The organism is Simplicispira sp. GW247-4R2A (genome assembly GCF_059424465.1).
Genome location: NZ_JBWKZM010000016.1, coordinates 56,088 through 100,934, shown reverse-complemented (window position 1 = coordinate 100,934; position 44,847 = coordinate 56,088). Strand labels below are relative to the sequence as shown.

At 65.7% G+C, this 44,847-nt stretch carries 46 protein-coding genes, 1 tRNA gene and 2 pseudogenes (1 of these 49 cut by a window edge); 14 read left to right on the top strand and 35 right to left on the bottom strand.

Annotation, left to right across the window (positions count from 1 at the left end; genetic code table 11):
• The 11 genes and pseudogenes from AC07ZH_RS12300 to AC07ZH_RS12250 form a co-directional block, all read right to left on the bottom strand.
• Positions 1–253, bottom strand: a pseudogene (locus AC07ZH_RS12300) (cell envelope integrity protein TolA); the annotation flags it as partial.
• 28 nt (positions 254–281) lie between these two features.
• Entirely contained in the window at positions 282–704 is a 423-nt protein-coding gene (locus AC07ZH_RS12295) for an ExbD/TolR family protein (RefSeq protein WP_495199978.1), read from the bottom strand.
• 12 nt (positions 705–716) lie between these two features.
• The gene (tolQ, locus tag AC07ZH_RS12290; protein WP_495199977.1) at positions 717–1,421 is read right to left on the bottom strand and encodes a protein TolQ; all 705 of its coding nucleotides are present in this window, start codon (positions 1,419–1,421) and stop codon (positions 717–719) included.
• Entirely contained in the window at positions 1,418–1,831 is a 414-nt protein-coding gene (locus AC07ZH_RS12285; RefSeq protein WP_495199976.1) for a YbgC/FadM family acyl-CoA thioesterase, read from the bottom strand. The genes tolQ and AC07ZH_RS12285 overlap by 4 nt, the downstream gene beginning before the upstream one ends.
• 5 nt (positions 1,832–1,836) lie before the next feature.
• On the bottom strand, positions 1,837–3,021 hold the full coding sequence (locus tag AC07ZH_RS12280; protein WP_119108753.1) for a pyridoxal phosphate-dependent aminotransferase: 1,185 nt from the start codon (positions 3,019–3,021) through the stop codon (positions 1,837–1,839).
• A complete protein-coding gene (nusB, locus tag AC07ZH_RS12275; RefSeq protein WP_495199975.1) occupies positions 3,018–3,551 on the bottom strand; it encodes a transcription antitermination factor NusB in 534 nt (177 codons plus the stop codon). Before nusB ends, AC07ZH_RS12280 begins: the two co-directional genes overlap by 4 nt.
• On the bottom strand, positions 3,548–4,012 hold the full coding sequence (gene ribH, locus AC07ZH_RS12270; protein ID WP_495199974.1) for a 6,7-dimethyl-8-ribityllumazine synthase: 465 nt from the start codon (positions 4,010–4,012) through the stop codon (positions 3,548–3,550). Before ribH ends, nusB begins: the two co-directional genes overlap by 4 nt.
• Before the next feature lie 3 nt (positions 4,013–4,015).
• Entirely contained in the window at positions 4,016–5,152 is a 1,137-nt protein-coding gene (gene ribBA / locus AC07ZH_RS12265) for a bifunctional 3,4-dihydroxy-2-butanone-4-phosphate synthase/GTP cyclohydrolase II (protein ID WP_495199973.1), read from the bottom strand.
• 145 nt (positions 5,153–5,297) lie between these two features.
• Entirely contained in the window at positions 5,298–5,603 is a 306-nt protein-coding gene (locus AC07ZH_RS12260; RefSeq protein ID WP_119108749.1) for a 2Fe-2S iron-sulfur cluster-binding protein, read from the bottom strand.
• A 24-nt stretch (positions 5,604–5,627) separates the two neighbouring features.
• Positions 5,628–6,248, bottom strand: coding sequence for a DUF938 domain-containing protein (locus tag AC07ZH_RS12255; protein WP_495199972.1), 621 nt, complete (start codon positions 6,246–6,248; stop codon positions 5,628–5,630).
• 377 nt (positions 6,249–6,625) lie between these two features.
• A complete protein-coding gene (locus AC07ZH_RS12250; protein ID WP_119108747.1) occupies positions 6,626–6,907 on the bottom strand; it encodes a DUF427 domain-containing protein in 282 nt (93 codons plus the stop codon).
• A gap of 100 nt (positions 6,908–7,007) precedes the next feature.
• On the opposite strand from AC07ZH_RS12250, the gene AC07ZH_RS12245 reads away from it, so the two are divergent.
• Positions 7,008–7,919: an aminotransferase class IV gene (locus tag AC07ZH_RS12245; protein ID WP_495199971.1), complete on the top strand. Its 912-nt coding sequence runs from the start codon at positions 7,008–7,010 to the stop codon at positions 7,917–7,919.
• 3 nt (positions 7,920–7,922) lie between these two features.
• Here the strand turns inward: AC07ZH_RS12245 and AC07ZH_RS12240 are convergent, their stop codons facing one another.
• Positions 7,923–8,807, bottom strand: a complete 885-nt coding sequence (locus AC07ZH_RS12240) for an NUDIX hydrolase (protein WP_495199970.1) — start codon at positions 8,805–8,807, stop codon at positions 7,923–7,925.
• Between the two features lie 99 nt (positions 8,808–8,906).
• Between AC07ZH_RS12240 and AC07ZH_RS12235 the strand changes: the two genes are divergently transcribed.
• Together AC07ZH_RS12235 and gshA are read left to right on the top strand one after the other, a co-directional pair.
• Positions 8,907–9,815, top strand: a complete 909-nt coding sequence (locus tag AC07ZH_RS12235; protein ID WP_495199969.1) for an SDR family NAD(P)-dependent oxidoreductase — start codon at positions 8,907–8,909, stop codon at positions 9,813–9,815.
• Between the two features lie 101 nt (positions 9,816–9,916).
• A complete protein-coding gene (gshA, locus tag AC07ZH_RS12230; RefSeq protein WP_495199968.1) occupies positions 9,917–11,431 on the top strand; it encodes a glutamate--cysteine ligase in 1,515 nt (504 codons plus the stop codon).
• Positions 11,432–11,447: 16 nt separating this feature from the next.
• Here the strand turns inward: gshA and AC07ZH_RS12225 are convergent, their stop codons facing one another.
• From AC07ZH_RS12225 to AC07ZH_RS12185, 9 genes are all read right to left on the bottom strand, one after another.
• Positions 11,448–12,158, bottom strand: coding sequence for a DUF4124 domain-containing protein (locus AC07ZH_RS12225; protein WP_495199967.1), 711 nt, complete (start codon positions 12,156–12,158; stop codon positions 11,448–11,450).
• A 72-nt stretch (positions 12,159–12,230) separates the two neighbouring features.
• Positions 12,231–12,722 carry a hypothetical protein gene (locus tag AC07ZH_RS12220; protein WP_495199966.1) on the bottom strand — a complete coding sequence of 164 codons (492 nt, stop codon included), beginning with the start codon at positions 12,720–12,722 and terminating at the stop codon, positions 12,231–12,233.
• A gap of 191 nt (positions 12,723–12,913) precedes the next feature.
• Positions 12,914–13,873: a chemotaxis protein gene (locus AC07ZH_RS12215; RefSeq protein ID WP_119108741.1), complete on the bottom strand. Its 960-nt coding sequence runs from the start codon at positions 13,871–13,873 to the stop codon at positions 12,914–12,916.
• 219 nt (positions 13,874–14,092) lie between these two features.
• A complete protein-coding gene (locus tag AC07ZH_RS12210) occupies positions 14,093–14,569 on the bottom strand; it encodes an OsmC family protein (protein WP_495199965.1) in 477 nt (158 codons plus the stop codon).
• A 101-nt stretch (positions 14,570–14,670) separates the two neighbouring features.
• Entirely contained in the window at positions 14,671–15,105 is a 435-nt protein-coding gene (locus AC07ZH_RS12205; RefSeq protein ID WP_495199964.1) for a hypothetical protein, read from the bottom strand.
• Positions 15,106–15,139: 34 nt separating this feature from the next.
• The gene (locus AC07ZH_RS12200) at positions 15,140–18,256 is read right to left on the bottom strand and encodes an efflux RND transporter permease subunit (RefSeq protein ID WP_495199963.1); all 3,117 of its coding nucleotides are present in this window, start codon (positions 18,254–18,256) and stop codon (positions 15,140–15,142) included.
• Position 18,257: 1 nt separating this feature from the next.
• The gene (locus AC07ZH_RS12195) at positions 18,258–19,403 is read right to left on the bottom strand and encodes an efflux RND transporter periplasmic adaptor subunit (protein WP_495199962.1); all 1,146 of its coding nucleotides are present in this window, start codon (positions 19,401–19,403) and stop codon (positions 18,258–18,260) included.
• A 13-nt stretch (positions 19,404–19,416) separates the two neighbouring features.
• The gene (locus AC07ZH_RS12190) at positions 19,417–19,974 is read right to left on the bottom strand and encodes a hypothetical protein (RefSeq protein WP_119108737.1); all 558 of its coding nucleotides are present in this window, start codon (positions 19,972–19,974) and stop codon (positions 19,417–19,419) included.
• The gene (locus AC07ZH_RS12185) at positions 19,971–21,176 is read right to left on the bottom strand and encodes a TolC family protein (RefSeq protein WP_495199961.1); all 1,206 of its coding nucleotides are present in this window, start codon (positions 21,174–21,176) and stop codon (positions 19,971–19,973) included. Before AC07ZH_RS12185 ends, AC07ZH_RS12190 begins: the two co-directional genes overlap by 4 nt.
• Before the next feature lie 173 nt (positions 21,177–21,349).
• Between AC07ZH_RS12185 and AC07ZH_RS12180 the strand changes: the two genes are divergently transcribed.
• Entirely contained in the window at positions 21,350–22,027 is a 678-nt protein-coding gene (locus AC07ZH_RS12180; RefSeq protein ID WP_495199960.1) for a heavy metal response regulator transcription factor, read from the top strand.
• Positions 22,027–23,388, top strand: a complete 1,362-nt coding sequence (locus AC07ZH_RS12175; RefSeq protein ID WP_495199959.1) for a heavy metal sensor histidine kinase — start codon at positions 22,027–22,029, stop codon at positions 23,386–23,388. The genes AC07ZH_RS12180 and AC07ZH_RS12175 overlap by 1 nt, the downstream gene beginning before the upstream one ends.
• Positions 23,389–23,432: 44 nt before the next feature.
• Here AC07ZH_RS12175 and AC07ZH_RS12170 read toward each other — a convergent pair.
• Positions 23,433–24,323 (bottom strand): annotated as a pseudogene (locus AC07ZH_RS12170) (LysR family transcriptional regulator); the annotation flags it as partial.
• Between the two features lie 122 nt (positions 24,324–24,445).
• Here AC07ZH_RS12170 and AC07ZH_RS12165 point away from each other — a divergent pair.
• Together AC07ZH_RS12165 and AC07ZH_RS12160 are read left to right on the top strand one after the other, a co-directional pair.
• Positions 24,446–25,087, top strand: coding sequence for an NAD(P)-dependent oxidoreductase (locus AC07ZH_RS12165; protein ID WP_495199958.1), 642 nt, complete (start codon positions 24,446–24,448; stop codon positions 25,085–25,087).
• An 87-nt stretch (positions 25,088–25,174) separates the two neighbouring features.
• Complete coding sequence (locus AC07ZH_RS12160) at positions 25,175–25,660, top strand: hypothetical protein (protein WP_495199957.1); 486 nt, start codon at positions 25,175–25,177, stop codon at positions 25,658–25,660.
• A 10-nt stretch (positions 25,661–25,670) separates the two neighbouring features.
• On the opposite strand, the gene AC07ZH_RS12155 is transcribed toward AC07ZH_RS12160, so the two are convergent.
• From AC07ZH_RS12155 to AC07ZH_RS12145, 3 genes are all read right to left on the bottom strand, one after another.
• Positions 25,671–25,883 (bottom strand): hypervirulence associated TUDOR domain-containing protein, encoded by a 213-nt coding sequence (locus AC07ZH_RS12155; protein ID WP_495199956.1) that lies wholly within the window; start codon positions 25,881–25,883, stop codon positions 25,671–25,673.
• Positions 25,884–25,923: 40 nt separating this feature from the next.
• Entirely contained in the window at positions 25,924–27,183 is a 1,260-nt protein-coding gene (locus tag AC07ZH_RS12150; protein WP_495199955.1) for a CaiB/BaiF CoA transferase family protein, read from the bottom strand.
• A gap of 68 nt (positions 27,184–27,251) precedes the next feature.
• A complete protein-coding gene (locus AC07ZH_RS12145; protein ID WP_495199954.1) occupies positions 27,252–28,448 on the bottom strand; it encodes an acyl-CoA dehydrogenase in 1,197 nt (398 codons plus the stop codon).
• Between the two features lie 190 nt (positions 28,449–28,638).
• On the opposite strand from AC07ZH_RS12145, the gene AC07ZH_RS12140 reads away from it, so the two are divergent.
• The 3 genes from AC07ZH_RS12140 (at position 28,639) to AC07ZH_RS12130 (ending at position 30,216) form a co-directional block, all read left to right on the top strand.
• Positions 28,639–29,556 (top strand): LysR substrate-binding domain-containing protein, encoded by a 918-nt coding sequence (locus AC07ZH_RS12140; RefSeq protein ID WP_495199953.1) that lies wholly within the window; start codon positions 28,639–28,641, stop codon positions 29,554–29,556.
• Between the two features lie 99 nt (positions 29,557–29,655).
• A complete protein-coding gene (locus AC07ZH_RS12135; RefSeq protein WP_495199952.1) occupies positions 29,656–29,970 on the top strand; it encodes a hypothetical protein in 315 nt (104 codons plus the stop codon).
• A 27-nt stretch (positions 29,971–29,997) separates the two neighbouring features.
• Positions 29,998–30,216, top strand: a complete 219-nt coding sequence (locus AC07ZH_RS12130; protein WP_119108727.1) for a hypothetical protein — start codon at positions 29,998–30,000, stop codon at positions 30,214–30,216.
• Positions 30,217–30,278: 62 nt separating this feature from the next.
• On the opposite strand, the gene AC07ZH_RS12125 is transcribed toward AC07ZH_RS12130, so the two are convergent.
• Positions 30,279–30,363 (bottom strand) — tRNA-Leu (locus AC07ZH_RS12125).
• A 38-nt stretch (positions 30,364–30,401) separates the two neighbouring features.
• Here AC07ZH_RS12125 and cysM point away from each other — a divergent pair.
• The 3 genes from cysM (at position 30,402) to AC07ZH_RS12110 (ending at position 32,169) form a co-directional block, all read left to right on the top strand.
• Positions 30,402–31,304 (top strand): cysteine synthase CysM, encoded by a 903-nt coding sequence (gene cysM, locus AC07ZH_RS12120; RefSeq protein ID WP_119109429.1) that lies wholly within the window; start codon positions 30,402–30,404, stop codon positions 31,302–31,304.
• A gap of 65 nt (positions 31,305–31,369) precedes the next feature.
• Positions 31,370–31,936 carry an NUDIX domain-containing protein gene (locus tag AC07ZH_RS12115; protein WP_495199951.1) on the top strand — a complete coding sequence of 189 codons (567 nt, stop codon included), beginning with the start codon at positions 31,370–31,372 and terminating at the stop codon, positions 31,934–31,936.
• A 5-nt stretch (positions 31,937–31,941) separates the two neighbouring features.
• Positions 31,942–32,169 carry a sulfurtransferase TusA family protein gene (locus AC07ZH_RS12110; protein WP_119108725.1) on the top strand — a complete coding sequence of 76 codons (228 nt, stop codon included), beginning with the start codon at positions 31,942–31,944 and terminating at the stop codon, positions 32,167–32,169.
• Positions 32,170–32,271: 102 nt separating this feature from the next.
• On the opposite strand, the gene galU is transcribed toward AC07ZH_RS12110, so the two are convergent.
• The 7 genes from galU to AC07ZH_RS12075 form a co-directional block, all read right to left on the bottom strand.
• Positions 32,272–33,165, bottom strand: a complete 894-nt coding sequence (gene galU, locus AC07ZH_RS12105; RefSeq protein ID WP_495199950.1) for a UTP--glucose-1-phosphate uridylyltransferase GalU — start codon at positions 33,163–33,165, stop codon at positions 32,272–32,274.
• 32 nt (positions 33,166–33,197) lie between these two features.
• On the bottom strand, positions 33,198–36,080 hold the full coding sequence (locus AC07ZH_RS12100; protein WP_495199949.1) for a valine--tRNA ligase: 2,883 nt from the start codon (positions 36,078–36,080) through the stop codon (positions 33,198–33,200).
• Between the two features lie 111 nt (positions 36,081–36,191).
• The gene (locus AC07ZH_RS12095; protein ID WP_495199948.1) at positions 36,192–37,379 is read right to left on the bottom strand and encodes an MFS transporter; all 1,188 of its coding nucleotides are present in this window, start codon (positions 37,377–37,379) and stop codon (positions 36,192–36,194) included.
• Positions 37,380–37,395: 16 nt separating this feature from the next.
• Positions 37,396–39,195, bottom strand: a complete 1,800-nt coding sequence (locus AC07ZH_RS12090) for a Vgb family protein (RefSeq protein ID WP_495199947.1) — start codon at positions 39,193–39,195, stop codon at positions 37,396–37,398.
• A 20-nt stretch (positions 39,196–39,215) separates the two neighbouring features.
• A complete protein-coding gene (locus AC07ZH_RS12085; protein WP_495199946.1) occupies positions 39,216–40,034 on the bottom strand; it encodes an SDR family oxidoreductase in 819 nt (272 codons plus the stop codon).
• Between the two features lie 2 nt (positions 40,035–40,036).
• The gene (locus AC07ZH_RS12080; protein ID WP_495199945.1) at positions 40,037–41,014 is read right to left on the bottom strand and encodes an SDR family oxidoreductase; all 978 of its coding nucleotides are present in this window, start codon (positions 41,012–41,014) and stop codon (positions 40,037–40,039) included.
• Positions 41,011–41,946 (bottom strand): bile acid:sodium symporter family protein, encoded by a 936-nt coding sequence (locus tag AC07ZH_RS12075; protein WP_495199944.1) that lies wholly within the window; start codon positions 41,944–41,946, stop codon positions 41,011–41,013. Before AC07ZH_RS12075 ends, AC07ZH_RS12080 begins: the two co-directional genes overlap by 4 nt.
• Positions 41,947–42,090: 144 nt before the next feature.
• Here AC07ZH_RS12075 and AC07ZH_RS12070 point away from each other — a divergent pair, with 144 nt between their 5' ends.
• Positions 42,091–43,095, top strand: a complete 1,005-nt coding sequence (locus AC07ZH_RS12070; protein ID WP_495199943.1) for an AraC family transcriptional regulator — start codon at positions 42,091–42,093, stop codon at positions 43,093–43,095.
• 50 nt (positions 43,096–43,145) lie between these two features.
• Here the strand turns inward: AC07ZH_RS12070 and AC07ZH_RS12065 are convergent, their stop codons facing one another.
• Complete coding sequence (locus AC07ZH_RS12065; RefSeq protein ID WP_119108718.1) at positions 43,146–43,709, bottom strand: YceI family protein; 564 nt, start codon at positions 43,707–43,709, stop codon at positions 43,146–43,148.
• 71 nt (positions 43,710–43,780) lie between these two features.
• Positions 43,781–44,847: the 3' portion of a heme biosynthesis protein HemY gene (locus AC07ZH_RS12060; protein WP_495199942.1), read on the bottom strand. The gene runs 214 nt beyond the window's last position; the window shows 1,067 of its 1,281 coding nt (coding positions 215–1,281); its start codon lies off the right edge, out of view — the gene reads right to left on this strand; the stop codon is at positions 43,781–43,783.

Below are 44,847 nucleotides of genomic sequence, written 5' to 3'. Positions count from 1 at the left end.
GCTTGGGGGGTGTCGGCGGTGTGGGAGGGGTAGGAGGCGTAGGCGGTTGCTCTGCGCGTGGCGCCGCCTGCTGTGGTAGGGCGGACCAGAGTTCGGCGACCACTGCCGGCTGGTCGCTCCCGTTCTTCCAGGCAACGCCCCAGGTTAGCGCGGCAAGCAAAAGCAAGTGCGCCAGTACGGCAAGCGTCACCGCGCGCGCCCGGCCTGGGGGCTGGGGGGGCGTAAATTGATCGCGGTCGTCGTGGGCGTGCATGCGGTTGTCTAAAACGGGTAGGGCGTGGTCAACCGCCTTGTTTTACGGACAGGCCCACGCGCTGCACGCCGGCCTTCTGCAGTGCGGCCATGGCCTTGACCACGGAATCGTATTGCACGCCCTTGTCGGCGACGATGACGACTGCCGTGTCCTTGCTCTGGTCTTTTTGCCAGGCGAGTGCGGCGTCACCGATTTCGCGCGTGTTCATGCTGCGCGTCGCCGCCGGGGTCTTGAGCTGCAGCGAACCATCCTTGTTCACGATGATTTGCGCGATCACCGGCGGCATGTTCTTGCTCTTGCCCACGCTGGGTACGTCGATCATGCCCGGCGTCAGCATGGGTGCCGTCACCATGAAGATGATGAGCAGCACCAGCATCACGTCGATGAACGGCACCATGTTGATCTCGTTGATGGTGCGGCGGCCGCGGCCGCGCGAGGCAATGGCAGGCATGGCGCAGCTCCTTTAATGGGCCGAGGCTGGTACCGCAGGGTGCGCGCCCAGGTTGCGCTGCAAGATGTTGGAGAACTCTTCGATGAAGGTCTCCTGGTAGTTCGCCACGCGGTCGATATCGCGCGCGAAGCGGTTGTAGGCCACCACGGCAGGAATGGCGGCAAACAGGCCAATGGCCGTCGCCACCAGCGCTTCGGCGATGCCAGGGGCCACGGTGGCCAACGTCACCTGCTGCATACCGGCAAAGCCGGTGAAAGCGTGCATGATGCCCCACACCGTGCCGAACAGGCCCACGTAGGGCGATACCGAGCCCACCGAGGCAAGGAACGACAGGCTGGATTCGATGACATCCATCTCGCGCTGAAAACTGGCGCGCATGGCACGGCGCGCACCATCGAGCAGGGTGCCTGCGTCTTGAATATGGCGTTCGCGCAGCTTCTGGAACTCACGCATGCCGCTGGCGAAAATGCGTTCCATGGGGCCGATATCCTGGGTACTGCTGGCGGCGCTGGCATACAGGTCGTTCAGACTGGTGCCCGACCAGAATTCGCGCTCGAAGTTCTCGTTCAGTGCCTTGACGCGCTTCAAGGCGAAGAGTTTGCGAATAATGGCGGCCCAGCTGGCGACCGACACGCTGAGCAGCAGCAGCATGACGAACTGCACCACCCAGCTTGCGTGCAGCACCAGGGTGACGATGGACATGTCTTGCGAATTCATGAAAGGATTTCCAGAAGGGCAGAAGGGATACGCGCTGGGCGCAGGCTGGTGGCGTCCACCCAACCGAGGCGCACCTGGCCTGCACAGAGAAGACTTCTCTGTGCACCAGAATGCTCATTATTCAATAGCGCTTGGTGTCGGATTGTCAGGGATGCCCGGCCTTTGTCCATGAGTTCAGCAGTAACAATGAGTGCATCGTCGAGGCGCGCTGGTGCGTGGTAGCTCAGGCGCGCTTCACTTACGACAAACATACCGCCGCTTTGTTCCCGCAAACCGTGCTGGCCGATGCCCAGGGCACGCAGCCACTCGGTACGGGCACGCTCAAAGAACTTGAGGTAATTGGCGTAGAACACGATGCCGCCGGCATCCGTGTCTTCCCAGTAAACCCGCACAGGGAGCTCGAACACCATGCCTGTCAGCCCAGCAAGGCCCGCAGCCGGCGCACGGCTTCTTGCAGGTGGTCCATGGAGCTGGCGGTGGAAAAGCGCAGAAAGCGCTCGGGCTCGTGCGTGCCGAAGTCGCGCCCTGGCGTGACGGCCAGGTGGGCGCGGTCCATCAGCGCATAGGCCAGGTCCCAGCTGCCTTGCACCCCCAGCCGCGTGGCGGCCTGCGTGCCATCGGCCCAGGCGTAGAAGGCGCCGTCGGGCAGCACGGGTACGTCGAGGCCCAGGCGCTGCAGCTCAGGAATGAAGTAATCGCGCCGGGCCTTGAATTCGGTGCGGCGGCGCTCGTATTCGGCGATGCTGGCGGGCTCGAAGCAGGCCAGCGCGGCATGCTGCGCGACCGTGCTGGCACAGATGAACAGGTTTTGCGCCAGCCGCTCGACGACTGGCACGAGTTGCTCGGGCACCACCATCCAGCCCAGGCGCCAGCCTGTCATGTTGAAGTACTTGCTGAAGCTGTTGATGCTGATGATGTCGTCGGCAATGGCCAGCGCGGTGTGGCCGAACTGCGCTTCGTACGACAGGCCCAGGTAGATCTCGTCGATCAGCGTGATACCGCCGTGCTCCTGTACCACGCCGTGGATGCGGCGCAGTTCATCGGGCGCAATTGAAGTGCCGGTGGGGTTCGATGGGGACGCCAGCAGCACGCCGCGGGTCTGTGCGGTCCAGGCGGCGCGTACCTTGTCGGCGCTGAGCTGGTAGCGTTCGCTGGCCGTGGTGGGGATCAGCACCGCCGTTCCCTCGGCAGCACTGACGAAATGGCGGTTGCAGGGGTAGCTCGGGTCGGGCATGAGGATTTCGTCGCCCGATTCGATCAGCGCCAGGCACGCCAACTGCAAAGCCGCCGACGCGCCGGCGGTGACGACAATGCGCCGCGCCGGTATGTGGGCGCCGAAGCGCTCGGCGTACCAGCCGCTGATGCGTTCGCGCAGCGCCGGCATGCCCAGCGCCTGGGTGTATTGGGTGGCGCCATCGGCAATGGCGCGGGTGGCGGCCTCTTGCACCAGCGGCGGCGCGGTGAAATCGGGCTCGCCGATGTTGAGGAAGATCATCGGCTCGGGGCCGCCCGCCACAGCATGCGCCAGCGTTTGCGCCGCCTTGGCTACTTCCATCACGTAGAACGGCTCGATGCGCTGCGCGCGCGCAGAGACCCTCATGGCGCGGCCCTGGACGTGCGCACGCTCCCCTGGTCCTTGGCCACTTCGGCCGCACGCAGTTGGGGTGCAAGGCCGCCGAGCACGCCGTTGACGTACTTGTAGCCGTCGGTGCCGCCGAAATCCTTGGACAGCTCGATGTATTCGTTGAGCACCACGCGCCAGGGCACATCGAGGCAGTGCTGGAACTCGTAAGCCCCCATCCACATCACGGCGCGCTCGATGGGCGAAATCTCAGCCAGTTTGCGGTCGAGCAGCGGCACGATGAGCGCGTCGAGTTGCTCGGCGCCTTCCACACAGCCATGCAAGAGCGCATCGTAGTGCACCGAGTCGCATTTGTTAAAACCGGCCAGATCGCGCGTAAAGCTGTCGATGGCCGCCGCGTCGTTGCGCCCGACCAGGTGCTGGTACAGCGCCTGCAGTGCGAATTCACGGGCACGGCTGCGGGTTGATTTGGTTGACGCGCGGCGCCCACCGGTGCCGGCAGCGCTTTTGCGTGCGGACACGGCATTTTCGGGCAAGGCATCGCTCATTCGAGGGTCTCCATCAGGTTGGCCATTTCCACGGCCACGCGGGCGGCGTCGCGCCCCTTTTCGTGCTGGCGTGCGATGGCTTGTTCCAGGTTTTCAGTGGTCAGGATGGCATTCGCCACCGGCAGGTGGTAGTCCAGCGCAATGCGCGAGACGCCTGCGCCGGATTCGTTGGCCACCAGCTCGAAATGGTAGGTTTCGCCGCGAATAATGCAGCCGAGCGCAATCAGCGCGTCGTATTCGTCCTGCTCGGCCAGTGCCTGCAAGGCGGTGGGCACTTCCAGCGCGCCCGGCACGGTGATGTGGCGAATGTGCTTTTCCTGCACCCCAAGCGCCAGCAACTCGGCGCGGCAGGCCTCGGCCAGCGCGTTGGTGATGCCTTCGTTGAAGCGTGCCTGCACCATGGCGACGTGCAGCTTGCTGCCGTCCTGCCTGTCTGCGGTTCCTTTGTCTGCGCCGAACATTGCTTATTCCTTAGGGATGTAACCAGTGATTTCGAGCCCGTAGCCCGCCATGCTGGGCATGCGGCGCGGCTGGCCCATGAGCTGCATGCGCGCCACGCCGCATTCGCGCAGGATTTGCGCGCCAATGCCGTAGGTGCGCAGGTCCATGCGGCCGCGCTCGGGCGCATGCGCCGCGCGCGCTGTGCCGTCGAACTGCGCCAGCAATTGCTCGGCACTTTCGCCGCAGTTGAGCAGCACCGCCACGCCGCAGCCCTGGCGGGCGATGTAGGCCAGGCTGGTGTCCAGCCCCCAGGTGTGCATGGCCCGGTTGACTTCCAGCGCGTCCAGCACCGAGAGCGGCTCGTGCACGCGCACGGGCACCGAATCGCTCGCTTGCCACTGGCCGCGCACCAGGGCGATGTGCAGCGACTGGCTGGGAATGTCGCGAAAGGCGTGTGCAACGAATTCACCGGCCGCTGTCTGCAAGGTGCGCGTGCCGACTTTTTGCACCAGCGATTCGGTGCGGCTGCGGTGCTCGATGAGATCGGCAATGGTGCCGATCTTGATGCCGTGCTCGGCTGCGAACAGTTGCAGGTCGGGCAGGCGCGCCATGGTGCCGTCGTCCTTCATCACCTCGCAGATCACTGCGGCGGGGCTGCAGCCGGCCATGGCCGACAGGTCGCAGCCGGCCTCCGTGTGGCCCGCGCGCATCAGTACGCCGCCGTCCACCGCCTGCAGCGGGAAAATATGGCCGGGTTGGACCAGATCTTCGGCCTTTGCATGGCGCGCGACAGCCGCTTGCACCGTGCGTGCGCGGTCGGCGGCCGAGATGCCGGTGGTGACACCTTCGGCGGCCTCGATGGACACGGTGAAAGCGGTGCTGTAGACCGCACCATTGCGTGCGGCCATCGGCGGGAGCTTCAGAAATTCACAGCGCTCACGCGTCAGCGTCAGGCAGATCAGGCCGCGGCCAAAGCGCGCCATGAAGTTGATGGCTTCGGGCGTGACATGGTCGGCAGCAAGCACCAGGTCACCTTCGTTTTCGCGGTCCTCCTCGTCGACGAGGATGACCATGCGCCCGGCGCGGATTTCCGCCACGATGTCTTCTACCGGCGAAATGGAGGCTGTAGCGGCGGCAGATGCGGGAAGGGGTGCGTTCATGGGATGCTTTCAGCAGATGAGGCGTAGCGGTGCGCGCTGCACACTCCTGGCGGGCCGGGTGCCACGCCCGCCAGCCATCCAAAGAACATGCGCTGCGGCGCTGCCGCAACCGGGCCGCACTGTGCGGCCGGGAAAACCCGTGATTTTACGGGAAGGGCTCGCCCGGCTGTAGTTCCACGTCGGATGTCGGGTAGGCCACGCAGGGCAGCACGCAGCCGGCCTGCATTTCTTCGGTGGTAATGCCCGGCCACTCGATGGCGTAACGCACCTCGCCGGAGATGAGCCGGCCAATGCAGGTGCGGCAGGTGCCGTTGCGGCAGGAGCTTTCCCAGTCGATGCCGCCCTGCTCCATGGAAAGCAGCAGGGGCTGCTCGGGCCAGGCGTCGCAAGTGAGCCCTTCCGGCTGAATGAGGGCGGTGAAGAAAGGGGGAATGGTTGGCGGTGTGGTCATGGGAGCGGGAACAGGGTAGGGCTTTCAAAGCGATCGGCCAAACACCAGCAGCAGATTGTTGGCGGGCATGGCGCGGCGCTCCCGCAACTGCAGGCCGGCGCTTTGCGCCTGCACTTGCACGGCCGCGAGAGCGCGCAGCCCCCAGGCAGGATGGCGCTCGCGCAGGCTCTGATCGAAGGCCAGGTTGCTGGCGGCAGTGGGCACCCCGTCTTCCAGATAAGGGCCATAGGTCACGAGCAGGCCCTGCGATGCCAGGTGCCGGGCCGCGCCTTGCATCAGCCCTGCGCAGCATTCCCACGGCGCGATGTGCAGCATGTTGGCGCAATAGATCAGATCGAACGGGTGCCCAAAGGGGGGCCCGTCCGCCGGCCAACTGGCGGCGCGCACGTCGAGCAGCACGGGGGCGCGGACGTTGTAGGCGCCGGATTGGCTCGTCCAGGCGGCGATGGAATCGAAGGCCTCGGCCTGCCAATCGCTGGGCTGCCAATGCCAGCCGGGCAGAGCCGCTGCGAAGGTGGCAGCATGCTGGCCGGTACCGCTGGCGATTTCCAGGGCCTCGCCGGTGCTGCCTAGGAGCGCGCGCAGCTGCTCAAGAATGGCCGCGCTGTTGCGTTCGGCGGCCGGGCTGTGCTGGAGGGGGGTCAAAATTTATAAAGAAATAAGGCTCTAGCGCAGTATCCATAAGCGCTTACAGCTATGAAAAGTATAGTTTAGAGCACGAATACCTGGATGGCGCTGGGGATGCGGAGCTGGTCAAAAAGCAGGCACTGGGTAGCAAACCCTTGTGTACCAGTCACTTGCGCCGGCCGTACAGGGCTTAGCAGAAGTTATCCCCAGCATTGTCCAGTGTCTGGCGGGATAACTGCGTTGCAAGCGCATGTGGCAAGCTGCAAAAAATTTAAGCGATGCAATAAAAACTATTGTAGATCAATGACTTGCGGTTGCCATACCGATGCTTCCCCGGCTTATCCACATGATTGTCCAGTTTTTGCGGGGACAACGCGTGCCGACATTGCATGGCCTCAAGGCGCCACGGTGACGCCCTTCCAAAAGGCTACGCGGCCACGAATCTGCTCGGCTTCGGGCTTGGGATCGGCGTAGGTCCAGGCAGCGTCCGGGTTCATCTCGCCGTCCACCAGCAGCGAGAAATACGTTGCCTGACCTTTCCACGGGCACATGGTCTTGTGGTTGCTGAAAGTGAAAAATTCGCGTTTGAGCGCGTTCTCGGGGAAATAGTGGTTGCCTTCGACGACGACGGTGTCGTCGCTCTCGGCGACGGTGATGCCATTCCAGACGGCTTTCATGGTGCTTCCTTATGGGCAGCGCGTGGCTGCATGGAGGGGGTTTCAGAGTACACAGCTCTGCGGGTCACCCGCAGCTTGCTGAAACGGCCAGAATAGCCGCATGACGACAGCACCTGATTATTCCCAAGGCGTGGCGTATGTGCGCGGCCAGTACGTGCCCATTGCCGATGCAGCCATCCCCCTGACCGATTGGGGCTTTTTGCGTTCCGACGCCACCTACGATGTAGTGACCGTCTGGGAGGGCGCTTTCTTTCGGCTCGACGCACACCTTGAACGCTTCGCACGCAGCTGCGCGAGCTTTCGCCTCGATCCTGGGCGCTCGCCAGAGCAGATCACCGAGGTGCTTGAACAGTGCGTGCGCCTTTCGGGGCTGCGCAACAGCTACGTCGAAATGATTGCCACGCGTGGCCAGCCGCCCTGGGGCTCGCGCGACCCACGCCAAGCGGTTAACCAGTTCTACGCCTTTGCCGTGCCGTTTGTCTGGATTGCCGACGAGGCCCAGCGCGCGCGCGGCCTGAACCTCATGGTGAGCGATGTGCAGCGTATTCCCGCGAGCAGCGTCGATCCCCGCGCCAAGAATTACCACTGGAACGACCTGACCATGGGCCTGCTTGGCGCACTGGATGCGGGTGGCGACACGGTGGTTCTGACCGACGGTGCGGGCCATGTGGTCGAAGGCCCGGGCTTCAATGTGTTCTGCCTCAATGTGCAAGGGGTTCTGGTCACGCCCGATCAGGGGGTGCTCGAAGGCATCACGCGCCGCACGGTGCTTGAGATGGCGCAGGCTCTCGGGGTGCCGCTGGAGCAGCGGGCCTTGCCGGTTCAGGAACTGCAAGAGGCCCGTGAGGCATTCGTCTCCAGTTTGGGCGGCGGTTTGCTCCCGGTCACGCGGATCAATGGCAAAGCCGTGGGCGACGGGTGTGTGGGGCCGGTGACGCGACAACTCACCGCCACTTATTGGGCGTGGCACCATGACCCGCGCTACCGCCGCGCGGTTCCGTACGCGCTGTGAGGTTTATTCAAACAAGGCATCGAACCCGCGTTCTGGATAGAAGCGGTGCTCGCGGTACAACAAGCGCGTTGGGCCAGGCATGGCACGCTCGCGCACCGCATGGCGCTCGTCGCCGGGGTAGCAGATGACACGGCTGCCGTGGTCGTCAAAAGCCTGCGGCAGGATGGTGGGCGGGCGCTGGCGCAGCGCTGCTTCGAGCACCTGCGCCACGCTGGCGTGCCGTGCCAGGTGGGCCAGCGTCATGATTTGCGGTGGTGCCAGGTCGATGGCGCCATCGCGGTACTGCTCCAGCGCGGTGCGCGGCGCCACCCACAGCGTGTCGACCGTTTCCTGGTTGTCGTGGCGCGCCACCTGGCCCTGGGGTGCGCGGGCGACGAAAAATCGGGTGTCGAAGCGCCGGCTCGCCATGCTCGGCGCCACTGGCGTGATCCAGCGCGACCACGGCACCAGGGCCCTGGTCTGCAGGCGCAGCGCCAGGGACTGCAGCATGGACGTAAAGGTTTCTCCGCCGCGCAGCCGCGCCCGGGCCGCCCCGGCATCCAGGGGCTGGCCACCAGCGGTGGGTTCAGCGAGCAGCAGGCCGCATTCCTCTACCGCTTCGCGCAGGGCCGCAACGTACAGCGCCGCAGCCCGCTCGGGCGGCGTGCCTGGCTCGGCCAGCGCGCTGGCGAGTGTCTGGCGGGTCTGGTCCAGTTGTGGCGCCCCATCGTCCCACTGGTCCTCGGGGTCAAGTTTGCCGCCCGGAAACACGTACACGCCCGCCATGTTGGATGCCTTGGCATGGCGGCGCAGCAGCAAGACCTGCATCCCCACTGGTGCATCCTGCAACAGCATGATGCTGGCCGAGTCGCGCGGGGTTTCCTGGCTGGTGGGGGCAGCAGCTTGCATGGTTGGTGGCGAGTAAAGCGCACAGTCTCGCACGGCAACCGCCGACTTGCTATGTCCCGCTACAGTACCCGCGGTCAAGTTTTTTACTGGAGTTGAAAAATGGAATTGGATTTCAAAGGCCGCGTGGCCATCGTGACCGGTGCGGGTGGCGGCTTGGGCCGGGCGCACGCACTGGCTTTGGCAGCGCGCGGCGCTCGGGTGCTGGTCAATGACTTGGGCGGCGGCGTGCATGGCGAGGGCGGCTCGGTCAGCGCTGCACAGAAAGTGGTCGATGAAATTCGCGCTGCCGGTGGCGAGGCGCTGGCCAATGGTGCTTCGGTGACCGACTTCGCCGCCGTGCAGGCCATGGTGCAGCAGGTGGTGGACGCCTGGGGCCGGGTCGATGTGCTGGTGAACAACGCTGGCATCCTGCGCGACAAGAGCTTCGCCAAGATGGACATGGCGGACTTTCGCACCGTGGTCGATGTGCACCTGATGGGCGCGGCGCACTGCTGCAAGGCGGTCTGGCCGCACATGGTGGCGCAGGAATACGGTCGCATTGTGATGACGACGTCCTCCACCGGCCTGTATGGCAACTTCGGCCAGAGCAACTACGGCGCCGCCAAGCTGGCGCTGGTCGGGCTGATGCAGACGCTGGCCATCGAAGGCGCCAAGCACCACATCCACGTCAACGCACTGGCGCCCACGGCTGCCACGCGCATGACCGAAGGGCTGATGCCGGCCGAAGTGCTGGCGATGCTGAAGCCCGAGGCCGTGGTGCCGGCCATGCTGGTGCTGGCGCATGAGAGTGCACCCACCCGGACCACCTTGTGTGCGGGCGCAGGCAGTTTCGAGGCGGCGCACGTCACCATGACGCAAGGCGTTTACATCGGCACAGGGCCAGATGCGCCCGAGCAACTCGCTGCCCGTCTGGCCGAAGTCACTGCGCGCGAGGGTGAGCAGGTGCCGGCCAACGGAGGCGCCCAGGGTGCGCTCGAAGTGCAGAAGGCCATGGCCGCGCGCCGCTGATGGCGCGAGAGGGGCGCAGCCGAATTTCCCTGCGCTGCGCACGGCTGCGGGCCGCGTGCTAAGTTCCGCGAACCCAAAAACACGCCATCGGCCCGCCATTCATGAGCTTCCTGCAGGACACCCTTCGTGCGCAACCCCTCCTGGGCATCCGCCGCGGCATTGAAAAAGAGGGATTGCGCGTACAGCCTGCGGGCGATCTGGCCCTGACGCCGCACCCCGCAGCGCTGGGATCGGCGCTGACGCACCCGCACATCACCACCGACTACAGCGAATCGCAGATCGAGCTGGTCACTGGCGCGCACCTGGCGATTGACGATTGTCTGGACGAGCTCACGCGTATCCACCAATTTGTGCACCGGACGCTGGCGGCCCAGGGCGACGAGCGCGTGTGGGCGTCGAGCATGCCGTGCCGATTGCCGACCGACGAGACGATTCCGCTGGCGCGCTTTGGCAGTTCGAACGTCGGTCGCGCCAAGAGTATTTACCGCATGGGTCTGGGCCACCGTTACGGTAGGCGCATGCAGACCATTTGCGGCATCCACTACAACTGGTCGATGCCCGGCGTCACCAGCGAGCAGTATTTCGCGTTGATTCGCAATTTCCGGCGCCACGCCTTTGTGCTGCTGTACCTGTTTGGCGCCTCGCCCGCACTGTGTTCGTGCTTTGCCCAGGGACGGCCGCATGCCTTGCAAACGCTCGGGCCGGACGCGTTGTACCTGCCGCATGCCACTTCGCTGCGCATGGGGCGCCTGGGCTACCAGAGCGACGCGCAGGCTACGCTGGCGGTGAGCTACAACGGACTTGATGGCTACGCGCAATCGCTTCACCAAGCACTGACCCAGCCCTACCCCGCCTACGAAGCGGTGGGCATACGCAACCCGGGGGGCGATTACAACCAGCTAGGCACCAGCCTGCTGCAGATCGAGAACGAGTTCTACGGCACCATCCGACCCAAGCGGGTGATTCGCCTTGGCGAGCGCCCGCTGCACGCGCTGCGTGAGCGTGGCGTCGAATACGTGGAAGTGCGGCTCATGGATCTGGACCCGTTCGTCCCGGTGGGCATCACGGCTGAGACCATGCGGGTGCTGGACGTGTTTTTGCTGCATTGCCTCCTTTCCGATAGCCCACACGATACGCCGGACGAGATCACGGAAATCAAGCACAACCAGCACCTGACGGCTGCCCGGGGGCGTGAACCCGGTCTGCACCTGCTGCGTCGGGGGCGCTCCGTGCCATTGACCGAATGGGCAGCGCAAGTGCTGGAGGAATGCGTGCCCTACGCCCAGGCGCTGGACACCGCGCATGGCGGTGATGGGTTTGCAAAAGCCCTGTCCGCTGCGCGCGGCACGCTCGCTGCAGCGCACACCACTCCCTCTGCCCGCGTGCTTGATGCCATGGCGAGTGAACACCACAACAGCTATGTGCGCTTTGCGGCGCAATGCTCTGGCAAGGCCCAAGAGGCGCTGCTGGCCACGCCCTGGCCGGCCCAAGAACAGGCCCGTTTCGAGCACATGGCGGCGCAGTCCTGGGAAGAGCAAAAAACCATTGAGTCAGCCGACAGCCAACCGTTTGAAGAGTGGCGGGTTGCCTATATGTCGCCTGAAAATCTGGGTTGAGCAGTTGTTTCCAGGCTCAACGCCCGTCAAAACTACCGGGCCCGGTGCGCGGGTAGCGCTTGCCGTTGCTGTCGGTGCAGGTAAATGAAGTGCATCCCTTGATATACGGGCGATCCGCACGATTGGGCTGATGGGGCGGCCGGGGGTGCACGGGCCAGGCGGGCGGTTGCACCACCACGACCTGCGGCCGATTGGCACGTGCAGCTTCGGCGCGCGCATAGCCCTCTGGGCCTAGGCAGGAGAGTTCCATCTGGCGCTGCGCGGTGTCCAGCCGGGCCGACTGATCCTCTGCACTCCCCGCCACGCTGGCGGCGACGGCATCGAGCGCGCGGCGGGCGTTGGCGCAAGCAGCGCTGTTGGCATAGTCGGCTGCGCTGGTACCTCGCTGTGCGCGCCGTGCCTCGCGCTCTTCACGGGCCTGCTGCGCTTCACGCTGCTGGGTGGCGGCTGCCTCGGCGGCCAGGCGCTCGCGCATGCGCTGCGCTGCCTCTTCGCCTTGTGCACGTTCCTGCGCCAGCTCTTCTGGGCTCTTGCGCGGCTGCACTTCCCGACTCTGCGTACCGCTGTCGCAGGCGGAGTCGGTGTAGGTGACTTTGCCCGTGCGCGCGTCGGTGCAGCGCAGAACCTGGGCGGACGCCGCCTCAAAGGGCGACAGCGCGCCCAGAGCGACCCAAAACACAGACGCCAGCGGGACAAGGAACTTGTGGAACTTGTGCGCGTGGGTCAAGTAAACCTCCTGGATGGGCGCGTTGCGCTGACTGGACTGACTGGAGTCTTTCAGCCTGGCTGGAACGTGTGTTCAGGGCATGTCTTCCGAACGCGGCATCCAGGCCCCTGTCGATGGGTTGTAGCGGTCGTAGTCGGTGCGCGGGCTGCCGTCGGAGTTGCGGTCGTTGCGAGTGGCGCGGGAACGCTGTTCGCGCTGGCGTTGCGCAAGGTCGCGCTCGCGTTGTTGCCGCGCCCATTGGTCGCGTTGGTCATGTTGGCGTTCAAGGTCGCGCCGTGCCTGTTCGTCGCGCGCCCGCTGTACGCGTTCGCGCTCTGCCTGGCGCTCGCGCCAGGCACGCCGCTCGCGATCGTTGCGCATATCTTCCCAGCGGTCTTCGCGATCGTGGCCCGCATAAGCGGGATACGCCGGGTAGGCGCCTGATTCATAGACGGTGGTTGCCCCGTACACCGGGGTGGGCGGGTACCCACCCGAGTAATACGGGTCGCCTGGTACGGCGCAGCCGGTGGCGGCTGCCAGCAGCACGGCAGTTGCGGCAAGTTTGGAAACGTGGTTTGACGTCATATCGGTGCTCCGGTAGCGAGGCTGCCCATGGGTAGTGGATTCCACGGCACAAACGCTGTGCGGCGGGACTCATCCCTGCTTATACGCCGTTGCGAGGCCTGTGGTTGACGGCCAAAACCTACATTGCACAGTCTTTGCCTGCGCTTGCCAGATGTTGCAGCATGTCTGCGCATTGCTGCTTGAGCGTTCGATCAGGAAAGAAGGACCTTACGCAGCGCATTGGCAAGGTCTTCGGCGACGAACTTGGCCACGTAGCCATCGGCGCCCACGCTGCGCACATGGTCCTCATTGGCTGAACCGGAGAGCGAAGAGTGGATGATCACGGGCAGGCCGCTCAGACGCGCGCTCTGCTTGATGTTGCGTGTGAGGGTGAACCCATCCATTTCCGGCATTTCCAGGTCGGTGAGCACCAGGGCGACCTTGTCGAGCACTGTTTTGCCTTCGGCCTCGGCGGCATCCGCCAGCATATTGAGCCGGTCCCAGGCCTCCTTGCCAGATTTGGTCATCTCGTAGGGCGCCTGCAGCACCGTGAGCTCCTGCTCGATGAGCGAGCGCGCGACGAAGGAGTCGTCGGCTGCCAGCACGATGGTGCCAGGCCTGAGCAACAGTTTGGCGCCTACCTTCTGTGGGTCCACCTGGTGCTCGTCGGATGGCGAGACCATTTGCAGGATGGCTTCGACGTCGAGCACCTGCGCCAGGCGCGTGTTGTCGGTGTTGCCGTCCAGCCGCGCAATGCTGGTGACGAGTTTTCCGGCCGCGCCGCTCGACTCGGCCGACATCACCTGGTTCCAGTCGAGACGGGCAATGTCTTCCACCGACTCCACCGCAAAGGCCTGGGTGGTGCGCGCAAATTCGGTCACCAGCATGATGTTCAGGCCCGTTTTCGGTGTGCAGCCGACGATGGAAGGCAGATCGAGCACCGGAATCACTTGCCCACGCAGGTTGACCACCCCCAGCGAATGCGGTGAACCCCCCACGATGGGCGTGATGACCGGCATGGCGACGATTTCGCGGATCTTGAAGACGTTGATACCAAAGAGCTCCGACTGGCCCAGCGCACTGTCGGTGCCCAGGCGAAACAGCAACAGCTCGAATTTGTTGCTGCCGGTGAGGTTGGTCCGCTCGTCGATTTCTTGCTGGGCTGTTTTCATGGAAGAGGTCCTTTGCGCGCTATGGACGCGAATAGGCAAATTCTAGGGGCGCCAGCCGAGCACGGCGCGGGAGATTCTCAGGCAATACCCGCGTGTGCCGGAGCCCACGCACGTGACCACGGTGGCGCTGCAGACGGTTTCTATGGTGATTTGATAGCGCTGAAACCATATGGAGTAAGCGCTGGATGCTGATTTTGCCTACTTATTCCGTAAGCATGGTTACGGCGCCGGCTGGTAGACCGGTTCACAGCGCACCTCGGTCTTGACCGAGTTGGCAATGAAGCAGGCTTCGTGGGCCTTGTGGTGCAGGGTGTCGATTTGGTCGCGCGTGGGTAGGGTAGCGCCGGAAAACCTGACCTCGGGGCGCAGCGTGACGACGGTCATGGCCATTCTGCCCTCGGCGTTCTTCTGCATGACGCCGCGGGCAGCGTCGGCATAGCGGTCCACGCAGAAGCCGTGCTGGGCGGCGATCGAGAGGAACCACAGCATGTGGCAACTCGACAGAGACGCCACAAAGGCTTCCTCAGGGTCTACCGCCGATGCGTCGGACCAGGGCAGCGGCACTACATGGGGGGACGACGAGCCGGCGATCTCGGCACCCCCATCGAAACGGATGTGGTGCCGGCGGCTGTAGCGCTGGCCCAAAAAGTCCTGTTCGCCCCGTTCCCACAGGATGTCGGCCCCATGTTCTGCCATGCAGTTCTCCATTTGCTATTGAAAAAATAGCTGCAACCGTAGGTTGACATTGCGCTAGAGGCTATTTTCAATCATATTTTCAGCCTGCGGAAGGCCCTTGTCTACTTCGCGGCGCCGGCCAGCGGCGTGAAGCGCGCCTGCTCGGGCGCCTTGCCGGCCAATGTGACCGACACCACGGCCTTGAGCCCGGGGGTGGAGGCGTAGGTGCCGGCGCCCTTCAGGCGGTTGTCCCCGTCGGGTGTGAGCGCTACGGTGGCGCGGGTCTTGCCCGAGAGCAGCGTGGCGGTGCCGGTGGCGCCCGCCGTGCTGATCTTCTGGCCCGCATGGTCGGTCAGGTAAACCAGCACCGGCTTGTCCTTGGCTTCGGGGCTGCCATGGTCCAGCACCAGTTCAAAGTGGTACATGCCCGCCATGCGCAGTTGGCCGCCATGGGGGGCCTGCTGGGTGTCGAGGTAGGCGTCGTCGTGCGCCAGGGCGCCGCCGGCGGCAAGCAGACTGGCCATGGCCAGGGTGGGGAACCAGAAGATCTTTTTCATGGGTTGCTCCTTGTAGAAGGCGGGGGTCGAAGAATCAGAAACTCTCTTGCGGGCCATCGGTGTTGCGCGCGGCGAGCAGACGTGCCAGGGGTTTTTGGCCCCAGCGCCAGAACATCAGCGGCGTGAGGAAGGTGTCGAGCAGCGTGGAGCTGACCAGGCCGCCGAAGATCACGACGGCCACTGGGTGCAGCACCTCCTTGCCGGGCGCGTCGGCCGAGACCAGGAGCGGCACCAGCGCGAACGCGGCCACCAGCGCGGTCATCAGCACCGGCGTCAGGCGCTCAAGCGAGCCGCGCACGATGAGCGCCCGGCCAAAGTGTTCGCCTTCGAAGGCACACAGGTTGATGTAGTGGCTGATCTTGAGAATGCCGTTGCGCGTGGCAATGCCGGTGAGCGTGATGAAGCCCACCAGCGCCGCCACCGACAGCGGCTGGCCGGAAATCCACAGCGCGATCACGCTGCCAACCAGTGCCAGCGGAATGTTGCCCATGATGATGAGGGTGAGCGCCGTCGAACGGTACCGGCTGTACAGCACCAGGAAGACCATAGTCAGCGACAGCAGTGCCAGCAGGGCAATCAGCCGTGAGGCCTGCTCCTGCGCTTGGAACTGGCCTTCAAGTGCTACCGAATAGCCTTCGGGAAGCACCTTGGCGGCGATTTCCGCGCGAATGCCGGCGACCACGCGCGCCATGTCGCTGCCGTCGGTGTTGGCCGAGAGCACGATGCGGCGGCGCGCGTTCTCGCGGCTGACCTGGTTGGGGCCGTCGCCGTCCTCCATCGTCGCGAGCTTGGCGAGCGGCACAGCGCCCATGGGGGTTTCGATGAGCAGGTTTTGCAACGCCATCAGGCCCCGACCGCTTTCGGGCAGGCGCACCACCAGGTCGAAACGCCGGTTGCCTTCGACGATCTGCGTGATGCGTTCGCCTTCGACCATTTGCTGGAGTGAGCGCAGGAGCGTGCCCGGCGCCACGCCGTAGCGCGCGGCCTGGTCGTAATCCACATGGATCTTGATCTCAGGGATCAGCACCTGCTTCTCGATCTGCAGATCGGTCAGGCCCGGCACGCTGGCCAGGCGCGTGCGCAGCTCGGCCGCCAGCGTGCGCAGGGTGGCCAGGTCGTCGCCGTACACCTTGAGCGCGATCTGCGCCCGCACCCCCGAGAGCAGGTGGTCAAGCCGGTGCGAGATGGGCTGGCCGACGTTGCTTGCCGCCGGCAGAACGCCCAGGCGCGTGCGGATGTCCTGGATGATGGCGCTGCGGCTGCGTGCCGAGGGCTTGAGATCCACGTCCATCTCGGTGTAGTGCACCCCCTCGGCGTGTTCGTCGAGTTCGGCGCGGCCGGTGCGCCGGCCCACCTGCGTGACTTCGGGGACGCCGGCCACGATCTCCTCGGCCAGCGCGCCGATGCGGTTGGATTCGGCCAGCGAGGTGCCGGGGTTGAGCACCACGTTCACCGTCAGCGTGCCCTCGTTGAAATCGGGCAGGAAGGCGCGCGGAAAGAAGGGCACCGTGGCGGTCGCCAGCACCACGGCCAGCAGCGCCGCGGCCAGCAGCATGCCCGAGTGGCCGAAAGACCAGTGCAGCAGCCGTGCGTCCCAGCGCTTGAGATGGGCCACCAGGGCGCTGTCGCCATGGCCCATCTGCTTCATGCGCGGCAGCAGGTAGTACGCCATCACTGGCGTGAGTGTGACGGACACCACCATGCTCGCCAGGATCGAGACGATGTAGGCCACGCCCAGCGGGGTGAACAAGCGCCCCTCGATGCCCGGGAGCACGAACAGTGGGACGAACACCAGCACGATGATGGCGGTGGCATAGACGATGGCCGAGCGCACTTCCAGCGTGGCGCTGGCGATCACCGCCGCTGCGGGGCGCGGCTGGGGCAGGGCGCTGTTGAGCTTGAGCCGGCGCAGCACGTTTTCCACCCCGACCACCGCGTCGTCCACCAGCTCGCCAATGGCAATGGCCAGGCCGCCCAGCGTCATGGTGTTGATGGACAGGCCGAAGTAGTGGAACACCAGCGCCGTCGCCAGCAGGGACACCGGAATCGCGGTCAGCGAGATCAGCGTGGTGCGCACGTTGAGCAGGAACAGGAACAGCACCACCGCCACCAGGATGGCGCCGTCGCGCAGGGCTTCCTGGACGTTGCGCACCGAGTGTTCGATGAAATCGGCCTGCTTGAACAGGAACTTCGGAGCCTCGATGCCAGCGGGCTGGTTTTTTTTCAGTTCGCCCAGCGCCTGCTCGACCTCGCGCGTCAGCGTCACGCTGTCGGCGCCGGGCTGCTTCTGTACCGACAGGATGACCGCCGGCTTGCCGTTGTAGCCGCCGTCACCACGCTTGGCGGCCGGTGCTATCTTCACATCGGCCAGTTGGTGCAGCAGGATGGCTTGGCCGTTCTTGACGGCGACCACCACGTTCTGCAGGTCCCGCAGACGGCTGGTGCGGCCGATCTGGCGGATCAGGTATTCGCGTCCCTCGGACTCCAGAAAACCGCCGCTGGTGTTGGCACCAAAGTCGCGCAGCGCGGCTTCGAGTTTTTCGCGCTCCACGCCCAGTGCCTGGAGCTGCGCTTGCTTTATTTCGACCCGGTACTGGCGCACCTCGCCGCCTATGGGCGTGACCTGGGCAATGCCCGGAATCGTCAGCAGGCGCGGGCGCATCACCCAGTCGGCGTACTCGCGCACCTGCATGGCGCTGACCTTGGCGGGGTCGGCGGGCAAGGCGATGAGCAGGATTTCGCCCATGATGGACGAGATCGGCCCCATTTGCGCCACCACGCCAGGTGGCAATTGTTCGCGCACCAGGTTCAGGCGCTCGGCGATCTGCTGGCGGTTCTTGTAGATGTCCGAGCCCCATTCAAACTCGACGTAGACGATGGACAGGCCGACGCCCGAGACCGAGCGCACCCGCGTCACGCCCGGCATGCCGTTCATGCCCGACTCGATGGGGAAGGTGACGAGCTGCTCGACCTCTTCGGGGGCCATGCCGCCGGCTTCGATCATCAGCGTCACGGTAGGCTTGTTCAGGTCGGGGAATACGTCCACCGGCATTTGGCGCACGGTGAGCACGCCGTAGACCACCAGCAGCAGCGAGACCCCGAGCACGATCAGCCGCTGGCGCAGGCTGGTCTGGATCAGAAAGGCGAACATGTCAGCGCACCTGGGCCAGCAGCGCGGCCCCATCGGTCACCACACGCTCGCCTTGGGCCAGGCCCTGGGTGACGGCAAGCTCCAGGGCGCCCAGCGCCTGCGCTGTCACCGGGCGTTGCACGAAGCGCTCGGCCGCGGTGTGCACCCACACGGCGGCCCCTCCGGTGGCGGTCTTGACGAGCGCACTGCGCGGAACCGCCACGCCGTGTACGCGCCCTGCCGTGGTGGCGAGCACCGTCAGCGGCTGCCCCACCGCCACGGCCGGGCCACCCGGCTGCACGCGAAACAGCAGCACCTGGGCCTGCTCGCGCAGTTGCTGCCCGCTGCCCACGTAGGCCAGATCGAGTGCGCCGCCGGGCACGGCGGCGCTGGCCCGGGCCACACCGCTGGCCGGCAGGGGGTCATAGGCCAGGGCTTCGACCGACAGCCGCGCCGGGTCAACCACCTCGAACAGCACGTCTTTTGCGTCCACCACCTGGCCGGCGACGGCGTGGGCGGCGCTCACCACGCCCGAAATGGGCGCGCGCAGGGCTTCGGCCTGGTCCAGACCGCTGCCCAGCGCGCTGCGGCGCTGGCGCAGGGCGTCGCGTTCCAGGCGTGCCGCGTCTATGGTGGCCTGCGGCACAGCGCCTTCGAGTTGCGCGTAGCGCGCCACCTTGCGCTCGGCAATCGCGAGTTGGGCCGTGATCTCGGCGATCTGCGCCAGATTGCTGCCGCGCTCCATGCTGCTGAGCACCGGCCGCAGTTGCGCCAGCAGTTCGCCTTTGTGCACGGCCTGGCCCAGTACCGGCAGGCCGGCACTGGTGGCCTCCACGCGCCCGGCCTGGCCCGCCTGCACCAGGCCCCCGGCACGTGCGTCGGCCACGACCTTGCCGGCCAATTCCACTGTGACCGCCAGCTCCTGCACCACCGCCACGCGGGTGCGCAGACCCAGTTGCCGCTGCACCGCCTTGGGGACGAACAAGCTGCCATCCTCCAGGCGCTGGGGCGCGGTAGATGTTCCGGGCATCGCGGCGGCGGTGGTCACGGTGGCGATGGCGGCGGGCGGCGTGCTCTGGTTGTGGTCTTCGTCGCCGTGGGCCCCAGCGTGGCCGGTGAGCACGAGCAGTGCGCTGCCCGCCATGAGGGCGAGGTGGGGGTTCTTCATGGGATGTCCTGCGTCAGGAAGAGGTGGAGGTGCGGCGGCGCAGCCAGGTGAAACCGCCCAGCGCAGCCAGTGCCAGTGCTCCGGCAAGCGCCCAGAGGCTGCGCTTGGTGGTCGCGGGCGAGCCAACGGCCAGGGGTGCCGCGGGCGCGGCGGCCGCCGCAGCGGGAACGTCCAGCGTGGCGCTGAGCAGGTCTGCGGTGTCGCCGGCCTGCACCGACACAGTGAGCGCGTGGCGACCTGGCTGGGTCCAGGGGCCAGCCGCCACGCGGTAGACGCCTGGCGCCGTCTCGGCAGCCATGGTCGGCGGGCCACCACCGTCTACCTCCACCTGGGCTCCGACGACAGGTGCGTTGCTGTCAAATCGGTCCAGAAACAGCACCAGTGCTTGTCCCTGCCCCTGCACTTCGGCGACCAGTTCAAAGTCTTCCGACTGTGCCTGGGCGCGTGGGGCGGCCGAGGCCACTGGGGCCGGTGCCGGGGCGTTGCCGTGGTCCTCACCGCCATGGGCATGGCTTGTGAGGGGTGGGACCGCCAGGGCCACGGCGACACAAAAGATGCGCAAAAACTTCACGGAAGAACTCCCAGGGACTGGTTCAAACGGGACTGCGAGGCGGCCAGCGCGATCTCCTCGCGCTGCAGGCTTGCCTCGGCTTCCTGCGCCACGGCGCGGGCGCGCAGCAAGGCCACGAGATCAGATTCACCCAGGTGAAAGCTCTTTTCGGCCAGCGCCAGGCTGTCCGCCGTGAGCGCCAGGCGCTCGCGGGCCATGCCCAGTTGCTGTTGGGCCACCGCCCGCTCGCGGTGGGCCTTGGCCGTCTCCTGGGTCAGCTTGCGCTCCTGCAGCGCCACCTGGGCTTCGGCCTGTACAAGTTCGGCGCGCGCGGCCGCACTTTCCTGGCGGGCGCGCGGGCCCAGCGAAAAGGGGATGGTGAGCTTGATGCCCAGCGCATTCGCATACGGGTCGCTGCGGGCACTGCGCTCGCGCAGCACGCGCAGCGCCAGTTCGGGCGCTTCCCGCGGTGTCGCGTCGGCTACCACCAACCGGGCGCGCGCCAGTTGCACAGCGGCCCGGTCGACAGCGAGTTGGGGATGTATCGCCGCAGGGGCGACGCCCACTGTCGGCGCTGGTTCGGGCGCCAGCACGGCGGGCGCGGCTATGCCGCTCAAGGTGTGGAAAACCTGCTCGGCCTGCAGACGCTCTGAGCGGGCCGTGGCCAATGCGGCTTGGGCGTCCAGGTTTTCACTCTGTGCCAGGTTGGCGTCCACGCGCGCGAGCTCACCTGCCTGAAAGCGGCGCTGCACGTCCGCCTCCAGGCTGGCGGCGGTGTGCGCACGGCGCTGTGCCAGTTGCTCGCCGTTGCGCGCGGCCGCCACCGCCCACCAGGCTTCGCGCAGCTCGCCGGCCAGTTGCAGGCGCAGCAGTTGCTGGCTGGCGCGCAGCGCGTCGCGGGCGCTTGCGGCAAGTGCTGCCTGGCTGGCCTTCTGGCCCGGCAGCCACAGCGGGGCGGCAAGTTCCAGCTCCCATTCCTGCCTTCCGTAGTGGGAGCCCAGGCGGTCGCTGAGCGTGGCCAGCGAGGCGGACGGCGGGCGCGGTGTCAGGCTGTCTGCCGCTTCGACGAGCAGATCGGCAGCTTCGGCACGCGCCGCGCCGGCAACGGCCGCAGGGTGGCTGGCCAGCGCGTTGGACAAGGCATCGCCCAGGGTCTGCGCGCCCAGCGGTAGGGAGACAAGGACGGCCACCAGGCCAAGGGCCAGGGCGCTCGCAGTTTTCATAAGGGTTCCTGGCTCGTTGTTCTTGGTGGCATCAGCGGGCGCTGGGCCGGCGATGCCACGGGTTTCAAGGCGAACGCGATGGTGCCGGGGCGACCCCCACGGCCAGATTTCCGCCGCATTACAAATTGGTAAGGTGGCGCCGCTTGCCGCCGCGGACCGGCACAATCTGGCGCATGAAAGTGCTGATCGTCGAAGACGAGACCAAAACCGGGGACTACCTGCGCCAGGGACTGTCCGAAGCCGGCTTCCTGGTCGATCTGGCGCGCACCGGCACCGATGGCCTGCACCTGGCACTCACGGGCGATCACGACCTTTTGATCCTCGATGTCATGCTGCCCGGCCTGAACGGCTGGCAACTGCTCGAAGCCCTGCGGCGCAGCGGCAGCGAGCTGCCGGTGTTGTTTCTGACGGCGCGTGACCAGGTGGAGGACCGCGTCAAGGGACTGGAGCTGGGCGCAGACGACTATCTCGTCAAGCCGTTTGCATTTTCCGAGTTCCTGGCGCGGGTGCGTACGCTGCTGCGGCGCGGCAAGGCCGGGCTCGAAGCCACGGTGCTGCGCATCGCCGATCTGGAGCTGGACCTGCGGCGCCGACGCGCCCAGCGTGCCGGGCACCGCATTGATTTGACAGCCAAGGAATTCGCGCTGCTTGAATTGCTGCTGCGCCGGCAGGGCGAAGTGCTGCCGCGTTCGCTGATTGCCTCGCAGGTCTGGGACATGAATTTCGACAGCGACACCAACGTGATCGAGGTGGCCATGCGGCGCCTGCGCGCCAAGATGGACGACGCCTTTGAGCCCAAGCTGATCCGCACCGTGCGCGGCATGGGCTATGTGCTGGAGGTGCCTGCCTGATGCGCTTGCGCGTTCCACTGACGGTGCGCCTGACGCTGCTGTTCACCCTGGGCTCGGGCGCGGTGCTGCTGGCGCTGGGTTGGCTGGTGGCCAGCACCATCGCCTCGCATTTCGAGGACCTCGACCGCGAAGAGGTGGCGGGCAAGATCGAGCATGCCGCGCATGTCATCGCGGCGATGGAGCAGCCCCTGCGGCGCGAGGTGGTGGCCGAGCGCCTTTCGGCGACGTTTGCGGGCCACAGCGAGCTGGTGATGCAGGTGCGCGGGCCGCAGGGCCGCCTGTGGTTGGCTTCGCCTGGCGTCCAATTCCCGTCCCCGTTGGGCGATGCCGCCGAGGTTTTGCGCTGGAACGCCGGGGGCCGCAGCTTCCACGGCTTGGCCAGGGTGCTGCCGGGTGCTGGCGATGGGCCCATCGAACTGATTCTTGCCGTCGATACCGCGCACCACGACAGGTTCATGCGCAGCTTCCGGCGTACGCTCTGGCGCTTCATTGCCGGGGCCATGCTCTTGATGGGGCTGCTCGGCTGGGTGGCCGCGCGGCGCGGGCTGGCGCCTTTGCGCGCCATGCGCGAGCAGGCTGCTGCTGTCACGGCACAAAGCCTGGACCGGCGGCTGCCGACCCAGGCCGTACCGGCCGAGCTGGCCGACCTGGCCACCACGCTGAACGAGATGCTCGAACGCCTGGAGGATGCCTTTCGGCGGCTGTCCGATTTTTCTTCGGATCTGGCGCACGAGTTGCGCACCCCCATCAGCAACCTGATGATGCAGACCCAGGTGGCATTGAGCCGGCCACGTGACGCGGACAGCTACCGCGACATCCTGGAGTCGAATGCAGAGGAGCATGAGCGCCTGGCCCGGATGATTTCCGACATGTTGTTTCTGGCCAAGGCCGAGAACGGCCTGGCCATCGTGCACCGCGAGCCGGTGGATTTGGCCCGTGAGGTGCATGACCTGTTTGACTTCTACGAGGCGCTGGCCGACGAAAGAACGATTCGGCTGGAAATGCAAGGCGCGGGCGTGGTGCAGGGCGACCGGCTCATGCTGCGCAGGGCGCTGAACAACCTGCTGTCCAACGCGCTGCGCCATACCCCAGCCGGGGGGCATGTTGCCGTGACCATCGTTCGGCAAGAAGGCCGGCTGTCGCTCACGGTGGAGAACACCGGTGAGATGATTCCCGCGCAGCACCTGGCCCGGCTGTTCGAGCGCTTTTACCGGGCCGATCCGTCGCGCCAGCACGCCTCGGGCGAGGGAACCGGGCTGGGCCTGGCCATCACGCAGGCGATCCTGCGTGCGCACAGGGGCGATGTAGCGGTCGCCTCGCAGCCGGGCAGCACTTCTTTTAGCCTGCGCTTTCCGTTCTGACGGCGGGTTGACCGGGCGGCGCAGGATTTTGAGAAATAACCTGCACCAGGCAGTTGCTGGAAATAGCGGTGCAGGGCGGCAATGGCCATGCGGACCTTGGCCGGTTGGGCGTCGCGCTGGGGCGTCACGGCCCAGATGGCGAGCGTGCCAAACGACCAATCGGGCAGCAGCCGCACCAGCCGGCCGGCCTGCAGCGCCTCTTGCACGTCCATGCTGCCCATCAGTGCCAGGCCCAGCCCGGCCTCGCACATCTGCTGGATCGACAACTGGTTGTTGCTGGCAATGCGTGGCTCCACGCGCAGCGCCCGTGGTTCACCTGTGGGGCTGTGCAGATCCATCACCAGCCCTCTGTCCTCGCGCGCAAAGCCCAGCCAGCTTTGTGAGAGCAGCGCGTCCGGGTGCTGCGGCAGGCCGTGCGTGGCCACCCAGGCGGGTGCTGCGCACAGCCACCACTGCATACCGCCCAGACGCCGGGCTGCCCAGGTGGAGTCCTGCAGGCGGCCAAAGCGCACGGCCAGGTCAATGCGGGTGTTGATGAGGTCGATCGGCGCGTCGTCCACCAGCAGCCGCAGTCGCAGGGCTGGGTGGGCTGCCAGCAGAGCGCCCAGTGCGGGAGCCACGTGGCGCGCAAAACCCACCGTGGCCGACAGGCGCAGCTCGCCGCTGGGTGCGTCGCGCGAGGCTGCCAGCTCGGCCCGTGCCTGCTCGGCCGCCGCCCACATGGCTGCGCAGCCTGCGTGGTAGCGCTGGCCGGCGTCGGTCAGCGCCAGCTTGCGCGTGGAGCGGTGCAGCAGCGTGACGCCGCCATCGTGCTCGAGCTTGCGTACTTGCTGGCTCACGGCCGACGTGCTCATGCCCAGTGCCCGGGCGGCGCCACTCATCGAACCGTGCTGCACCACGGCCGCAAAAACGGCCATGCGTTTGAGGTCATCCATGGTGTTGGTGCGTTGATTGTGAAGTTCAGCTTCAAACAAAAGGTGTTTTTAGCCGTCTACCGCCGGCTTTGACAAGCTCTTATTCTCACGCATCAGCACTTTTTGATGAATGAGGAACCTCTATGAACATCGCCTTGATTGGTGCCACCGGCTTTGTCGGCACGGCCGTACTCACGGAGTTGCTGCAACGCGGCCACCGCGTGACCGTGCTGGCGCGCAACCCCGCCAAGCTCTCCGCCCGCGAGGGCCTTTCCGTGGTGGCCGCCGATGCGCAAGACACCGCCCAGGTCGCCAAGGCCGTGGCGGGCCACGATGCCGTCGTCAGCGCTTACAACCCGGGCTGGGGCCGCCCCGACATTTATGACGAGTTTCTCAAGGGCACGCGCGCCATTTACGCGGGCACCCGGCAGTCGGGCGTGCGCCGCCTGCTGGTGGTGGGCGGTGCGGGCAGCCTGTTTGTGGCGCCTGGTGTGCAGTTGGTGGACACACCGGATTTCCCGGCTGAGTACAAGCAGGGCGCGCTTGCGGCGCGCGAAGCGCTGAACCTGATCCGCAGCGAGAGCACCCTAGCCTGGACGTTTCTCTCGCCTCCCATCCTGCTGGCCCCGGGCGAGCGCACGGGCCAGTACCGTCTGGGTGTTGACGCGCCCCTGATGAACGGCGACCAGCCCGGTGGCATCAGCGTGGCGGATCTTGCGGTGGCCATCGCCGATGAACTGGAAACGCCCCGCCACGTGCAGCAGCGGTTTACCGTGGCCAGCTGAGCCACGGGCGCCCGGCGACAGGGTGGGCGCTGCGGTGGTGCGTATGCTCTGCACCTTTGCCCCGTTCTGCGCGCCTTTTCTTTTCTTATGCCCGATACCCCCCACGACACACCGCCCCCCATCCAGGAAGCCCGCCAGTGGAGCGATGGGCGCTGGACGGCGCGGGTCATCAAGAACGAAGACGACGACGGCTGGGCCGTGGCCATGACCTTGCAGGGAGAAGACGAACCTGCGCTGGTGGGTCCCTGGACCATGGGGCGCGACAAGAAAAACCCCAAGCCGCTGGATGTGAATGCCTTCAACACGCTGGTCAAGACGGCCAGCGAAGTGCTGCGCCGCCACGAGCAACAGTTGCATGCGCAGCTGAACAAGAACGTCACGGTCACGTTCGGGGGCGAGCGTGTCCGGGTGCTGCTCGCGATCGTGCCCGACGAAGAGGGCGCCACGGCCACGCTGAGCGCGGAGGACGCCTTGGGCTTGGAGCTGGCGCGGGTAGCCGTCCCGCCCACCTTCAAGCTGACGGTAGACAGTGCCTTGCAGTGGGCGCAAAGCGGGTTTGAGCGCCCGCGCTGAGCGCCAGGATTTACGCGATTTTCTTCAACGCTGCGCCCTTGTGCGCGGCGATGTGGTCTGTCTTGTCGCTCTTGATTTCGTACTGCGGCTCATCTTCGCTGGCGCGGTGCGTGTGGCCTTTGTAGTTGAAGTCCTTTGTGTGCACCTTGGTGATGTGGCCGCTGACATGCCCGGCTTCGGAATTCCAGGTGACGTGGTCACCCACTTTGAAGCTTGAAGGCATGGCGTGGTCCTGGCGTTGGGGGAGAGCGCGACATGATGGCTCAAATCACCCCGCTGGTGCGCAATTGTGCAATGCGTGCGGCATCCAGCCCCAGCTCCCGCAGCACTTCCTCGGTGTGCTGGCCCAGCGCCGGCGGTGCGTTGCGCAGCACCGGCGGGTTGCCGGAGAGGCGCAGCGGGCTGGCCACGCCGGTGATCGTTGCCACGCCGTCAGGTGCATCGCCATTGGGCCAGCGGGGCAGCGCAACGGCCAGGCCGCGCGCTTGCACTTGGGGGTCGGCAAACGCCTGGGCGATGTCGTTGATGGGGCCGCAGGGAACGGCAATGCCCTCCAGCAGCGCCACCCAGTCGGCGGTGCTGCGGGTGCGCGTGACCGCTTCCATCGCGGGGATCAGGTCGCCGCGGTGGCGCACGCGCAAGGTGTTGCTGGCAAAGCGGGGGTCTTTGGCCCATTCCGGGTGGCCGGCGGCCTGGCAGAAACGGGCGAATTGGCCGTCGTTGCCGATGGCCAGCAGCATGGCGCCGTCCAGCGTGGCGAAGTCCTGATAGGGCGCCAGGCTGGGGTGGCTGTTGCCCTGGCGCATGGGGGCCACGCCCGTAGCCAAAAAGCCGGATGCCTGGTTGGCAAGGATGGCCATGCCCACGTCGAGCAAGGCCATATCGATGTGCTGCCCCTGCCCGGTGCTGTGGCGCACGTGGATGGCGGCCAGGATGGCGCTGCTGGCATAGACGCCGGTGAATAGGTCCGTCAGCGCCACGCCGACCCGCAGTGGCCCGCCGCCACTCTCGCTGTCCGGGCGGCCGGTGATGCTCATCATCCCGGTCATGGCCTGGATCATCAGGTCGTAGCCGGCGCGCTCGGCATAGGGCCCATCCTGGCCGAAGCCGGTGACCGAGCAGTAGATCAGGCGCGGGTTCAGCGCCATCAGGCTGGCGTGGTCCAGGCCGTACTGCGCCAGCCCGCCCACCTTGAAGTTCTCCACCAGCACGTCGGCCTGCAGTGCCATCTGGCGGATCAGCGCCTGGCCCTCGGGCGTCGCGATGTCCAGCGTGACCGAGCGCTTGTTGCGGTTGCAGGCGGTGTAGTAGCTGGCCTGGTCGGTGTCGTGGCCGTCGGCGTCCTTCAGAAAGGGCGGGCCCCAGTGGCGCGTGTCGTCCCCGGCGCCGGGCCGCTCGATCTTGACCACGTCGGCGCCCAGGTCCGCCAGTATTTGCGTGCACCAGGGGCCGGCCAGCACGCGTGAGAGGTCGAGCACGCGGATGCCGTCCAGGGCGCCTGCGGGGTTGGAAGTAGGGCTCATGATGCTTTTAAAAAGATAGCTTACTGCGCTTATGGGGTAAGCGCTAGAGGCCAATTTCTCTTAAAGTTTTAATTCGCAAAGGCGGCAATGCCCGTGATAGCGCGGCCCAGGATCAGCGCGTGCACATCGTGCGTGCCCTCGTAGGTGTTGACCACTTCCAGGTTCACCAGATGCCGCGCCACGCCGAACTCGTCGCTGATGCCGTTGCCGCCCATCATGTCGCGCGCCATGCGGGCAATGTCGAGCGCCTTGCCGCAGCTGTTGCGCTTGATGATCGAAGTGGCTTCGACGGCGGCCGTGCCTTCGTCCTTCATGCGCCCCAGGCGCAGGCAGCCTTGCAGGCCCAGGGCGATTTCGGTCTGCATGTCGGCGAGCTTTTTCTGGATCAGCTGGTTGGCGGCAAGGGGCCGGCCGAACTGTTTGCGGTCCAGCGTGTACTGGCGCGAGGTGTGCCAGCAGAACTCTGCCGCTCCCAATGCGCCCCAGGCGATGCCGTAGCGCGCACTATTAAGGCAGGTGAAAGGGCCCTTCAAACCCTGCACCTCAGGGAAGGCGTTGTCGTCAGGCACAAACACCTTGTCCATGACGATCTCACCCGTCACGCTGGCCCGCAAGCCCACCTTGCCGTGGATGGCGGGGGCTGAGAGGCCTTTCATGCCTTTGTCGAGAATGAAGCCGCGAATCGGCCCGACGCTGCCGGCCTCGCTCACTTCCTTGGCCCAAACGACAAACACGTCGGCCACCGGGCTGTTGGTGATCCACATCTTGCTGCCCGAAAGCTCATAGCCGCCCGCCACCTTCTTCGCGCGGCTGGCCATGCTGCCAGGGTCCGAGCCGTGGTCGGGCTCGGTCAGGCCGAAGCAGCCGATCCATTCGCCGCTGGCCAGTTTGGGCAGGTATTTCTGGCGCTGCGCCTCGGTGCCGAATTCAAATATTGGCACCATCACCAATGAACTCTGCACGCTGGCCATGGAGCGGTAGCCTGAATCGATGCGCTCGATCTCACGTGCAATCAGGCCATAGGCCACGTAATTCAGCCCCGGGCCGCCGTACTGCTCGGGGATGGTGGGGCCGAGCAGGCCGACTTCGCCCATCTCGCGAAAGATGCCGGTGTCCATGCGTTCGTGGCGGAAGGCTTCGAGCACGCGCGGTGCCAGCTTGTCCTGGCAGTAGGCGGCAGCGGCATTGCGCACCATGCGCTCGTCGTCGCTCAGTTGCTGGTCGAGCAAGAAGGGGTCGTCCCAATGAAAAGTGGCGTGGGCCATGGTGGTCTCCGGTGGGTTTTGGGTGAATGGGTTGATGTGCAAAAAACGCATTAAATGCGAATGGTGCGCCATGGTAGAAGCCTTGTGCCATACGCAGCAAGCGAGAATATGGAACTCAGTTATGCGGTTGTGTCATACAGGCGGCCTGTTTGCCTCAGAATATGGTCCGCCAAACCCTCGTTGCTCGCCCATGCGCCGTACCCTTCCCTCTACCCAGGCACTGGCCTGTCTCGATGCCGCTGCGCGCCACGAGAGCTACACCCGCGCTGCCGACGAGCTTGCGCTCACGCAAAGCGCCGTGTCGCGCCAGATTCTCGGCCTGGAGGCTTTTCTGGGCGTGGCGCTGTTTCGCCGCACCCGCCACGGCGTGGCCTTGACGCCCGCCGGCCGCAGCTACGCCCGCCAGGTCGGCCCGCGCCTGCAGGCGCTTGAGCGCGACACGCTCGACGTGATGGCGCACCAGGGCCATGGCGGCGCGCTCACGCTGGCGGCGGTGCCGACCTTTGCCACCCGCTGGCTTATTCCACGCTTGCCGGAATTTGCCGCCGTGCACCCCGACATCGTGGTGCATATCGACACCCGCACCCGCCCCTTTTTGTTTGCCGATACCGGTTTTGACGCCGCGCTCTATGCCGGCACGCCCGAGCAGGTCGCCCACTGGCCGGGCACGCAGGCGCATTGGCTGATGCACGAGGACGTGCTGCCCGTCTGCAGCCCCAGGCTGCTGGAAGCCGCTGAGCAGCGCGGCCGTGGGCGCGCCCACCAAGGCGTCTCACCGCAGGTGCTGGCCGAACTGCCGCTGCTTCAGCAAAGCACGCGCCCCTACGGCTGGCGCCAGTGGTTCGAAGCCATGGGCGTGCCGGCACCACGCGCGCTGGAAGGCCCGCGCTACGAGCTGTTCTCCATGCTCGCCGTCGCCGCCACGCATGGCCTGGGGGTGGCGCTCATGCCTGCCATGCTGATCGAAGCCGAATTGGCGCGCGGTGAGTTGGTGGTGGCATGCCCGCAGCCGCTGCGCGGTGAGCGTGGCTACTACCTCGTGACCCCAGCCCAGGCAAGCACCCCGGCACTCGGTGCGTTTCTGCAGTGGCTGCAGGGGCAGGCGTAGCCGTACGCATTAGCTCGCGGTCGGCTGCTCTTCCTACACCGACGTTCGGGCGAGCCGCGTAGGCTGCGTCTGGTTCCAAAGACCAAGGGAAGGAAGCGAATGTACGGAATCACGGCAGTGCGTTTTGAACCTTCGGGCGCACCGCGTATCGATCAGGTGTTGATGGGCTTGTTGGCCCGCGATGGCAGTGGATGGGACCTGCCGCCAGCCTCCGTTCCGCTCGCGGCAGTGATTGACCGGTTGCTCGAAGGCGATGAAATAGTGGCGGTGTGCGAGGCGTCTGGTGGCAAACTGGTGCACAGCGGGCCTGCGGCTTTGCAAGTGCAAGACAGCCTGCACGGCGGCTGGGAAGAAAGTATTGCCTTTCCAGACGATGCAAAGGCCCCGGGTCTGCGCGATCTGCCTCGCTTTTGATTGGTCAGGTATCTACAAGGAGAAAACATGCCGCACACACAAACCCCCGTACACGACGACCCCACGGTCGATGAGCTCGAAGCCCTCAAGCGCCTGGAAATGGGCGAGGCCCTGAGCATTCCTGAGGCTTTGCACCGGCATTTGTCGGGGCGCCTGCTGGAATACGGTTACGTGGCACGCGATACGCGCAATGAGTTTGTCATCACGCCCAAGGGCCGAACGCTGATCCGGCGCCAGGACAGCTAAGCACCCCGCTGTAGTCAACAAAAAAAGGCCAGCACTTGGAAAAGTGCTGGCCTTATTCAATTTGGTGCCCGGGGCCGGAATCGAACCGGCACGCCTTGCGGCGGGGGATTTTGAGTCCCCTGCGTCTACCAATTTCACCACCCGGGCAAATGTATGCAGCCGCAAATTATGGCACAGTAGGGCGCATGCAATACCCAACAATTGAGGACACGGTAGGAAAAACGCCCTTGGTGGCACTGCAGCGCATTGGTGTGCAAGACAACGCCGAGCGGCGCAACGTGGTGCTGGCCAAGCTCGAAGGCAACAACCCTGCCGGTTCGGTCAAGGATCGGCCGGCGCTCTCGATGATCCGGCGTGCCGAGGAGCGCGGCGATATTCGCCCTGGCGACACGCTGATCGAGGCGACCTCGGGCAATACCGGCATTGCCCTGGCCATGGCGGCGGCGATTCGCGGTTACCGCATGGTGCTGGTCATGCCCGAAGATGGTTCGGCCGAGCGTGCCCAGGCCATGAAGGCGTTTGGCGCCGAGCTGATCCTCACGCCCAAGAGCGGCGGCATGGAATATGCGCGCGATCTGGCGGTCGGCATGCAAAAGCAAGGCAAGGGACGCGTGCTGGACCAATTTGCCAACCCCGACAACCCCCGCATTCACTATGAGACCACCGGGCCAGAGCTGTGGGAGCAGACCGAAGGCCGCATCACGCACTTCGTCAGCGCCATGGGGACGACAGGCACCATCACCGGGGTGTCGCGCTTTCTCAAAGAAAAAAACCCGAAGATTCTGGTGATCGGCGCGCAGCCGCAAGAGGGCTCGCGGATTCCCGGCATCCGCAAGTGGCCCGAGGCCTACATGCCTGCCATCTACGACGCCAAAGCCATTGACGAGCTGGTACTGGTCAGCCAGGACGACGCCGAAGACATGTGCCGCCGCATGGCGCGCGAAGAGGGCATTTTTGCGGGCATCTCAGCGGCCGGTGCCTGCTGGGTGGCGCAGCAGATTGCGCTGCGCGAGCACGATGCGACGATTGCCTTTGTGGTGTGCGATCGGGGTGATCGCTACCTCTCCACGGGCGTCTTTCCCGCCTAGAATTTTAGTCAAATCGGCCTCTAGCGCTTAATCCATAAGCGCTACCAGCTATCAAAAAGGAAGCGATGCAGTACGAAACGCGCTTTTGCACCCACTGCGCCACGCCGTTGGCTCTGATCACCCAGGCAGAAGACAGCGGCGATGTGGAGCGCCTGCGCTGCCCGGCCTGCGGCTGGACGCACTGGAACAACCCCACGCCGGTGCTCGCTGCCATCGTCGAGATCGACGGCAAGGTGCTGCTGGCGCGCAACGCTGCCTGGCCGGGCAAGATGTTTGCGCTGATCACCGGTTTCATGGAGGCGGGTGAATCGCCACAAGCCGGTATCGCGCGCGAGGTCAAGGAGGAAACCAATCTCGACGTGCAGAGCAGCACCTTGGTCGGTTCCTATGAATTTCTGCGCATGAACCAGGTCATCATTGCCTACCACGTGGTGGCCACGGGGCAGGTGCGGCTGTCGCCCGAACTGGTGGACTACCGGCTGTACGATCTGCAGGATCTCAAATGCTGGCCCGCCGGCACGGGGTACGCGCTGGCCGACTGGCTGCGCACCCGCGGGCATGAGCCGGTATTTTTCACGGACGAAGAAAATGCAGAGCGGCGCCGTGGGCTCGATCTGCCGCCAAAGGACTGAATACGATGAACATCGACAAGGAAATCGATACCCGGGGCCTCAATTGCCCGCTGCCCATCCTCAAGGCCAAAAAGGCTTTGGCCGATATGGACAGCGGCCAGGTGCTCAAGGTGGTGGCGACCGACAGCGGCTCGGTGCGCGACTTCCAGGCCTTTGCCAAGCAAACCGGCAACGAGCTGGTGGGGCAGGAGACGGTGGGCGACGAATACATCCACCTGCTGCGGCGGCGGTAGATTTTCCTTGGCTTCGCTGAAGAAAATATTAAGCCAAATAGGCTTTCAGCGCTTTGTGTACAAGCGTTAGAAGCTATCAAAAAAGTAGCAAACCGCCCAGCCTCAAAGCGTTAGCGTCTTGAGGTAGCTGCGAAACGAAGCCCCCACTTCCGGGTGCTCCAGCGCCAGTTCCACCGTGGCCTGCAAGAAGCCTTCCTTGCTGCCGCAGTCGTAGCGCTTGCCTTCGTACTGGAAGGCATACACCGCCTCATGCTCCATCAGGCGCCCGATGGCGTCGGTGAGCTGGATCTCGCCGCCCGCGCCTGTGGGCTGGGAGCGGATCTGATCGAAGATGGCTGGTGTGAGGATGTAGCGGCCCGCCACGCCCATGCGGGATGGCGCATCTTTTGGAGCAGGTTTTTCCACGATGCGGTCGATCCGGATCAGTGGGCCGCCGGCCGGCTCACCGGCCACGATGCCGTAGCGGTTGACTTGCTCTTGCGGCACTTCCTGCACCGCAATCACCGAGCGGCCCTGCTGGCGAAAGGCCTGCACCATTTGCGCCAGCACGGGCATGCCGCCCACCGGGCCGCGCATCAGGTCGTCGGCCAGCAGCACGGCAAAGGGTTCGTTGCCGATGAGCGGTTCGGCGCACAGCACGGCGTGGCCCAGGCCGAGCGAGCGTGGCTGGCGCACAAAGGCGCAGTCCATGTCACGGGGCTGTACCGAGCGCACGAGTTCGAGCAGATCGGTCTTTCCGGCGGTCTCCAGCTCGTTTTCCAACTCATAGGCGGTGTCGAAATGGTCTTCAATGGCGCGCTTGCTGCGCCCGGTGACGAAGACCATGTGGCGGATGCCGGCGGCGTAGGCCTCTTCCACCGCGTACTGAATCAGCGGCTTGTCCACCACCGGCAGCATTTCCTTCGGGCTGGCCTTGGTGGCCGGCAGAAAGCGGGTGCCCAGGCCGGCGACGGGGAAGACGGCTTTGCGAACGGTGGCGTGTGGGGTGGAGGCCATGACAATCCTTTGCGGGTTCTTCAATGCAATGCCTAGCCCAGTCGCTGCAATTGCTCCTGCAGGCGATCAAGCGTGCTGGTGAAGTCGGCCATGCGGCGCCTTTCCTGGTCGAGCACGGCAGCGGGCGCCTTGGCGACGAAGGCTTCGTTGGCCAGTTTGGCACGCGCCTTGCCCAGTTCGCCTGCGATGCGAGCGGCTTCTTTTGTCAGACGCGCGCGCTCGGCCGTGACATCAATTTCCATGTGCAGGCACAGGCGCGCGCTGCCGACCACCGCCACCGGCGCCGCCTGGGCGGCGGCTTGCCAGGTGGCCTCCTGGTCAAACACCCGCACTTCGGAGAGCTTGGCCAGGGCTTGCAGCACGGGGGCCGACATGCGCAGGAACTCTGCGTCGCCCAGCGCATACAGCGGCAGGCGCGTGGCGGGCGAGACGTTCATTTCGCCACGCAGTGTCCGGCAGGCGTCCACCAAGGCTTTCAGGCGCGCGACATAGGCATCGGCCTCCTGGTCGATTTTTTCGCTCTGGCTCTCAGGGTAGCGGGCGATGGAGACCGATTCACCCGCCAGGCCGGCGACAGGCGCTACCTTCTGCCAGAGCTCCTCGGTAATGAAAGGGATGACGGGGTGGGCGAGGCGCAGGATGGCTTCGAGCACCCGAATCAGCGTGCGCCGCGTGGCGCGCTGCTGCGCTGCATCGCCGGTCTGGATCTGCACCTTGGCGATTTCCAGGTACCAGTCGCAGAACTCGTTCCAGACGAAGTCGTAAATCGTGTTGGCAACGTTGTCGAGGCGGTATTCGGCAAAGCCCTTGGCGACGTCGCTCTCGGTTTTTTGCAGGGCCGAGACGATCCAGCGATCGCACGGGCTGAAGTGCAGGTAGTCCTCGGTGCAGCCGTGGCTGGTGTCCAGCCCGCAATCCTGGCCTTCGCAGTTCATCAGCACGAAGCGGCTGGCGTTCCAGAGCTTGTTGCAGAAATTGCGGTAGCCCTCGCAGCGCTTGCTGTCGAAGTTGATGCTGCGGCCCAGGCTGGCCAGCGCGGCAAAGGTGAAGCGCAGCGCGTCGGCGCCGTAGGCCGGAATGCCCTCGGGGAATTCCTTTTGCGTGTTCTTGCGCACGGTGGGCGCGGTCTCGGGCCTGCGCAGGCCGGTGGTGCGTTTGCCCAGCAGGGGTTCGAGGGCAATGCCGTCGATCAGGTCCACCGGGTCGAGCACGTTGCCCTCGCTCTTGCTCATCTTCTTGCCCTGCGCGTCGCGCACCAGGCCGTGGATGTACACGTGCTTGAATGGCACGCGGCCGGTGAAATGCGTGGTCATCATGATCATCCTGGCCACCCAGAAGAAGATGATGTCGTAGCCGGTCACCAGCACGCTGCTGGGCAGGTACAGGTCGTAGTCCTTGGTCTTGCTGGGCTCGGGCACGGCGTCCGGCCAGCCCATGGTGGAAAACGGCACGAGGGCCGACGAGTACCAGGTGTCGAGCACGTCGTCGTCGCGGCGCAGCGTTTTGCCGGGCGCCTTGGCTTGCGCTTCGGCTGCGCTGCGCGCCACGATCACGTTGCCGTCCTCGTCGTACCAGGCCGGAATCTGGTGGCCCCACCAGAGCTGGCGGCTGATGCACCAGTCCTGGATGTTGTTCATCCACTGGTTGTAGGTGTTGACCCAGTTTTCGGGCACGAACTGCACTTCGCCCGAAGCGACGGCGTCGATGGCCTTTTGCGCGATGCTTTTGCCGGTGGCATCGCCTTCGCCCACCTTGCTCATGGCGACAAACCATTGGTCGGTCAGCATGGGTTCCACCACCTGGCCGGTGCGCGTGCAGATGGGGACCATGAGCTTGTGCTTCTTCACCTCGACCAGCGCGCCAATGGCTTCGAGGTCGGCCACCACGGCTTTGCGGGCGACGAAGCGGTCCATGCCTCGGTACTTTTCCGGGGCGTTTTCGTTGATGGTGGCGGCCAGGGTCAGCACGCAAATCATGGGCAGCTTGTGGCGCTGGCCCACGGCGTAGTCGTTCTGGTCGTGCGCGGGCGTGACCTTGACCACGCCGGTGCCGAATGCCTTGTCCACGTACTCGTCGGCAATCACGGGAATCTCGCGGCCTACCAGGGGCAGCGTCACCATCTTGCCAATCAGGTGCTGGTAGCGCTCGTCCTCGGGGTGCACCATCACCGCCACGTCGCCCAGCATGGTCTCGGGCCGCGTGGTGGCCACGGTCAGGCTGCCCGAGCCATCGGCCAGCGGGTAGGCGATGTGCCACAGCGAGCCGTCTTTTTCCTCGTTTTCCACTTCGAGGTCGGACACGGCGGACTGCAGCTTGGGGTCCCAGTTCACCAGGCGCTTGCCGCGGTAGATCAGGCCTTGCTCATACAGCTTCACAAAGGTGTCGGTCACCACCTTGGAGAGCTTGTCGTCCATGGTGAAGTATTCGCGGCTCCAGTCCACGCTGTCGCCCATGCGGCGCATCTGCGTGGTGATGGTGTTGCCGCTGTGCTCCTTCCACTCCCACACCTTGGCGACGAAGTTCTTGCGCGCCACATCCGGCGTCGGGCCCATGGCGTGGCGGCTGATGCCTTGTTCTTGCAACTGGCGCTCGACGACGATCTGCGTGGCAATGCCCGCATGGTCGGTGCCCGGCACCCACACGGTGTTGAAGCCCCGCATGCGGTGGTAGCGGGTCAGGCTGTCCATGATGGTCTGGTTGAACGCGTGCCCCATGTGCAGCGTGCCCGTCACATTGGGCGGCGGCAACTGGATGGCAAACGAGGGCGCGTCGGCCTGTGGCACGCCGGTGCCGCGCACGCCGGCCCTACCGTAGCCGCGCTTTTCCCATTCGGGGCCCCAGTGCGCTTCCAGCGCAGCGGGCTCGAAGGATTTGGACAGGGATTGCAGGCCGGGTTGGCGGGCGGGGTCGGTCATGGCTGGGGCTGTCTTCAGAAAAACACAACGGCATCCCTCGGGATGCCGCTGGGCCACAGGGCGTGGCAGTGTAGGGGGAGGAGCGGGCAATTTTATGCGAATGCAGTGGCGTCAGGCCCGCATGCGGCGCAGTTGGGGCATTGCCAGCGCGGCCAGCAATGCCACACCCGCCAGGCCCACGCCCGCCATGGCGATGGCGCTTGTGACACCGGTGGTGCGCACCAGCGCACCGGCTGCCACGCCCGAGGCGGCTGGAACCACCTGTGAAATGATGGAATAAATGCCCATGATGCGCCCGCGCAGGGCATCGGGCGCCTGGCCCTGGATGCCGGCGATGACGAAGCTGATGACCATGCCGCCCAGCAGGCCCATGCCGCCCAGCGCCGTGGCCGATGCGGCGGTGCTGCTCCAGTGGCTGAGCGACGCAAAGAGCAGGCTGGCCGTGACGGTGCCGACGAAGATGGCAGCGCCGTGGTGCAGGTGCTTGCTGAGAAGCAAGGCCGTGACGCCCCCGGCAATCAGCGTCAGCGCCATCAGGCCCAGGTAGCCGCCGCGCTGCAGTTCCGACAGGCCGAGCACTTCACGCGCCAATTTGGGCAGCAGAATCTGCATGGGGCCGGTCATGGCATAGGCCACGATGGCGGCCACGATGAGCTGTGCCAGCAAGGGGTTGGCGCCCACGGCGGCAAAACCTTCGCGCATTTCCTGCGCTACACCCAGGCGGGGGCGGTCGCTGCCGTGGGTGCGGGTGCCCAGCAGCAACAGAGAAGAGGCGACAAACAAGCCCATGCCCGTGGCAAACACGGCGGGCCAGCCAAAGTGGCTGCGCACCACGCCAATCACCACAGGCGCCAGGCCAAACCCCAGCAGCACCTGCAGGTTGAAGACGATGGTCGCGGGCTTGAGCTTGTCCGCCGGGGCAATCTGCCCCAGAGTGGCCAGCCGGGCCGGGCCGACAAAAGACCAGGCGAGGCCGCCCAGAAATGCCGAGAACAGGGTCCAGGCCAAGCGGCTCTGGCCGGTGGTGCCGGCGTCGGTCCACCACAGACCGGCCAGACACAGCAGAAACAGGGCCTGGGCGCCGTGGATCACCCGCGCCGGCGCCATGCGGTCGCACAAAACCCCGGCAAACCAGCCAAACACGAGCGAGCTGCCGAACGACAGGCCAAACCCCACGCCGGAGAGCCAGTCCGAACCCACCTTCTCCTGCAGGTACAGGATGACGGTGTAGTTGACCATGTGCCCGCCGGTAAACGCCAGCAGGCACGAGAGGTAAAAGCGCCGCAGGGAGATTGGCATGCTCGCAACTCAGCGCCTATTGCGGGGTGATTTCGATCAGGGTGGGCTGGCCATCCTCGATCTGCCAGCTGGGAAATGAGGCGCTGGTGACATAGACCTTTCCGGCCGGTGAGATTTCCACGTCGCGGGTAAAGGTGACGTGGCGCTGCATGGGGAACATGCTCCAGGTCTGTGTGGCGATGTCGTAGCGGTAGACCGAATCGGAGTTGGTGCCGTTGACCCATACCTGGTTGCGCACCCGGTCCACATTGAGCGCGTACGGGGTGTCGCTGCCCTTGGGAACGACCGGCAGGTCCAGGCGCATGAACGCACCGGTGCTGGGGGTGTAGCGCACGATTTGCGATTCGTTGAAGGCCGTGATCCACAGGTTGCCCTCCCGATCACTGCGCAGGCGCCGGGGCGCGCTGAACGGGGTTTTGACCATGGTCACTTTGCCGGTATCGGGGTCCACCGAGGCGATCTCGTCGGTGTGCAGCCGGGCAATCCAGGCCTTGCCGTCTGGGGTGATGTCAATGCCGTAGGGCAGGGGGACGCCGGTGGAAACGTGGTCCACGTTGACGTAGTTGGCAATCGGGATGCCCCAGCCCAGCAGCTTGAAGATGAACGGCGTGAGCTTGACGGTGATGCGTTCCATCAGGCTGCGAAATGGCAGATCGTAGAAGGTGAACTTGTCCGCTGCACGGTCGTACATGCCGACCTGGTTGCTGAGCGCCAGCGTGAACCAGACACGGTTCTTGGCGTCGAAACGCACGGTGTGCGGGTAAAAGCCGCCGTCCATGTCGTGGTAAATGAATGCCTTGGTCTTTGGGTCGAATTCGATCAGGCGCCGCTGGTACGAGGGTGTGATGAAGATGTGCCCGTCCTTGGGGGACTCTGCCAGCGAGTGGATGCCCTGGTAGGTTTCGTGCTTGGGGAAATCGCGCAGGCGACCCGCCAGCAGGCCGCCGAGCTTGTCGCCCGGCCGTGGAGGGATCTTGTAGACGGTGTACCGGCCCGTGGCGGGGTCCACTTCGTAGACCCGGTCCTGCAGGTTGTCCCCTACATACACCATGCCGTTGGAATGCAGCAGCAAATCGTGCATTTGCGACATGCTGTCGCCAATGGGCAGTTCGCGGATGGTGGCTTTGGCCAGGGATGCCCCCCAGGGTGTGCCGGCCGGCACCAGTGAGGGGTTGGCGTGGATCTTCTTCCAGTGCGCCTCCAGCAGGGCGGGAATCTCTTTCTGCTCCTGGCTGGACAGGCGCGAGCCATAGCGCATCATGCGTTGGATGGCGGCGCGCCATTCATCGGCCGAACGGTCGCGGCGCAGCTGAGGCCCCCCCTGTTGGTGGCAGAAATTGCATTGCAGCATGAACTCTTTTTTCAGCGCGGGGTTTGCAAAGTCGATGGTGGACGACCAGGCATTGGCCGGCTGCTGCTCGGCCAAGGCGGCGGGGTCATGCTCCGGGGCCATGACGACGGCCGTGCTGCCAAGCTCCTTGGCCAGGAGCGTTCGATCCTTGTAACCGGGCTTGCGCAGGCGAATCTTCCAGGGGAATTCGGCCGGGGGAATATCGACCTGCCCCTGCGCATCGGTAAAGCGGGCCAGCTCCACATAGGCTTGCTGCTGTTGGCCGCTGGCTGGGTAGCCGTTGTCGGAGGTGTCCACTGCTGCCCTCTTGACCGGCTGGCGGCTCACCATCACGGTGGGAATCGGTTTGCCGTCAGGGTCTTGTACCGCAATGGGGACGGCCCTCGCCGGCGCGGCCAGCAGGGCTGCGCCGGCCAGGCATACCGCCATGATGAGTGCCGCGTGGCGGGGGGTGCGTGCGTGCATGGTGCTGTCTCCTGGGGTGTTTATTTTTCAAACTCGGTGCGAACGCGGCGCCGCATGGTGCGGGCGTACAAGCCGGGGGCCAGTCGGCTGACCCACCAGGCCATACGTGAGGTGCGGTCGGGCAAAAGCTGCGCGCGGCCCTGCGCCAGCGCGGCCAGGATGCGCCGGGCGATGTCCTGCGGTGCAGACTCGCCCCCGGTGGTGATGCGGGGTGCCGTGGCCGCTGCCCCGGAGCCGCCCAGCGCTGCCGCGCCAATGCCCGTGGCAATGAAGGACGGGCAGATGAGCGTGACCTGCACGCCGTGCTCCTGCACCTCGGTGCGCAGGGTGTCAAAGAAGCCGTGCAGGGCGTGCTTGCTGGCGCAATAGCCGGTGCGGCCCAGCAAAGGGGCGTAGCCCGCCACGCTGGAGAGCGCTGCCAGGACCCCGCGCCGAGCCACGATGTGGGGCAGGGCGGCATGGGTCATGTGCACGGCGCCAAAGAAGTTCACCTCCATCACTTTGCGGATGACGGCCGGGTCGGTGTCGGCGAACAGGCTGCGGTGGGAAATGCCGGCGTTGTTGACCAGCACATCCACGCCGCCCCACAGGGCCACCGCATGGGCGATGGCAGCGTCGCAGTCCTGGGGCTGGGTGATGTCGCACACCAGGGTCGTCAGCGCGAGGGCGTGGCCTGTTGCCTGGGCGGACATTGCCTCCTGCATGGCGGCGAGCGCTGCGGCGTTGCAGTCGAGTGCCAGCACGCGTGCGCCGGTTTGCAGGAATGCAGCTACCAGCGCCTGGCCCAGGCCACCCGCTGCGCCGGTGATGACGACACCGCGTGCTTCAAAGCTGCGCATGTTTAGGCACTCTGCTTGCGGGTTTGCATGCGCGCCTGGCGGTACAGCTCGAACACCTCGGCCGAGGTGTAGGTGGGCGTGTAGCCAAAGGTAGTCTTGAGCCTGGTGTTCAACAGCACCGGCCGGTAGCGCAGAAAGTCCAGTTGCTCGGGGCCGTATTGCGTGAGCCCCAGCGGTTTGAGTAGGGCCAGCGCGGCCTGCAGCAGCCAGGCGGGCAGTTGCAGCGTCGGCTTGCCCAGGCGCTGGGCGATCTCGTGGATGGTGAGGGCACCGTCGCCCGCGACGTTGTAGATGCCCGGTGGGCCGCCCGAGACGGCGCGCAGGATGATGCCCACCACATCCTGGTCCCAGATGAAGACGAACGGGCTGTCGCTGCCCCGGATGGCCAGCAGGCGCGGTTTTTCAAACAGATCGGTGATCTGGTTGTGCACCGTGGCGCCCAGGATGGTGCCGATGCGCAGCACCACCTGTTCCAGCGCGGGGTGGCTGTGGCGGTACTCGGCCAGCATCTCTTCCACCAGCCGCTTGTGATGGGCATAGGCAAACACCTCGTTGCCGCGCACCGGCATGTCCTCGGTCAGCCAGGCCGGGTTGTCGGCGTGGTAGCCATAGGCGGCGCCGCTGGACGACACCACGATGCGCCGCACGCCTTGCTGCACGCAGGCTTGCAGCAGATTGCGGGAGCCGTTCACGTCGACGTCGTATTCAAAGTCGCGGCGGCTTCCCTTGCCGGGCGTCACGATGGAGGCCAGGTGCACCACGGTGTCGATGGCCTGCTCTGCCAGGGCGTCTGCGATGCGTGGGTCGCGGATGTCGGCCTCCTCGTACACCACGCCGGGCAGGCGTTCGGCGGGCGAGCGGATGTCGTGCGCCACGATGTGCACCGGGCGGCCGGGCAAGGCTGGGTCGGCCAACCGGGCGACGACCTGGCGGCCCAGGTAGCCGCTGGCACCCGTCACAAGAACGCGGAGGGCGGTCATGGCGCAGTCGCTGCGGCTTGAGCGGTCGGGGCGCCGCCAGGGTCGCGGCGCTTCCAGAACAGGGCCAGCGTCATGCCCGCCACGATGTGCCAGATACCCCACCACGCGGTGACGATGGCCATGCCACCCAGACCGTTGAAGAAGTTGAAGATCAGGATCAGCCCCAGGCCCGAGTTCTGGATGCCCATCTCAAAAGTGATGGCGCGCCGGTCGCGCTCGGGCAGCCCCAGGGCGGCCGACAGGCTGTAACCCGTGGTCAGCGCCAGCAGGTTGTGAATGAACACCACCAGGACCACAAACTGGATGTACGCCAGAAAATGCTGGAAGTTGGCGGCCAGCGCACCCACGATGAAACCCAGCAGCACCAGAAGCGACAGCCATTTCATGGGCTTGCGAATGCGTGCGGCAAAGCCGGGGTAGCGGTGCGCCACCGCCATGCCCAGCACCAGCGGCACCCCCAGCAACAGCACGACGATTTCAAGCATCTCCCAGGGGCTCATTGCCACTTGCTTCATCAGGCCGCTGGTGACCGGGCTCAGGTTGCCCCAGAAGGCAAAGTTGAGCGGCGTCATCACCAGCGCCACCAGCGTGGACAGCGCGCTCACGCTGACCGACAGCGCCGTGTTGCCGCGCGAGAAATGCACCAGAAAGTTGGAGATGTGCCCGGCCGGGCAGGACGACACCAGAATCATGCCCAGCGCGATGCTGGGCTGGGGTTGCAGCATCCAGACCAGCACATAGGTCATGGCCGGAAACAGCACGTGGTGCCCGAACAGGCCCAGGGCCAGCGCCTTGGGCGTTTTGAGGGCGCTGCGAAAATCCTCGACCTTGAGGTCCAGCGCCACGCCGAACATCACCAGACCCAGAACGGCGTTGAGGATCTGCAACGTCTGCGGGTTGAAATGCAATTGCACCTGGTCAATGGGCGCCATGGTGTGTCTCCTGAATATTATTGGACCGCGTGCAACCGCCTGCTGCCGGGTTTTGCATGGGACTGTAAAAGGGCTGCTGGACGCCGCAGCGGTCCATACAGGACACTGGCACGTCAATTCATGACCGGGAGGCAAAGGAGCAGCATGCAGCGCGAGAGTTTCAGCGTGACGGCGCGGTTTACCCATGCTCTGGTGGCAGCCATCGAGCGCCAGGGAGGCAAGGTGCCCGAAGCCATGTGCGACGACACGGTGCAGGAGGGTCGGGTGGACATGGCGCGCCAGGAGGCCCTGTGGGCGCTGTTCATCGCCGCCTGTCCGGGCGACCCGCTGGCCGCGCTGCGCCTGGGAACCGACCTGCAGGCCGGGCATCTGGACATCGTGGGCATGCTGCTGCTGAGCTGCGACACCCTGGGCGATGGCCTGGAGGTGCTGACCGAATACGCCCCCATCATCGGGGATAACGCACGCTTCGAGATAGCGCCACAAGGCGCCGAGGTGCAGTTGCGCTACCTGCCCGCCTATGTGCTGTGCCTGCCGCAGCGGGTGGAGGCCGTGATGGGCTGCGTGGTGAGCCTAGCGCGCTGGATGACCAACGGGCGTTTCCGGGCGCGTGCGGTGTTGCTGGCGCACGCGCCGCGCGCCGATCCGGCGGCCTACGAAGCTTTGCTGGGGTGCCCCGTGCATTTTGACCAGGCGGTCAACGCCGTGTGCATGGATGCCTCCGAACTGCACCATGCCCTGGTGCAGGCCGGCAGCAGCCTGCACCAGCACCTGCGTGCACTGGCCGATGGCGTGCTGGCGTCGCTGGCGCAGGACGGCGTTTCGGCGCGGGTCCAGCAACTGGTGCGCGCCCACCCGCGCTGGGGAAAAGAGCGCATCGCCGAGCAGTTGGGCATGAGCGGGCGCCACCTCAACCGCAAGCTGGCCTTGGAAGCCGTTTCCTTCAAGGGCCTGCGCGAGGCGCTGCTGCACGACATGGCGCTGCAGGCGCTGCGCTCAGGCCAGGCGATCGGTGCCGTGGGCCAGGCGCTGGGGTTTTCCGACGACAACGCCTTTGCGCGCGCCTTTCGCCGCTGGACCGGGGAGTCCCCGGCGCAGTACACAAAAACATGGAAAAATAGCCCCTATCGCTTATCAAATAAGCCTTAGTAGCTATAAAAATAGTAGTTAACAGCGTAGGCGACATAGGCCCAGCCGCGCTACTTCCTTGCCGCCTCGATCTGCACCGTCAGCTGCACTGTCTTGGGCATGCCCATGGCGACGAGGTAGTCCATGCCCCACTGTGTGCGGTCGATACTGCCTTCGAAATCACCGCCACACACCTCGGCCTTGAGGATCGGGCTCTGGTAGCAGTTGAACTGCGTGCTGCTCAGCACCAGGGGCGCCGTTTTGCCCAGCAGCGTCAGCTGTCCGTGCACCTTGGCAACCCGGTCGCCGTCGAATTCGAAGCGGTCGGAGACAAAGCGCATTTCAGGGTACTTGTCGGCGTTGAACAGGTCGGCGCTTTGCAGGTGTTTGTTGAACCCCGGGCTGCCACTGTGCACCGAGTGCGTATCGACGCGCACGTCCACCTGGCCGGTCCTGGCGGCGCGGTCAAACTGCACGCTGCCGCTTGTCTTCTCGAATTGCGCACGGTTGGTCGAGGTGCCAAAGTGCCCTATCGCAAACGTGACAAAAGTGTGATCGGGGTCGATCGCGTACTCTGCGGCGATGGCGGGACCCGTGGTGACGAGCAGGGCGGCGAGGGTGATGGCAGTGCGCATGAAAACCTCCAGCGAGCAAAACCACCAGTTTAGGCCGTTGTCCGCAGCCTGCGATCAACCGCGCCCCGGTATCAGGCCGCGTCCAGTGCTGCGCGCTTCCAGGCGGCAAGCGCGCCCTCGGTGTCGCCGCGCTGCTCGGCCAGGCGCGCCAGATGCCGCCAGGCGTTGGCACGCAGGCCGGAGTCCTGCAGCGCAGGTGCAGCCTGGGCCAGCAGTTGCTGTGCCTTGCCCCAGAGTTGGCGCTGCATGCAGGCGACGCCCGCGAGGTATTGCAGGCGCGTGTCGCGGGGGGTGGCCAGTTGCGCGGCCTCGATGCGTGCCAGCCAGGTGGCATCGAGCGAGTCGAGTGCGGTCTCGAGTGCGCGCACCAGACGGCGCGCGTCCAGTTCCGCCAGATTGCCAGGGTGCTCCACCAGTTGCTGCCACACGGGTTCGAGCCAGCGGCGCACCTGGGCTGGCTCGCCGCCGAGTTCGGCCAGGCGCTGCGCGGCATGGATGGCCAGCTCGGGCATGGCGCGCTCGCTTGCGTCCAGCGCCAGCCAGCTGGCAGTGAGTTGTTCTGGGTCGTGGGCGCTGCGAATCAGCTCCGTGGCCAGGCCCCGCACGATGCTTTGCGCAGCGGCCGGTGAGAAGGCGCGGTGCTTGCCCAGCAGGCGTGCCGTTTCCAGTGCTTCTTGCGTTTGCTGCGACAGCCGCGTGGCCTTGAGCTTGATGCGCAGGGCCAGCGTGCGCCGCGCCGCGCCCTGTGGCAGTGCAGCGAGACCCGCCAGCGCCGCAGCGGGTTCGCGGTCGTCGAGCGACCAGCGGGCGGCGCGCAGTTGGGCGCCCTCGCGCAGGTCTTGCGCGAGCGCGCTCGCCATGCCGGTGGGTGGCAGCAAGGCGGCTTCCAGGTGGCGTTCGCGCTCGCCGCGGTCTTGCAGCGCGTGCGAGGCATCGGCTGCGACCAGGTTGGCCAGCACACGGACCGATTCGGCCTGCGGCAACGCACTGCCGGTGCTGCGCAGGCTTGCCTCCTGGTCGAGCGCCACCTGGGCGGCTTTGCGCGAGCGCAGGAACCGCCCGCTCATGAGCTGCGCCAGCGCGTCCAGCAGGGCGCCGTGCATGGCGCGTTCCTTCTGCTGCAGGCGCCAGCGTTGGG

Bases quoted from the DNA above. Each gene is read 5' to 3' on its own strand.
- AC07ZH_RS12140 (WP_495199953.1), top strand. From the start codon at position 28,639: ATGCGCCGTACCCTTCCCTCTACCCAGGCACTGGCCTGTCTCGATGCC.
- AC07ZH_RS12250 (WP_119108747.1), bottom strand. From the start codon at position 6,907: ATGAAAGCCGTCTGGAATGGCATCACCGTCGCCGAGAGCGACGACACC.
- AC07ZH_RS12260 (WP_119108749.1), bottom strand. From the start codon at position 5,603: ATGACCACACCGCCAACCATTCCCCCTTTCTTCACCGCCCTCATTCAG.
- AC07ZH_RS12100 (WP_495199949.1), bottom strand. From the start codon at position 36,080: ATGACCGACCCCGCCCGCCAACCCGGCCTGCAATCCCTGTCCAAATCC.
- ribBA (WP_495199973.1), bottom strand. From the start codon at position 5,152: ATGAACGCACCCCTTCCCGCATCTGCCGCCGCTACAGCCTCCATTTCG.
- AC07ZH_RS12090 (WP_495199947.1), bottom strand. From the start codon at position 39,195: ATGCACGCACGCACCCCCCGCCACGCGGCACTCATCATGGCGGTATGC.
- AC07ZH_RS12245 (WP_495199971.1), top strand. From the start codon at position 7,008: ATGACGACAGCACCTGATTATTCCCAAGGCGTGGCGTATGTGCGCGGC.
- cysM (WP_119109429.1), top strand. From the start codon at position 30,402: ATGCAATACCCAACAATTGAGGACACGGTAGGAAAAACGCCCTTGGTG.
- ribH (WP_495199974.1), bottom strand. From the start codon at position 4,012: ATGTTCGGCGCAGACAAAGGAACCGCAGACAGGCAGGACGGCAGCAAG.
- AC07ZH_RS12160 (WP_495199957.1), top strand. From the start codon at position 25,175: ATGCCCGATACCCCCCACGACACACCGCCCCCCATCCAGGAAGCCCGC.
- tolQ (WP_495199977.1), bottom strand. From the start codon at position 1,421: ATGAATTCGCAAGACATGTCCATCGTCACCCTGGTGCTGCACGCAAGC.
- AC07ZH_RS12075 (WP_495199944.1), bottom strand. From the start codon at position 41,946: ATGGCGCCCATTGACCAGGTGCAATTGCATTTCAACCCGCAGACGTTG.
- AC07ZH_RS12175 (WP_495199959.1), top strand. From the start codon at position 22,027: ATGCGCTTGCGCGTTCCACTGACGGTGCGCCTGACGCTGCTGTTCACC.
- gshA (WP_495199968.1), top strand. From the start codon at position 9,917: ATGAGCTTCCTGCAGGACACCCTTCGTGCGCAACCCCTCCTGGGCATC.
- AC07ZH_RS12280 (WP_119108753.1), bottom strand. From the start codon at position 3,021: ATGAGGGTCTCTGCGCGCGCGCAGCGCATCGAGCCGTTCTACGTGATG.
- AC07ZH_RS12205 (WP_495199964.1), bottom strand. From the start codon at position 15,105: ATGAAAAAGATCTTCTGGTTCCCCACCCTGGCCATGGCCAGTCTGCTT.
- AC07ZH_RS12180 (WP_495199960.1), top strand. From the start codon at position 21,350: ATGAAAGTGCTGATCGTCGAAGACGAGACCAAAACCGGGGACTACCTG.
- AC07ZH_RS12165 (WP_495199958.1), top strand. From the start codon at position 24,446: ATGAACATCGCCTTGATTGGTGCCACCGGCTTTGTCGGCACGGCCGTA.
- AC07ZH_RS12195 (WP_495199962.1), bottom strand. From the start codon at position 19,403: ATGAAGAACCCCCACCTCGCCCTCATGGCGGGCAGCGCACTGCTCGTG.
- AC07ZH_RS12240 (WP_495199970.1), bottom strand. From the start codon at position 8,807: ATGCAAGCTGCTGCCCCCACCAGCCAGGAAACCCCGCGCGACTCGGCC.
- AC07ZH_RS12135 (WP_495199952.1), top strand. From the start codon at position 29,656: ATGTACGGAATCACGGCAGTGCGTTTTGAACCTTCGGGCGCACCGCGT.
- AC07ZH_RS12220 (WP_495199966.1), bottom strand. From the start codon at position 12,722: ATGACGTCAAACCACGTTTCCAAACTTGCCGCAACTGCCGTGCTGCTG.
- galU (WP_495199950.1), bottom strand. From the start codon at position 33,165: ATGGCCTCCACCCCACACGCCACCGTTCGCAAAGCCGTCTTCCCCGTC.
- AC07ZH_RS12150 (WP_495199955.1), bottom strand. From the start codon at position 27,183: ATGAGCCCTACTTCCAACCCCGCAGGCGCCCTGGACGGCATCCGCGTG.
- AC07ZH_RS12155 (WP_495199956.1), bottom strand. From the start codon at position 25,883: ATGCCTTCAAGCTTCAAAGTGGGTGACCACGTCACCTGGAATTCCGAA.
- AC07ZH_RS12285 (WP_495199976.1), bottom strand. From the start codon at position 1,831: ATGGTGTTCGAGCTCCCTGTGCGGGTTTACTGGGAAGACACGGATGCC.
- AC07ZH_RS12070 (WP_495199943.1), top strand. From the start codon at position 42,091: ATGCAGCGCGAGAGTTTCAGCGTGACGGCGCGGTTTACCCATGCTCTG.
- AC07ZH_RS12295 (WP_495199978.1), bottom strand. From the start codon at position 704: ATGCCTGCCATTGCCTCGCGCGGCCGCGGCCGCCGCACCATCAACGAG.
- nusB (WP_495199975.1), bottom strand. From the start codon at position 3,551: ATGAGCGATGCCTTGCCCGAAAATGCCGTGTCCGCACGCAAAAGCGCT.
- AC07ZH_RS12065 (WP_119108718.1), bottom strand. From the start codon at position 43,709: ATGCGCACTGCCATCACCCTCGCCGCCCTGCTCGTCACCACGGGTCCC.
- AC07ZH_RS12095 (WP_495199948.1), bottom strand. From the start codon at position 37,379: ATGCCAATCTCCCTGCGGCGCTTTTACCTCTCGTGCCTGCTGGCGTTT.
- AC07ZH_RS12115 (WP_495199951.1), top strand. From the start codon at position 31,370: ATGCAGTACGAAACGCGCTTTTGCACCCACTGCGCCACGCCGTTGGCT.
- AC07ZH_RS12235 (WP_495199969.1), top strand. From the start codon at position 8,907: ATGGAATTGGATTTCAAAGGCCGCGTGGCCATCGTGACCGGTGCGGGT.
- AC07ZH_RS12200 (WP_495199963.1), bottom strand. From the start codon at position 18,256: ATGTTCGCCTTTCTGATCCAGACCAGCCTGCGCCAGCGGCTGATCGTG.
- AC07ZH_RS12085 (WP_495199946.1), bottom strand. From the start codon at position 40,034: ATGCGCAGCTTTGAAGCACGCGGTGTCGTCATCACCGGCGCAGCGGGT.
- AC07ZH_RS12145 (WP_495199954.1), bottom strand. From the start codon at position 28,448: ATGGCCCACGCCACTTTTCATTGGGACGACCCCTTCTTGCTCGACCAG.
- AC07ZH_RS12210 (WP_495199965.1), bottom strand. From the start codon at position 14,569: ATGGCAGAACATGGGGCCGACATCCTGTGGGAACGGGGCGAACAGGAC.
- AC07ZH_RS12080 (WP_495199945.1), bottom strand. From the start codon at position 41,014: ATGACCGCCCTCCGCGTTCTTGTGACGGGTGCCAGCGGCTACCTGGGC.
- AC07ZH_RS12130 (WP_119108727.1), top strand. From the start codon at position 29,998: ATGCCGCACACACAAACCCCCGTACACGACGACCCCACGGTCGATGAG.
- AC07ZH_RS12215 (WP_119108741.1), bottom strand. From the start codon at position 13,873: ATGAAAACAGCCCAGCAAGAAATCGACGAGCGGACCAACCTCACCGGC.
- AC07ZH_RS12110 (WP_119108725.1), top strand. From the start codon at position 31,942: ATGAACATCGACAAGGAAATCGATACCCGGGGCCTCAATTGCCCGCTG.
- AC07ZH_RS12185 (WP_495199961.1), bottom strand. From the start codon at position 21,176: ATGAAAACTGCGAGCGCCCTGGCCCTTGGCCTGGTGGCCGTCCTTGTC.